This is a genomic window from Ruegeria sp. B10, assembly GCF_056539825.1.
In genome coordinates, this window is sequence record NZ_JBQFVP010000008.1 from 167,643 (window position 1) to 223,605 (window position 55,963).

The window sequence follows — 55,963 nt, forward strand, 5'->3', positions numbered from 1 at the left end:
ATCCTCGCCTGCGATATAGGTGTTTTCGGCCAGTTGACGGTCCAGCACGTCCAGCTGGCGCTTGGCCTCCATGGCGAAGCGGTTGATCGGGTACTCCCATTTCTCGGGCGCGTAAGCGTAGAAATGGCCGAACCCGCCGCCGAGATAAGGCGCGCTGCCCATCTGCCAGAATACCCAGTTCATCACTTCGGTCCGTTCCGGGCCTGACTCGGGCAAGAACGCTCCGAACTTTTCGGCCAGATGGAACAGGATTGAGGCGCTTTCGAACACACGCACTGGTTCATCGCCCGACCGATCCCAGAGCGCCGGGATTTTCGAGTTCGGGTTCGCCTCGACAAAGCCCGAGCTGAACTGATCCCCTTCACCGATGTTGATAAGCCACGCGTTGTATTCGGCTTCTTCGTGACCCTGCGCCAAAAGCTCTTCAAGCATGACTGTCACTTTGACGCCATTGGGCGTTGCCAGCGAATAGAGCTGTATGGGGTGGCGGCCAATGGGCAAGTCCTTGTCATGGGTTGCTCCGGCGATGGGGCGGTTGATATTGGCGAAGCGTCCGCCGCTTTCGCTATCCCAGGTCCAGACTTTGGGGGGAGTGTAAGTGGATTGATCGCTCATCTGATGCCTTTCTTGCCAATCGCAGGGCTGCAAAGCCGATGCGCTAACAGCTAATGTTGCAATTCCCCGAGTCCAACCCCGCTTGACGCAGGAAACTGTAATAATTCTCTCACGAAATCTCGTTGATGGTCACACCGGCGCGAGCGGCCCTACGAAGCGCCTCAGAATCGCTTATTGTTTGTCGTGTCAGCCAAACGGCACCCCCGATACACGAAAAAGGAATGACCACATGAAACGTTTTGCCCTGTCTTTTGCTGCGGCCATGGCTCTGGCAATTCCGGCTTTTGCAGGCCCCCAATATGTCGACGGAACCGGATTTGCGGTCTCTGGCTATGATGTTGTCGCCTATCGCGGCCTTGATCAGGCACCGGTGGGGACGTCGCAGCCAGAAGGTGTACGCGGCAATGCCGACATCACGGCGGAATACAACGGCGCAACTTGGGCTTTTGCATCGGAAGAGAACCGCGACAAGTTTCTTGAGAACCCCGCCTACTACGCACCTCAATATGACGGGCACTGCGCCTATGGCGTCTCAAAGGGTGGCAAGGTTCCGGCAAACCCGAACCTGTGGCGCATCGTTGATGACAAGCTGTACCTGAACATCACCGATGTTGTTGTGGGCTTCTTCGAAGAGGACATCCCCGGCAACATCAACCTGGCCGAAGGTAACTGGCCCGGTATCGAAAGCGCGGACGCATCGACCAGCGTGATCCCGAAATTCACCTCGGAAGGTCCGGTCAGCAACTGATCGCGCAGACAATGTTGTGAAGAAAAACAAGCCCGGCTCCCCCCACTGAGCCGGGCTTTTTTCTGGCTGACTATCCAGCCAGCCAGAATTCGTCGATCATGTCCTGATTGGCTTCGAACCGGATACGAACACTTTTTGCCCCCGGAAATTTGCGTTCGCAAATGGTGTCAGGAATCACCACCTCGCCCGGTCCGGTGTTGTTGGACTTGAAGCTCAGGATCTCAGTCTCGACATGCCGTCTGTTGCTTAGCACCGAGGTCGGAAGTGCGATGCGGTTCGCCCCTTCGGTTACCGGAGTTGCTACGAAAAAGGTCAGGTGGCGGCCATAGCATCCGACGGCATCGGGCACATGGTCTGATGCCGCCGATTCGACATCTGCGTCCCGAGCCGATGGCGAATCCACCATATGCGGTAGGGCTTGCGTCGGGTTCAGCATGGATTTGCAGGCGGAGATGTCTTCGGGCGGCAACTCGATCACACGCTTTTTGAGGCGCGGCCGTTTCGGCATCTGCGGACCCGATGCGCCTTTTGCGCCCAACCCCAGTTTGCGTAGAAAATCATAGGCAGTCTTGGCGCGCGAGAAGTCTTCGCAATCCCCCGGCATGTGGTCGGGATGCGCCCGGAAGGCAATATTTCGCCAAGCTTCGCGGATTTCGTCGGAACTGGCAGAGGGCGACAACCCAAGGTCCGCCAGCGCGCTGTTTCGCGCTGCGATCTTATCGACAGGTTTCATACTCAAAAACACTCATTAACGTACACGAGACCAGTTTGAGCACGGTCACGATTTTGTCAAATTCTTCTCAAGATTGAACTAGTTGCGGGGGACAATGATCTGGCCGTGCAGACATTGTTCCAGCGGCAAAGCAAAATGCCCGCGCTTTCGGATGGCGCGGGCATTTGGGCTTTGTTGAGAAGGATCAGGCGACGTTCTGCAGTTCGGCCTTCGGGGTGATCCCAAGGGCGAAGCACACGTCGCGGGTCAGCTCGGGCCGGTTCAGGGTGTAGAAGTGCAGCTTGTCCACACCGCCCTCCAGCAGGTCCGAACACAGCTCGGTGCACAGGGCCGTAGCCAGCAGATCCTCGCGATCATCACGCAGGGCTTTTTCAAAGGCGTGATCGACCCAATCGGGTATCCGTGTGCCGCAGCGCTGGGCAAAGGCGCGCGCGCCTTTCCAGTTTTCGATCGGCAGGATGCCCGGTACGATCGGCTTATCGATCCCGGCTTTGACACAGGCATCACGGAACCGGAAGAAGGTCTCGGCCTCGAAGAAGAACTGCGTCAGTGCTTCATCGGCGCCCGCGTCCAGCTTGGCCTTGAGCCAGTCGATATCGGCCTGCGTATCCCGTGCTTCAGGGTGAATGTCGGGATAGGCGCCAACTCGAATGCTGAACATCTCTGTTTCTGCGAGGGCCTCAATCAATTCAACAGAGTTGGCAAAACCTTCGGGGTGAGGAACAAACCTGTCCTGACCCTTCGGCGGATCGCCCCGCAATGCGACGATGTTCTCTACACCGGCACGGGCGAAGGTGTCTGCAATCTCTAACGTTTCCTGACGCGAGGCATCGACGCAGGTCAAATGCGCTGCAACCGGCAGTCCCGATGACTTGTGCAAAGTCGCCACGGCATCGCGCGTCAACTCTCGCGTCGTGCCTCCCGCGCCGTAGGTAACCGAAACGAACCGGGGCTCCAGAGGGGCCAGCGTCTGCACCGTATCCCATAGCCGGAATGAGGCCTCCAGCGTTTTGGGTGGAAAAAACTCGAATGAGATTTCAGGTTTGGTCATCGCAGCCTCTCAGGATCAACTGAGGGTCTTGTCGCATGACACGCATTGTGAGACAAACTCATATTCCTCAAGAACAACATGAGCTTTCCTTCAAATGCACATCGAATTCCGGCACCTGCGCACCATCAAGGCGATCCATGACTGTGGCGGCCTTGCGCGTGCGGCCGATCAGCTGAACATCACCCAATCGGCGCTGAGCCACCAGATCAAAGGGTTGGAGGATCAGGCCGGGGTCGAATTGTTCCTGCGTCGGTCCAAGCCGATGAAGCTGTCTGCGGCGGGGCTGCGTCTGTTGCGGCTGGCCGAGCAGATTCTGCCTCAGGTCGAGGCCGCGCAGCATGAGTTCTCTTCCTTGCGCGATGGTCGCACGGGTCGGATGCATATTGCGATTGAATGCCACGCCTGTTTCGAATGGCTATTTCCAGTGCTAGAGTCCTTCCGCAAATCCTGGGGCGATGTCGACGTAGATATCCGCCCTGGCCTCGCGTTCGACGCGCTGCCCGCCTTGCAGAAGGAGGAGGTTGATCTGGTTGTGTCATCGGACCCCGAGGACCTTCCGGGTGTCGAATTCGTGGAATTGTTCGATTATAACGCCGTCTTCGTCGCCGCATCCTCGCACCCGTTGGCCGAAAAGGAATTCATCGAGGCCGAGGATTTTCGCGGTCAGACCCTGATCACCTATCCGGTCGAGCGCACGCGTCTGGACGTGTTCAGCCAGTTGTTGATCCCGGCGCGGGTTGAACCAGCCAGCATCCGACAGGTTGAACTGACAGCCGTGATCCTGCTGCTTGTCGCCTCAAATCGGGGGATTTCTGTCCTGCCGGATTGGGTTGTGCGGGAGGTCAAATACAACTCGGATTACGTCACCCGCCCGCTGACTAAAGAAGGGATCACCCGTCGGCTATATGCCGCTGTCCGCTCTGAAGATCTGGAAAAGCCCTTCGTGCAGGAGTTGGTCAAACTGGCGCGGGACGAGGCGCGGAAGTTGCAGGCGCAGTAGAGGCGTTTCGCTAAGGTCTGTTATGCGCATCATTCCTCTTGGCAAGGGCGCATTGCATCAGTATACGCGCGGTTTGACCGAACAGGAGCCTTTTCACAATGGTTGGCAGTGCAAATCTCAACATCATGATCAAAGCCGCGCGCAAGGCGGGGCGGTCTCTGGTCAAGGATTTTCGTGAAGTCGAGAACCTGCAGGTGTCGATGAAGGGCGCGGGTGATTTCGTGTCCAAGGCCGATATCGCTGCCGAGGCCATCCTGAAAGAGGAACTGCTGGGCGCGCGTCCGACCTATGGCTGGCTGGCCGAAGAGGGCGGTGCGATTGACGGTGAGGATCCAACCCGCCGTTGGATCGTCGATCCGCTGGATGGCACCACCAACTTCCTGCACGGCTTGCCGCACTGGGCGATCTCGATCGCGCTGGAGCACAAAGGTAAGATCGTTGCCGGTGTGATCTACGACGCCGCCAAGGACGAGATGTTCTTTGCCGAAAAAGGCGAAGGCGCGTGGATGAACGATATGCGCATCCGCGTCTCGGGCCGTCACCGCATGATCGAGTCCGTTTTCTCGACCGGTCTACCCTTCGGTGGCCGCTCGGATCTGCCTGCCACGCTGCAGGATCTGGCGCGCCTGATGCCCACATGTGCCGGCGTGCGCCGCTGGGGCGCAGCCGCGCTCGACATGGCTTATGTGGCGGCTGGTCGCTACGAGGGCTTTTGGGAGCGCCGCCTGAACGCATGGGATCTGGCCGCCGGGATCATCATCGTGAAAGAGGCCGGTGGTCTGGTTCAGCCCTTGAACCTCGAAGGCAGCATTCTGGAAGATGGCGAGGTCATCTGCGCCAACGAGCCGATATTTGACAGCTTTGCCAAGGTGATCCGCGGTTAAACGCCTTTACCTGCGCGGCACGCGCGGGATACGGGATTGCGACAGCTTGTATTTCGTTTCGGGGTGAGGTGGGTGGCCGTGCGTGCGGTCCCAGTACGCTGGCCCTCCGAGTTTCAGCCAGAGCGGGATACACAGGATCAGCCCCACGAAGAACCCACCGGTATGCGCCCAATAGGCAACTCCGCCCTCGTCGGGGTTGCTAGAGAGACTGCCAAAAAACTGCAGTGCCAGCCAAACCCCGAGCATCACGAAGGCCGGGATGCTAAAGACCCGGAAATAGACGATTAGGATCAGTAGAATATCCACGCGGGCTTTGGGGAAGAGCAACAGGTACCCACCCATTACACCCGCAATCGCCCCTGATGCGCCGATTGTGGGCACCACCGAGCCGGGTGCGGTTATCACGTGGATTATTCCAGCTCCGATCCCGGCGACAAGGTAGAACAGCAGAAAGGGCAGGTGGCCCATTTCGTCCTCAAGATTGTCCCCGAAAATCCACAGAAACAGCATGTTGCCCGCGAGATGCATCCAGCCGCCATGCAGGAACATCGAAGTCACAAAGGTCTCGGGCGCCAGCCCCTCGGCGCTGCGGGCGGGGATGATCGCGTAGTCGAAATAGAACTGCTGCAGCACCCGTGCGTTATCCATGATCCCGAAATAGCTGACGAAGATCAGGATATTCGCCGCCATCAGGGCGTAGACAACATAGGGCGTGCGCCCCGAGGGGTTGTGATCTCGGATCGGGAACATGGCGCGACGCTGGGCTTTTCCGCGCCCAGCGTCAAGGTCAGGTTATGCCGCACCACCCAACAGCGCCGCATTGCCACCCGCTGCCGTCGTGTCAACGCAGACATGGCGTTCCGCCAGCACCCGCGTACGATCCGGCAGGCCGGGGATCATGGGCAGGATCGGCCCGTCGCGCCGCGCCAGATGCTGTTCGATCTGACAGGCGGTTTCCTCGTCTCCCCACCACAGAACGCCAGCAAAGCCGGTCAGGTTTTCCAAACGATGCAGGTCGAGCATGCCCGTCGCCTCAATTGCCGTCCCACCCAAAGCCAAAACCGCATCTGCCTGAGCGCGCGCAGCGCTCTCGCCGGGGCCAAGGCACAACAGCGGAGGCCGGGCAAATTCAGACAACCGGTTTGATTCCCCCGTAGGTCCGGGCAGGGTTTGGGTTCGAACCGGGGCCGGTTGCCCTTTCGGCGCGGGCAATTTCGCAGTTGCTTGCCATGTCTCTGAGGTGCTCTGACGAACCGGCGCGCAGAACCGGGCCATGTAGTTCGGCCCACCCGCTTTGGGGCCTGTTCCCGAAAGCCCCTCGCCTCCGAAAGGCTGAGATCCCACGATGGCGCCGATCTGGTTGCGGTTCACATAGACATTGCCCGCGTGGATCGCCTCGGTCACGTGCTGCACACGGTCGTCAATGCGAGTGTGCAGGCCGAAGGTCAGCCCGTAGCCAGTGGCGTTGATGTCGGCGATTACCGCGTCGATCTCTTGCGCTTTGAAGCGAGCGACATGCAGAACCGGGCCGAATATCTCACGTCCCAGATCAGCGATGCTGCCGATTTCGATCAGGGTGGGGGCAATGAATGTCCCCTCGGGCGGCGTGTTGAGCTCTTTCAGAACGCGCCCTTCTGAGCGGGCTTTCGCAACGTGATCTGCGATCCCCTGACGCGCAGCCTCATCAATGACCGGCCCGCAATCGGTTGAGATCTGCCATGGATCTCCGACCTGCAGCGCGTCCATCGCGCCTTTGAGCATGGTCAGCACATCCTCGGCGATATCCGCTTGCAGATAGAGGCAGCGCAGGGCCGAGCAGCGCTGGCCGGCCGACTGAAACGCGCTTTCGATGATGGACTGCACCGCCTGTTCCGGCAGCGCCGTGCTGTCTACGATCATCGCGTTCAATCCGCCCGTCTCGGCGATGAGCGGCGTACCGGGTCGCATGTTCTGCACCATGGCCGACCGGATTTTCAACGCCGTCGCCGTCGATCCGGTGAACGCCACGCCCGAAACGCGCGCGTCGGAGGTCAGCGCAGCCCCGATCTCCGGTCCGCCGGGCAGTAATTGCAATACATCGCAAGGAACTCCGGCTTCATGCAAAAGTTGCACCGCCCGATGCGCGATCAAAGGCGTCTGCGGTGCGGGTTTGGCGAGGACGGCGTTGCCGGTCGCAAGAGCTGCCGAAATCTGTCCGGTGAAGATCGCCAGAGGGAAGTTCCAGGGGCTGATACAGGTGAAAATTCCGGCCGGTTTGGCGTCGGGAATGTTCGCCGCGTAGTAGCGTAGGAAATCCACTGCTTCGCGCAGCTCGGCAACGGCATCGGGCAGGGATTTCCCCGCCTCACGCGCCAAGAGGGCGAAGAGCTCTCCGAAATGAGCCTCATACAGATCGGCGGCTGCGTTCAGAGCCTTGGCGCGTTGCTCTGCAGGGGCTTGCCATGGGCTGGCCGAGGCCAGGGCAAGCTCCACATCCGCAGCACCGGTCGACGCAACTGTGCCGGGCTTGTCCTGTGGTTTGGCCGGGTTATTCACCGGCTCTTCAGCCATGGGTTTCGCGCCCTCGGACAAGAGCGGCCCGGCACGCCACTCGGTTTCTCGAAACCGATCCCGCGCTGCGTCGATCTGGTCCAGCGTCGGTGTGTGGTGCAGATCAAAGCCTTTGGAGTTGGGACGTTCTGGCAAAAACAGCTCTGGCCCGGTGGGAAGAGGTGAGGGCGGTGTCTCAACTGCGGTGAACGGATCAGTGGCGACCTCTTCGGGTGGCACGGCCTCATCCACAATCTGGTTCACGAAGGATGAGTTCGCGCCGTTCTCCAGCAGACGCCGGACCAGATAGGCCAGCAAATCTCGATGCGCACCGACCGGCGCGTAGATGCGGCAACGGGTTTTGTGCTTGCCCAGAACCAACCCGTGTAGCGTTTCGCCCATCCCGTGCAGGCGCTGAAACTCGAACGGCTGCCCCTCGGCCATGTGCAGGATCGCGCTGACGGTATGCGCGTTATGCGTGGCAAATTGCGGATAGATCCGGTCGGTCATGCCCAGCAGTTTGCGGGCGTTCGCGATATACGAGACATCGGTCGCGGGCTTGTGTGTGAAAACGGGGAAGCCATCGACCCCTTCGACCTGAGCGCGCTTAATCTCCGTATCCCAATAGGCGCCTTTGACCAGCCGCACCATCAGCTTGCGATCATGGCGCTGGGCCATATCGTAGAGCGTATCCAGAACCAAACCGGCACGCGGGCCGTAAGCCTGAACCACGATGCCGAACCCATCCCAACCGGACAAGGCGGGTTCGGCCATGACCTCCTCGATGACTTGCAGGGACAGGGATAGCCGGTCAGCCTCCTCGGCATCCACATTCAGGCCCATGCCAGCAGCTTTGGCCAGAAGGGCCAGCGCGCGCAGGCGGGGGACAAGCTCATCCATGACCCGCGCTTCCTGCGCCAGCTCATAGCGCGGATGCAGGGCGGATAGCTTGACCGAGATGCCGGGATTGGCGCGGATATCGTCATGGGTGCACGCCTCGGCAATGGCAGCGATGGCGCGCGAATAGGACAGGTGATAGCGGGCGGCGTCGGCCTCGGTCCGCGCCGCTTCGCCCAGCATATCGTAAGAGTAGGTGTAGCCCTTGGCCTCCATCCCGCTGGCGCGATCCATGGCCGATTGAATGGTCTCACCCAGAACGAACTGACGCCCCATTTCTTTCATCGCGCGTCCCACGGCGGTGCGGATGACCGGCTCACCCAGTCGTTTGATTGCCCCGCGGATGGCGCTGACGGGTGAGGCCTTACCCTCATCCAAAACCTTGCCGGTCAGCATCAAGGCCCAGGTCGAGGCGTTGACCAGCGAGGACGAGGACTGTCCCAAATGTTTGCCCCAGTCTGAGGGCGCGATCTTGTCTTCGATCAGAGCATCGATCGTATCTGCATCGGGCACCCGCAACAGCGCCTCGGCCAGACACATAAGCGCCACACCTTCGTCGGTGGACAGGCCGTATTCGGCCAGAAACACCTCCATCATGCCGGGCGAGGTGCTGGACCGGATATCGCGGACCAACTGAGCGGCCGCGTTGCAGATGGCACGGCGGTCCGCCTCGCACAGGGCGGCCTGGTCGGTCAATTCCTGCAGAACGGTCGATTGATCGGCATAGGTGTGGGTGTCGATGGATGTGCGCAGGCTGTGAGACATGGTTCCTCCGGGCGTTTTTATCAGTATACGCGTATTTTTTCGGGACAACGGACCGAGTTTTAACATACAAAGGCCAAATGAACTGATTTGTGACGGTGATGCGATGCAAATGGACTTTCCGAACCTCGACCGCTTTGATCGCGCGATTCTGCAGGCTCTGGCGGAAGATGGACGCGTCTCGGTCGCGGATCTGGCGCGGCGGATCGGGTTGTCGAAATCGCCGACTCAGGCGCGGTTGAAGCGGCTTGAGGCCGACGGCGTGATTACAGGATACCGGGCAATGTTGGATCCGATCCGTTTGGGGCTGGATCACGTGGCCTTTGTCGAGGTGCGCATGACTGACACGCGGGAAAAAGCGCTGGCCGAGTTCAATGCCGCGGTCCGCAAGATCGCGGAGATCGAGCAAGCCCATATGATCGCGTCGAATTTCGACTATCTGCTGAAGGTGCGCACCGGGTCGATGTCGGAATACCGCGCGGTGCTGGCCGAGAAGATCTCGTCTCTGCCGCATGTCGCCAATACCTCGACCTTTGTTGCGATGGAAGCGGTGAAAGAAACCGGTTTGCTGGGTGGCATCGACCGCGAAACTTGACCAAAGCGGATTGTGCGTCACACTTGGTCTATGATCCGCACGTTCATAGCACCTGTCTTTGCCCTTTGGCTTACAACTCCCGCTTTGGCGCAATCCTGCCCGTCTGCACCGGACCATTCGGAAGGAATGGGCGCGCTGATTGCACAAATTCAACAGGCCGAGTCGCAGTCCGAGGCGCGCGGGATTTCCAACCAGATGTGGGAGCTGTGGACCGATGCGCCCGACCTGCGCGCTCAGACGCTATTGGATCGTGGCATGGCGCGGCGCAAGGCATCGGATCTTCTGGGCGCTTTGCAAGAGCTAGATGAACTGGTGGTCTACTGCCCGGAATATGCCGAAGGGTACAACCAACGTGCCTTCGTCAATTTCCTGCGGCAAGATTTCCCTTCAGCTTTGGTTGATCTGGATCGGACGTTAGAGCTATCCCCAAATCACATCGCGGCCATGAGTGGCCGTGCTCTGACGTTGCTGGGTCTGCGACGTCTGGATGAGGCCCGCACCACCCTAAACGCGGCCCTTGACCTGAACCCATGGCTGTCCGAGCGGGCCTTGCTGGAACCGGGCGGCGCGCTGGAGCCGCCGGGCGAGGATATCTGACAGACCCACCTCCCCAAGGAAATGCCCGCCCGGCGTGATTTCGGTTCTGGACGCCCCCAGATGCTTGAATCACTCAACCCAAACGCTGAAAGGGTTTAGCTTAGCGGTAAAGCCCCTGCCTTCCAAGCAATGAAGATCAGTTTCACTGAGTATCGTATAGTTTCTATGCATTTGATTTAGTTCACTAATATGTTGAAGCTCGTACCATGTGGTAGCGACTTCTATCATGCCGTTTCCGACAAAAAGCCGATAAAATGCCAAAGCTCACAGAGACATTCGCACGCAAGGTTCCGCAGACAAAACAGGGCACCGCCAAGCACTGGGATGGCGAGATCAAGGGGCTTGTGCTCTTCGTTGGGAAACAGTCAAAGACCTGGTACTTCCTGAAAGACGTTGGGGGCCAAACGCGGCGTGTTTTGATCGGGCGCTACCCGATGATTTCCGCAGATACTGCTCGAGAAACTGCACTGGGATATACGCTTGACTGGGGCAGGGGAGCGGGCAAGCGTTTTACAGATCGGAGCGCCCACGGTTGAGACGACCATGGAAACCTATTTGGCACGTCCCAAGCTTCGGTCTGAGGCTCTCCGATCTGGGGTGCGTCAGCAGTTCGAGCTACATTTGAAAGATTGGCTGCGCCTGCCGCTGGATGAGATAACCAAGTCGATGGTGGTTGAGCGTCACAGATCCATGGCGGCAACACCATCCTCCGCAAATCACACATTGAAGTACTTTCGGACGGTTTGGAACCATGCGCGGCGCGTACATGATCTGCAGGAAGGCCCGACGATGGCTATCGATTGGAATGAGGAGCAACCGAACGGTTCGATCATTGAGGACTCGAGCGCATGGCGCCTTGCCGTGGATGAGCTGTACAACCCCATCAATAAGGTTTCCTACGAACTGCTCTTGTTCACAGGCTTCCGCAAAAACCGAGGCACTGACGCTTGTATGGAGGAATATGTACGAAGATCACATCCATCTGCCGATGACTAAGAACGGGCGCAGCTTTAATCTTCCCATCTTACAGTTTCATCACGAGATATTGGCACCTCTGCGAGGTCTGCATCGTCAATGGGTGTTTCCGACGCCCAAATCGCCCAGCGGGCATTTGAAGGGACCTGAACGTCTGCAATGGTCCATTCATTCCCTTCGCCGAACACTTGCGACGGTCGCCATGGAGGCGGGGATATTGGAAGAGATTGTGGGGCGCCTGCTCAATCACACGCCGCTGTCAATCACCGGTCAGCGCTAAGTGAAGCCGTCGCTCGACGCGCTAAGACCAGTAATGGATACAGTGTGCAGTGAACTGAGCGCTCGCCTTGAGGGAGGTCGGAAAGACACTTAGCCGGCAGCATCGAGGGGAAGTCATTTTCGTGTCACAAGGCAAAAAGATAGACCCGTTCAAACCTTTGAGAAAGAAGCTATTGGGAAAGGAACATCGTGCCCAGGGGCCTTACGAGGAGATTGTACAAGACTATGCCCAAAAATACTTAGAAAGCCCGAAGTATGATCTGAACGCCGTTCCGGAATTCGTAAGTATGATTTGCTCAGATGGACGCCTAGCGACGGTTCTGGATGGGCACAAATTGCAATGGCATCGTGGACTGTTCTCTTTGTGCAGCCCGGAGGTTGATGGGCAAGTTGGGGCAGCGGCGGACCTGCACTTTGAAGCCAACAATAACTTGTATCGGAGGTGGCACGCGGTCGATGATAATTATGGCCCGCGGTGCGCGTCATCAACCAGCACCAAAACGCAAAACTCTGAATCTTAGGGCGAAAGTCCATGCCCGGGCTTGTACATTCCCGACCGCAAGGCCTTGAGTGATAGCTACGTATCTGATGTGCTTAAGCCATATGCCTTATCAAAAGTTGCAGGCGTTAAGCCAAGGGACCGGCGGGGGAAGTCAAATTTTTCCGCGTGAAACTTTTAAAGGGGGGCAAACCGAATTGGAGCGGAAACCGGTCGTTTTATTCACCCGCAACGATTCCATAATGGAATGTCAAAAGCAGACGTTCAAAAAAGTATGATCGCCTTTCGCGAGGCTGATTTGTCAACAAATGTGCAGCAATGCGCAGAAAGCGGACTTTGCAAAGTCTAGCTTGAGCCCAAAACGAACGCGCGCTGAATTCAAACGGAATTGACTTTCTCGGTTTTCAGAAAAAGGGGTTGTGAGTTTTCTGCTTTAACTCGGAGTATCCCAAAACATACCAGGTGGGAGGATTTGTTATGAAAACAGCGGTAGTGACTGGTGCAGCGGGAGGGATGGGGCAAGCCATTTGTCGCCAACTGCGGGCAGATGGGTTCCACGTGTTTGGACTGGACCTCAACGAGGAGGGCCTAGGTGAAACGTCAACTGAGTTAGGTTCGGAATTCACGCCTATCTGCGTTGACTTAACGGATCCCATTGCTATCGCTCATACGTTTGATGGAATTAGGTTAGAGTATGGCGGTCTGGATGCTTTGGTAAACAACGCGGGCACCTGCTTCATGTCTGACTTCCCGCACATTCCGCCCGAGGAACTCGAAAAGCAGATGGCGATAAACTTTAACTCTGCATTCCAATGTTGCCAGCAGGCGGTTCAGTTGATGTTGGAACGCGAAGGCATCAAAAAGATTGTAAATATCTCATCGAATGGAGCTTACAATTTCGATGTGTTCGACCCTCCCCATTACCGCGCGTCAAAAGCGGCGATGGATACACTTACGAAAGACCTTGCCCGTCGATACGCGCAGGAAAAAATCTGTGTAAATTCTCTGGCACCTGCCATGACTGAGACACCGTTGTTCAATGTCTTAACCAAGGACGTCTTGGAGAAAGCCGTTAATGCTATGCCGCATGGCCGCGCGATGCTGCCCGAGCAAATCGCCGCTTGGGTCGGTTTTCTAATTTCGCCGGCTGGTGATGTTTCCAGTGGAAATGTGATTATTCTGAATCAAGGTCGCGACGTCAGATAACTCCTAGGCGCACCGTTGCCTTTATGGAAAATGGTCCATGGGGTGGGATCAGCTGTAGCCTTCTGGTGCTTTTTTCAGAACAGGCCATTGCTTTGGACAATGCCCATAGATTACGAACGCATCTCGCTCGGATGCCAGACGCATCAACCTGTCTGCGCTGGCAATCGCTGCATCCTCGTCCCAAGACCCGGCAAACTTCTCGTCGATTTCTGCTGGTCGGGAAATCGCATCACTGGTTAGTAAAACCGTCCCCGATGGAAGATCGACCATTACCGCGATCTGGCCAGGCGCATGACCGGGTGCCATCAAAACGAAGATACCTGGCCCAATCTCTACGTCGTCATCAACAACCAGGTAATCCTGATCGGGCCATTCCAAAGGCCGCATGTCGCCCCAGTACAACGGGCGGGGTAAGGCTCGCTCCGCAGCAGAGATAAGAACTGGACTGCTTGGAAAGTCGCCCAGTGCGCCGATATGGTCGATATGGGTGTGCGTACAAATCTGTAGTGTTATGTCTGACGGAAGAAGCCCGAGTTTTGCCAGTTGTGCGCTTGGAAGATTGTCTGGTTCACACTTCAAGACCTCGCCGAACTCGAACAATCGATCTTCTTTGACTGCGGCGTCAGTGGCGGTGGCATATTTTTCGGGGAACCCGGTATCGATGAGTATTGCTTCTCCCAAATCTGTCCGGATCAGAAACCCGCAGATACCAATTTTGCGGCCAGTGGAATGGACCTTGAACAGCCCGTAGTCCAAAACCGAAAGGTCAATCGGTCGCCCTTTGACAAATCCCTCTGCTTGCACAGACTATCTCCCTGATTGACTACAAAGATTTTGAGTAGAGCATGAAAGTCAAGATACACACACTCTTTCAGTACCTACTGGATATCACAGAAACGGATCCAGAAGCTTTCGTCGGGTTTTCCTTGTCCGAGTCACCGCGTTTGGGTGAGTTCATCGATGCGCTGGATCCAGCGCTGCCGTTGGATTGGAACCAAAAGAGTTTTCGGGGTCTGCCTGCTTTACGACGACATGTCTTGGACCGCGCCGGCTTGTCTGATGTTTGCAAGCCAGACGACGTTCTGATCACCGCCGGCGCAGCAGAAGCCAATTATCTTGCATTCATGCAATTGGTCCAACCGGGCGACGAAGTCGTAACGGAACGCCCGTGTTGGCCACAAGCGGGTGTATTGGCAGAGGCGGTTGGCGCGAGGCTAAAAGTTGTCGACCGTGAAGAGAGTGCTGGATGGGTATTGCCGCTCGACAAAGTTGAGGCCGCAGTAACGGAACGCACTCGACTAATCTTTATAACCAACCCCAATAACCCCTCCGGGCAGTTGATGACACAAGCAGAGCTGGAAAGGCTTGTCCAAATCGCAGATCGTGTAGGTGCATGGCTGGTTGTTGACGAGGTTTACGCAGGATTGGAGTGGGACGGGTCCCGCGCGCCTTCGATTGCCGGTCTGTATTCTAGGGGTATCACGACTGGCAGCGTTTCCAAGGCACTGGGGCTCCAGGGGCTACGCACCGGCTGGATGATATGCCGTGATCCCGATCTGATTTGGGACGCTATTATTCTGCGGGAAAACTCGAGCGAAATTATGAATATTCTCGGCGAAGTCATTGCCGAAATCGCTTTGAGGCCTGACCGATACAATCAGGTTATAAAAGCTGCACGGGCAGCTGGGATGAAAACGCTGGAACGCCTGGATAGGTTTGTTGCCGATCAGCCCAACCTCGATTGGGTCAAACCTCAGGCTGGATTAATTGGTTTGGCACGGCTCGATGGGATCGATGGCGACGTGTTCGCCAAACGCTTGCTCGCTGATCCCTATCGGACGTTTCTCTTACCGGGCTCGTCTTACGGGATGCAGAACCACATCCGACTGGGTGTGGGGGGAGGTGCTGCTGCCAACCTCGACCTTGGCCTACAGCGCATGGGCGAACTGTTGGCGAACTGGTAGAGTTAGGACACTCATTTCGGCTTCTCGGCCTGCAACGCCGGTCAAAAAGTGCTGCCCGATCAAAGCTGACATTGAGCGTCTTGATGGTGCAAGTTCACCCGCCGTGTGCTGGAAGCTTTTCCGCTAGAATAGCGCTGGTTGCGCGCTAGTTCGAAAATGGAACAACCGATTCATAAAAAAGGTTCGAAATGACAGGTTGGACAACTGAAAACGTCCAAGACTATCCGCGACCACCAGCGCTGCGGGTAGTACCCCATCGTGTGCGGATCGAGCTCGGCGGTCAAACCATCGTGGAGATCGATCATGCGTTTCAGGTTCTCGAAATCCGTCACGCACCCACTTAATATATTCCGCCGCAAGACGTTGATACCGTTCTGACAAAGGCCTCGGGTAGCCGCAAAGACCTACAAGATTTCATTCAGCACGGCATCGAAGCCTAGAAAGGCAAGATCGCTGGTTTGTGTTGGACCGACTTAGCAGGGGTTCGCTGACGCAAAGTGACTGTGCGTTCTCGCTAGTGGCGAGCAGTTGCCCGACCTCCCATCTTTGGCCTGAAAGGAGACAACCGATGCTCGATACATATACCATTCGCCAAGACGACATGCCTCAAGAGATGCGGTTTCTCTTGAAGTAATACCCCCGCGACAGCTGGGAAGCCCATCCGGGTTTCAAGGAAAAAACCAAACATTGGCTCGGTGCGCATGAGATGTTCCGCCGTGTGGCAGAACGTATTCGACTGGATACAGAGAAGCTGTTGAGCAGTGACATGGGGTTGGACGACTACGTGGGGTGGCTGTCCTACTATGGCCGCAACCTAGTCGGGAATCTGCATGGCCATCACGGCTGGGAAGATCGCAGCTATTTCCCTGAATTGTCTGCTGCGGACCCTCGTTTTGATGCGGGGCTTGAGTTGCTGGAACAGGATCACTTCGATCTGGATAAGGTGCTGAGTGACTTCACCCGCACGGCGAACCGTGTGATCAAGCTATCCGCACTTGATAAGGCGCAAGCTTACGACGAAGGCGGACAGCTCCATGCGACGAGCAACACGATTGAAGCGTTCCTTAAACGGCATCTCAGCGATGAAGAAGAATTGGCTGTGCCAATCATCTTGTATCATCGGCTCAGAGGATGATGCTGAAGCCATGACGGAGACATCCACCGAAGAAGACCAAACTGATATCAACAAACGCCGCGCACGGGGTGAATTCGTGCGCGGTGTCAGCGGCTTTCGCCACGCTATTGGCGATCCAGTGTTTCCAGCAGAACCTGATCGCTATCACCTGTTCGTAGCGCTGAATTGTCCGTGGTGTCACAGAGTGACGCTGGCGCGAAATGTGTTGGGTCTTCAGAACAGCATCACGATGGACGTTGCATTTCCAAACCGCACCGGCGACGACGATCCAGAGGCGCCAAACCTATGGGAGTTTGCACCTGATCGGGTTGCATCGCTCACAGGTGAGACTTTGCCAGAATGCACGAGCGAGACCGGCACCGGCAAAGGACTGCGCCTTGCCAAAGAGATCTATCGTGCTGAAGGCTCTGAAGAGCAATCCCTTCCAATCCTGTATGACAAGATACAAGGACGCATTGTTAACAACGAAAGTGCTGAAATTGTCCGAATGCTGGACACCTCAGTGGAGTCTCTTGGCAGCACCATCCCGGCAACGGAACGCGTTAGGCTTTACCCAGACGAAGTGCCGCGTCACGAAATTCACGACCTGAACGAACGAATTTATACAGCGATTAACAATGGTGCCTACAAGGCCGGGTTTTCGTCTGATCAAAGGATCTATGAAACAGCCTTTGACGCCTATTTTGAGACACTCGAATATTTGGAGGAGCATCTCTCAGATGGCAGGCCCTATTTGACAGGCAACCACTTTTCAGAAGTAGATCTTCGCCTATTCCCAACTCTCTATCGTCACGATCCCGTCTACTATGTGCGAATGAAGCTTAATGGAGCGAGAATCCTAGATTACCCCTACTTGTGGCGGTGGCTGTGCCGTGTATACGCGTTGCCCGGAATTGCCGAGGCAGGGTCTCTTGTACACTGCCGCCAGGGTTATTTCGGACGCAGTTGGAATAGCGTTGTGCCCAATGGGCCTTTCAAGCCAATGTCGTACCCAGAGGCCTATCGCCACCCTGACCTCGCAACACTGTAGGGCTCGTCAAATTGTATTTGGGAGGCCTAACTTCGAAAACAAACGTTTCTGTTTTGGACTACGGGAGCATTTTTCCTCCGCATTTCTTAACCAGCAAAGTTTAGTTGCAAATGTCCGGTTTGGTCTGCCGCCCGGTCACTAATGTGAAAAGTAGCGAAAGGCGGCAACGAGCCCAAAATGGCAAATGCCGCACAATGTGTTTATTGGTGGGCACCACGCAATGCTGTCCTTGAAGTGACAACGGACGGTCCAAAGCTGCCGCTTATCGGTTTTTCAGAACATACATGTGATCAAATTGCATCATACAAACGGCCATTCGGAAGTTTGTTAACACATCGTTAATTGGAACATCAAAAAGCCATCATTTTTTTGCCTCTGACATGTGCGCGGAGAGTTCCGCGTAAAAAAACGGTTGTGGTTTCCAAACCACCCTTAAGTGGTGAGCAAGATGTTTCGAGTATGCGGTTTGAACCGTAGAGCGCGCCGTCATGCGGCGGCGCTTTCCAAAGCACAGACCAAAAACAAACTTCGGGTTAGACCTGCTTTATTTCGCGTTTTCGCGGTTCCGGCAGGCGCGATAGCTTTTGGAGCAACGATCGGAGTGGCAACTCCTTTGGGCGCACAAACGGTTGTTCCTCCGTCTAACGGTCCGTGCGCTGTTGCGGGTGACGTCGCCACCTGCACGGGAGATGTTTCGACGGGTGTCCAGGCAAGCGGACCTACAATCGAAACGCTCAATATCAATAGTGTTACTGCACCTGGAATTGCACCTGACGGTGGAACCGACGGCGTTGCCTTTGCCACTCCATCAGGGAGCGCAACCCTTAGTATCCAGACGAATGGAACCGGCGGCATTGTCACCACGGGCAATGGCGCGGATGGGATTGTTGTGGATGCAAACGGCGCCGGGGAAGTTTCGATTACTTCGACCGGCGACATTGCAACAAACGGACGGCGCTCTTTTGGTATTCGATCCGAACTTGAGGGTGACGGCGCCGTTTCGGTGAACTCGACTGGCAACGTAACAACATCCGGAAGCAGCAGAAGCGTCGGAATCGGCGTCACTCAACAAGGTGGTGATGGCAATGTGTCAGTTGTATCGGATGGTCGTATCAGCACATCGGGCAGCCGTTCAGACGGAATTAGCGCCAATCAAGACGGTGGAGACGGCGCGGTATCAGTCCAATCAGTGGGCGACATCAACACAGCTGGAAGTCGGTCTACAGGCATCACCGCTCTTCAGAGTGACGGCGAAGGGGATGTCTCGGTTGTTTCGGATGGCAATATCTCGACGGAAGCTAACAACTCTGGCGGGATAGTTGGACAGCAAAGCGATGACGATGGCGATATTACGATCCAATCGAAGGGAAGTATCACAACAGAAGGCAATAACTCAAATGCCATCTTGGCGCGCCAAAATGGCGGCGAGGGGAATATTACCGTTGAATCCGAGGGCGACCTCTCGACTTCCCGTAGAAACGCCCGCGGGATATTTGCCCGGCAAGACAACGACGATGGATTTATCACAATCCGTTCAACCGGAAACATCACGACGTCCGGGAATAACGCTGATGGTATCTTGGCGCGTCAAAATGGCGGCGACGGGGATATCACCGTTGAATCTGAGGGCGACCTCTCGACTACCGGAAACAACGCCCGGGGGATATTTGCCCGGCAGGACGACGGCGACGGTTCTATCACAATCCGTTCGACCGGAAATATCACGACAACCGGGAACAATGCGGATGGTATCTTTGCCCGCCAGAGGGGCGGAGAGGGTGATATCAATGTCACCTCTTCGGGCAACATTTCGTCCGCACAGGACGCCATCCGCGCGCTTGTGACCAATGACGGCGACATTTCTATTACGAACCGGGGCAACGTCAGCGGTGAAGCAGCAGGTGACGGCATCAACGCAACTGTGAATGGCGTGGGTGACGTCGTCATCGACAGCTCCGGGGATGTTACCGGCAGGGAATATGGGATTTACGGTGCAGCCGATGGAACGGGCAACGTAACGATCACCTCCAACGGCAACATTTCGGCTGATGAAGAACATGCGATCTTTGCCAACGCAGAGGACGGGAACGTAACCGTCGATGCGACGGGCAATATTGAATCCCGCGACAGTGATGCGATTGATGTGGAAACCGGCAGCCCCGGAGGCGTGATTGACGTCACAGTGGCGGGCAATATCTCTGGAAGCGCTATTGGCATTGACGCAGACGCCGAGGATTCCGGCGATATCAGTATTCAGGTCACGGGCAATATTCGCGCTGGTTCGGATGACGGTATCGAGGCTGAAGTTGATGGAGACGGCAACATCTCGATCACGATGAATGGCGATATCGATGCAAACGAAAACGGGATCCGCAGTTTTGTGGCCGGTGACGGAAACATCTCGGTTGAAACGTCTGGTGATATAGCGGCTGATAGCATTGACGGCATCAATGCGGAAATTGACGGAAGCGGTGATATTGCCATTTCGGCAACCGGCACCATCGATGCCGAAGTTGACGGAATCTTTGCCCACGTGACCGACAACGGAAACATAAGCATTACAAATTCCGCATCCATAACCGCCAGAAACGACGAGGGAATTGACGCAGAAATCTTCGGAGACGGCGATGTCTTCATAGAAAACTTGGGTCAGGTAACCTCTCGCGAAGACGATGCGATTGAAGTGGATGTCGAAGGAAGTGGCAACGTCAGCATTGAAAACTCTGCCCAGCTTACCGCCGATTCCGACGCGATTGACGTTGAGCTAAACGGTGACGGCAACGCGAGGGTCACCAACAGCGGGGCGTTGCGTTCGCTGGACAATAACGGGATCGAAGTGGACGTAGATGGAATGGGTTCGATCACCATTTTGAACACAGGAAATATTGACGCGTTCGAATACGGTATCGAAGTCGAAGATCGTGACGACAATGCCGCCGCAACCATCACAAACTCGGCTCGCATCACCGGTCGCGAAGGCTTTTCCATCGTATTCGGCGGGGACGGGAACGACACGTTGACGCTCGAACCCGGCTCAGCCCTGACCGGTTCGGTCGATTTCGGCAATGGCAATGATGGCATGGGGGGCACGAACCCGAATGACATTGACACGCTGAACTTTGCGCCCGGGGTGAATGCGGTTGTTAACTTTGCAGATGCATCGGGTAGCGATAGTGATCTTGCGTCCGCTCCCGAAGTCGTCAATTTCGATGGTGCAGGCGTTTTGATCAACAATGGCCTCACGGCGGTTTCGGTGGATACGACAGGATTTGTGGCCCAAGGCACCTTTATCAGCGATCTGACCGACGCAGTGTTCAATACGATTGAAACCGCCAGCCCCTATGACTTTGGCTCATCCGATGGTCAGGTCAGCAGGAACCGGAGTGCTTTCGGGTATGCCGAACAGGATGGTGGTCCTTATGTTTGGGGTACAGCCTTCGGCGGAGATCGCGATGTTGAAGAAGAAGGCTCAAGTCTTGGTTTCAGCCATAGAATGTACGGTTTTGTGGTCGGTGCTGAAACGAATGAGCTCATCGGAAACAGCGATTTTGGTGTTCTTGTTGGCTACGACGATAGCCGCATCTCGCTGGATCAGGACGCAGGTGATACTGATATCAAGTCATATTTTGGCGGTGTTTACCTCGAAAGGGACTACGGACAATATCGCATCAACGCAGCTCTCCTTGCTGGCGTAACCGACAATGAAGTGACTCGAAACGTTGATGGCGGCGAAGCGCAAGGCGATTTTGATGGGATGTTCGTTGCTCCATCGCTTTCGATCTCGGCCCCCGTCAACGCTTTGCCAATACCTGCCTTCTTCAGTGCTCGCGCAAGCTATGTATTTCTGAAGCTTGACGAGTATACCGAAACAGGAACCGCGTTTCCTCTAACGGTCGAAGATCGGAACGTTTCAGTCTTCAACACGCGGGCGCAATTGAACTTCCCTCGCCTCTACGAGGGTGCAAATGGATCGAGCACCTACCTGAACTGGACAGTTGGAGTTGACGCAACTTTCGATGCAGGTTCCGACGATGTAGACGCGATCGTAGCGGCGACGCCCTTTTCTTTCGTAGCGTCCACAGAAGATGCAGCTGCTGGGTTTCTTGGCTTTAAGCTTGAACATATTTCTGCAGATGGAAATAGGTCGGTAGGCTTCAGCGGTGAATTTCAATCAACCTTTGGTGGTGGATCCAGTATTGTTGGAGAACTCACAGCTTCCATAAGGTTTTGAACCTATGGAGGGCTTCTCACTTGGTCGATTGTTGTTGCCGAAAAGCCTTTTCAATCGGGCTGGCTTCCCAACCATGGGAGCGCCCGTTTCGTTTCGTCAGGCGTGATCAAGAGATCTCCATTCACGATATCAGAGGGATTTTTTGTGTATAGGTAACTAGCCGAAAACTTCGTCGCAAAGGTCGATTTGCGCCTGCTGCCAAATGGACTGGCATCTGCAGCGAATGTCCGCTTGCCGACGTCTTGAGGTTTTTCGTGGCATTCACGAATTGCTGAAAGCTGCCGTAAGGTCATGCGCTGCGAAATCACACTTTGTCCGCAGAGTGGTCATTCGACTCAACTCTTTCCAATGTCTGCTCTGCGGACAAAGCGCCAAATCGCGAGAATTGCACCAAGTTCAGCTTTGAGTACTTAACTCGTCCAAGCGGTCGATTGTTTATTTGATGATAGGTGTTGTTTTACGTTCAGACAATTCGATGTCTCTCAGGACGTTTTCTTTGATTTATTAGTCGCCAAGAAGACGCCAAATCCAGCGACAACCATCCCAACCCAAGCAATCGGCGGCATAACTTCTCCGAGGACCAGCCAAGCAACAGCTGCCGCTCCCGGTGGGACTAGAAAAAAGAGCGCGGAAACTTTTGACACCTCCCCGGCGCGGATCATGGCAAGCAACAAGCCAACGGCGATGAGTGAACTTGCAATGATGAGATAGACCAGCGACGCAAAAAGCTGCCAAGTCCAAGTGATCTGCATGGTTTCAAAGGCGAGCATGAAAGGCGCAACCCCTAACAAACCCGCTGTAAACCCGACCAAATTTGCAGTGACAGGATGGTGTGAAACTCCGAAGCGCTTCTCCCACAAGGTTCCGCTGGTAATCCCGATCAGAGCGAGTGCGGCGAAAAGAAAACCAACGAGTGGTGGCGTAGCAACCTCGGACATTGCCGTAATGACAAGAACCGCCCCCGTCAGGCCAAGGGCCAATCCGGCCCATTGCCGCCAGCTCACACTTTCCCCTGCCCAACGCGGCGCGATCAGGCTGGTCAGAATGGGCTGCATAGCGAGGATAAGGGCCAGTGTTCCAACCGATAAACCTGCATTAAACGACATGTAGCACATGCCAAAATACATCGCCTGCAGTAGAAAACCAACGATGGCCAAGTGCATCCACTCTTTAGATGATTTTGGCAGCGGTGGGCGCAGGATTGCAAACAACCCGGCCATAATTACCACTACACAGGCAAAGCGCAGTGCTAGGAAAGTCATCGGCTCTATATAGCCGAGACCGAACTTGGCACCGACATAGCCGGTTGACCACACCGCCACAAATATACCTAGTGCAAAAATAAGCCATGTGGGCCGGTCGGCGGACAAGAAAAATACCCTCGGCAAGTGTTGGTGTCGGACATCAGGGAATATTCACGCGAACTCCGAAATACACTGAGCATGGAAATAGTGAAAATGAAATGGTTTAGCAGACATCTATCTTGCCATATCGCGTGACAAGAAATCCTTCGCTACCTAAATGGTGGCAGTATGGAATTTTCGATCATTGGACCGAAGGAGTTGTTAATACCGTCAGTTTTACCAGTCAGCTCTTTAAGAACTTCGGGCGTGTGAGAAACTGGCCTAGGTGGTCGAAAATGCATCGCTCAGGAAAGCAAACGCCTTTGAATATACGCCAGGTGCCTCGGATTCACGTGGTCCGGCTACGTTGAGAACCGAAGGCTTGATCGATGAGACCCATTGCCGAACCCGCTCGGTTTCTAGACGGTTTTTATCTGCAAGCGCGATACGCAAAACCGGTTTTCCTACCTCAATTGCGACTTGATGAGTATAGTTCGTGCCGGGGCTTTCTGATCCATCAGTTAGAATAAGCGTAGCGTCGCTTGAAATGACGTTGAGTCGGGTTCTGACGTCTGGTTCAGCCGACGGTGCCTCCGTCAACCCTAAGTATCGTTCGCAAATGCGGCCAGCTTCGTTGATTCGACCTTTGGGAACCCAGCCGCCGTAGCTCAAACCGCGTTGGATAGCGAACTCAAGTGCAGCCAAGTCTACGCCAGTTTGCCCACCCGATACGATTTTCACGGCAATCTTCCTGCTGAGTCCGACTTCTCACCTTCGCCAGACCGAACAATTTGCATTTCGTTCGAATTTAGGGGCTCCAGCAGTTCGAATGCGTCATCCGCGTTGCCATCCATCCATTGCTCATAGTCCTCCGGCTTGAGGATGGCGGGCATTCTCTGCGGGTGTATGGGCTTTACCAGTTCATTGGCCGTCGTGGTGATGACGGTGTAGGTTTCAACCTCCTCGGGCCCTTCAAGGCCCTGGTATCGCGAGGTTTGCCACATACCCGCAAATGCGAGTGGCGGGCGGTCTTCATCGCCCTTCAGGGCGAACCAGTGGTAGGTGGCAGGGTTTTTTCCTTGGGCCTCACAGAACGAACTAACCGGAACGAGGCAACGCCGCTCCTCAAAGCTCTGTTTCCACAAGCCGTTTGAGCGCACCTTGTCATCACGTGCGTTATTCAAGGCACCCGGTTGGATAATAGCACCGGTTTTCTTTGACTTCTTTGTCGTACGAAATCCCCAACTCAGCGAGACCAGCTCACGCTTACCTTCGTCGCCTTTCCTGACCACAGGGGCTAAGGGCTTTGGATAAATGGCTGGGAATGGTTCCGCATTCCCCAGCGTGTCGCGTTCAACGGTCACGTCAAACAGATGGCGCATCGCTGTGGCCGGGATGGTGTTGGAGTAGAGGTTGCACATGGCTCCAAAAGCTACGCACAAGACCTAAGTTGGACAAGGTTGCGCGACTTACCGTGTCGCAAAGCGACGTGATCTATCCCCAGACCCATGGTAGTGGCCCAATGAAAGGGCACACCATGACACCGGTACAAAAATTACAAAACCCGACAGTTGGTATTGCGTTCGTACTGATCGGAATATTGGCGATTTCTATCAATGATATGCTGATTAAATTCCTGTCTGGCGGTTACCCCTTGCACCAGATGGTGTTTGCAAGATCATTGATCGGAATCGGATTTAGCTTTGCCCTAGTCCAGATGGAGGGCGGTTGGCGCATCCTGAAAACCGATCAGCCTGGACTTCACCTTCTGCGCGGTCTGTTGATTGTGGTAGCCAATCTGACCTTCTTTACAGCCCTCGCGGTAATGCCCCTGGCGGAAGCCACGGCTGTTTTCTTCGTAGCTCCCTTGATGATCACCTTGCTGAGTATCCCATTGCTTGGCGAAAGAGTTGGGCCGATGCGGATTGGTGCCGTGATTGTGGGATTCTTGGGCGTGGTGATCATGACCCGCCCCTGGGAGGGCGGCGGCGAGCGTGAGGTTGGTCTGCTGATGTATGCCCTTCCGGTTCTTGCTGCGTTCACCTATGCCCTCAACAACGTGATGACTCGTTTCTTGGGCGCAAAGTCCAAAGCCTCAGCAATGGCTGTTTACATTCAGGCGTGCTTTATCGTTGTAAGCCTGTTGTTCTGGTCAGTGGCAGGGGATGGGCGCTTTGCGAGCGCGTTTGAAAACGAAAGCTTGATCTTCTTGCTGCGTGCCTGGGTTTGGCCCGAAGGGACTGACCGCTGGTTGTTTATTGGGCTCGGATTCAATTCTGCAATCATCGGGTATTGCCTCGGCCAGGCTTACCGCATGGCAGACGCGGCGACAGTGGCGCCATTTGAATACGTCGGTCTTCCTATGGCCGTTTTCTGGGGATGGGTCATCTGGGGAGAGCTCCCAAACCTGCCTGTCGCCATTGGTATCGCACTGATCTTGGGGTCAGGACTGTTTGTATTTTTGCGTGAGCGTCAGAAAAAGAGGCACATTGTTACTGAAAAGAGAGTGCACCGTCGGTATTAGATGCCAAATCAATTCGGGCCAAAAGTTGCTCAACAATTTTCTGGGATATTGAAATTCAATCGCAGTTGAGCGCTGATGAATCGTACAGTTGATGGGAAGAGAATTCTGATGCGAAACACGTTCATTGTTGCTGCGTTATTTCTTGCCGCTTGTAGCAATCAACCCGCGGAGTCATTAACCCGGCTTTATCCCGGTGAAACCCCTGAGCTGCGAGTGATGATCAATGAAACTGCGGACGCAAACGGTGTGCCGCGGAGCCTTGTACACCGAGTGATCCAACGAGAAAGTGATTACCGCCCCAGTGCCCGAAATGGCCCCTACTACGGGCTGATGCAGATTCTACCTGCCACAGCGCGCCAGATGGGATTTCGTGGACAGCCTTCCGACCTCTTTGACGCTCAGACCAATCTGACATACGCCGTGAAATACCTGCGCGGTGCCTGGATGGTTTCGGATGGAAATGAGCCCGAAGCGGTCATGTGGTATGCCCGCGGCTATTACTACGAAGCCCGTAACAGATGCATGCTTGTAGCCACGGGGCTTCGGGATACCGAGGTCCGAAAATACTGCGGCTGAGGTCCTTCCCATAGGAATTGCAGAAAGCTCCCGATACACCGCAAACAGCCTTCTTTGCACAAAGTAGCTTGCACGTTGGAGCCCTGTTTTGCGCGTCCCGCAGAGTTCAGGAGATTGATATGTGCGCCGAACACTCAAGAAAATTCAAAGGGGTGCGTGACAATCGGCCGATCATTTTGTTCGTTGCCGGCTTCGGCGACAATGGAAGCATGTTTGACGGATTGACTGAGACACACCTTGCTTTCAGCCATCGTTTGTTGCCCATCAATCTTCCAGGATTTGGCGCTGCGCCTCTTGCTGAAGGAACAACACTCGAAGCCCTCGCGCAATACGTGTCAAATGAAGCAACAAAGTATGAGGCCCAAACTATCGTCGCCCATTCAGTTGCTTCGATTATAGCTTCCTTGGCCGCCCGCCGGGCAGACTGCCCTTTGACTAAAATCGTTTCTCTGGAAGGAAATATTACAGCCGCAGATGCCTATTTTTCCGGTACAGCGGCCGACTACGCTAGTCCGGCAGAGTTTCGCAAAGCGTTTCTAGGGCGGCTAGATGAAATGGCGAAGTCTGAACCGATCATAAGGAGATATCGCGACGAAGTCTCAAAGGCCGATCCTTTAGCGCTTTGGCAGCTCGGCATTGACGCCCGGATGTTTTCATCAGATCACGTACCAGGTGAGGTTTTGCAACACGCAGCTAACGTTACATATTTGTACAATCCCGATAATTGTCCCGAAGACACCGTCCGTTGGCTAGAAGAAAATAAGATGAACCACATCATCTTAGAAAACGCCACACATTGGCCGAGCGTTGACCAGCCTGAAGTACTCGCAGACAAAATCGCTGAGGCGCTTACAGAAATCTAGTGGAGTTGCAAATTAGAGTTTGATGAAAGCAGGGCCGCGAACCTCTGGGTTTGCAAAGTCTCGTTTCGAAGGTCTGCCAAGTGCCGTCCGCGTAAAACTTAAGTGTCCTCTTTTACCCCTGGCGGAACTTGCAGAAGCCCTCATTTTGCTCGACTGTTCTGACCCGCCGCGGGTCGTGTGCCAACCCAAGTTTGAAATCAAAGCTTGTTCGGGCCGAAGTTTACCGTACTGACCTTATCTGTTTGTGTGTGCCGGTTCCCATCGGTGCAATGCTCCTTCGGGTGCTTTCAATCGCGCCCTTGGGTGAAAAGTTCCACAGCGGCCCGGACACCGTCTGCAGTTGCAGTGGGTCGCGGTTCATAGCGCGCATTGTCGCCAGTTTGGTATTTTCCGGTTCGGACCAGTATGGCCGCGCGCAAGCCCGCCTTCAAAGCGCCCGCGATATCGCTTTCGGCATCATCGCCAATCATTGTTACCTCAGCAGGCTCCAGCCCCATGCTTTGCGCGGCAGAGTGGAAAAACGCTGGCGATGGCTTTCCAAATAGAAGAGCATTTGTTCCGCTCGAGTATTCAAGCGCCCGGACGAAAGCGCCGGCATCCAAACTCAATTCGCCGTCTGCGTCACGAAACACTCTGTTAGACGCCAATGCAAGAAAGGGAGCGCCGTCTTGGATCAGGCGAAAGGCTGCGTTCAATCGTTCATACGTAAAATAGCGGCCCGCATCTCCAACGACGACCGCTTTGGGGCCAGATTTCGAGCACTTTGCAAAATCCTCTTCCAGATCCGGATGGATCAGCAGATGTGGCGCAAGACCGTTTTGCTCTAGCCAGACAGAGGCGGTCGCAGCGGGTGTCAGGATTTCTTCGGGTTCTGCGTCTATTTCGAAGCCTTGTAACTTATCCAGAATAACACGCTTCGGTCGTCGGGTTGAATTCGTTAGAAAGCGAACCGGAAGTCCTGTGTCGCGAATGGTTGAAACCGCCTCCGCAGCACCCGCCAACGGCTTGTCGCCCTGATACAGAACACCTGCGATATCAAAGAGAACGCCTTTGCTCACACCTTCCTCACAAACTACGAAAAACCCTTTCTTTCGGGTCAATTTGCCCAAGTGATGGTTCGCTCTTGACGCCCACTTAGCCATCACATAGGAAGGCGAAACATTGAGCGGGTATAGCTTAATGGTAAAGCCCCTGCCTTCCAAGCAGGCTATGTCGGTTCGATTCCGTCTACCCGCTCCACCTCAGCCCTACATCTCTGCGTCAAATGGCCCGGTCCTCAGGGCATTTTGCGCGCGGCTTCTTGACCCTGCGGGCCAGTATCGCCAAGAAACAGCAACTCCGCATTGAAGACAAAGTGAACACATAAGGGCCGCACATGGCGAGACAGACAGCCAGCACGACCACCGCATCCGCGCCGGGCGCCAGCGAAGAAAGAGCCGGCTCGAAAAAGCTGGGCGTCTTGGCGTCGCTTTGGCCGTTCATGAAGCCGTATCGCCTGTTGATGCTAGGAGCGACACTGGCGCTTGTCCTGACGGCTGGTATGACGCTGACCTTGCCCTTGGCCGTGCGCCGCGTAGTGGACAACTTCCGCATTCAGGACGGAGAGCTGCTGGATTGGTACTTTCTGGCCGCGCTTGGCATTGCCGGTATTCTGGCCGTGGGCACAGGCATCCGCTACGCACTTGTCACTCGTTTGGGAGAGCGTGTGGTCGCCGATATCCGCAAGGCGGTCTTTGACCGTGTGATTGGCATGAGCCCCGAGTTCTACGAACGCATCATGACCGGAGAGGTCCTCAGCCGGATCACCACCGACACGACGCTGATCCAGTCTGTAATCGGGTCATCCGTGTCGATTGCACTGCGCAACCTGTTGATGTTTGTCGGAGGGCTGGTGCTGATGCTGCTGACCTCGGCCAAGCTGACAGCGCTGGTTCTGCTGCTGATCCCGGTCGTTGTGGTGCCTATCCTAGTGTTGGGCCGCAGGCTCCGAGCCATAAGCCGCGAGAATCAGGACTGGATCGCGGCCTCATCGGGCAACGCGGGCGAGGCGCTGGGGGCGGTCCAGACCGTGCAGGCTTTCACCCACGAACGCGCAAGCCGCCAGCAATTCGGCGACATGACTGAGACCTCGTATGTAGTGTCGCTGCGGCGTATCCAGACGCGGGCCATTCTGACGGTCATCGTGATCTTTCTGGTCTTCTCAGGCATCGTTGGAGTGCTGTGGATGGGGGCCAATGACGTGCGCAACGGGGTCATGACCGAAGGGGTCCTGATCCAATTCGTCATCTATTCCGTCATCATGGCAGGCTCTGTCGCTGCCCTGTCCGAGATCTGGAGCGAGCTTCAGCGCGCAGCAGGGGCCACTGAACGGTTGGTCGAGCTGCTGAATGCCGAAGATACAGTGATCGATCCGTCCCAAGCAAAACCGTTGCCGCAACCGGTGCGCGGAGAGATCAAGTTCGAAGAGGTCACCTTCCGCTATCCTGCGCGGCCCGATGTGGTGGCGCTGGACAAGCTCAGCCTGCAGGTCAATCCCGGCGAGACGGTTGCCTTCGTTGGCCCCTCGGGCGCGGGAAAAACAACTGTGGTTCAGTTGCTCCAGCGGTTCTACGATCCGAACTCGGGGCGCGTGATGCTGGACGGGATGGACCTGCAAAACCTGAACCGGGCAGATTTCCGCCAGCATATGGCGCTGGTCCCGCAGGATCCGGTTATTTTTGCCGCCTCGGCTCGTGATAATATCCGCTTTGGCCGTCTGGATGCCTCGGACGCGGAGGTCGAAGCCGCCGCGCGCGCCGCTGCCGCGCATGACTTCATCGCGGCACTGCCTGAAGGCTATGACAGTTTCGTTGGAGAACGGGGTGTAATGCTGTCCGGCGGGCAGAAACAGCGGATCGCCATTGCCCGCGCCATTTTGCGGGATGCGCCTGTTCTGTTGCTGGACGAGGCGACCTCGGCGCTGGATGCGGAAAGCGAGCGGGCCGTGCAGGGCGCGGTGGATCAGATGCGCGCCGGACGCACGACCCTGATCGTGGCACACCGGCTAGCAACCGTGAAAAAGGCGGACCGCATTGTGGTGCTGGAGGCCGGTCGCATCGTCGCCCAAGGCACGCATGATGATCTGGTGGCGCAAGATGGGCTTTACGCCCGTTTGGCCCGTCTTCAGTTCACTGACGGCGTCGCTGCTGAGAAAAGTGACGCTCCGGCAATCGCCGTTTCGCCGTAGCGTCATTCTACATTTTCGACTTTTCCCTCGCTAAGCCCTTGCTTGCGCCGCCAAGGTTGTGATCCCATCTGTGTCAAGATCACTCCGCGTGTGGCGCGCGGGAGAATAAAACACGGGGAGGAGCCACATGGCCTTTGTTGGCAAGGAAGACAAAGCGCGAATTGAACAGGAAATGACGTGGGAGGACCGCGACCTGCCGGTGACGTTCCACCAGCTGCTATCGCGCACGGCAGAGAAATTTCCAAACCACAATGCGGTCAGTTTTCAGCTGTTTTCAGGTCCGAATGACAAGGCCGAGACGCTGACATGGTCCAATCTTCTGGGGCAGGTCAATCAGGCGGCCAACCTGTTCCGATCGCTCGGGATCGGCGAAAACGACGTGGTGGCTTATGTCTTGCCCAATTGTAACGAGACGCTAGTGACCCTGATGGGCGGAGCCGTCGCTGGCATCGTGAACCCGATCAACCCGCTGCTCGAGCCGGAGCAGATCGCCGCCATTCTGCGCGAGACAGGTGCCAAGGTTGTCGTCACGCTCAAGTCCTTCCCGAAAACGGATGTGGCGCAGAAGGTGGAAGAGGCCGTGCGCCATGCGCCCAAGGTCAACACCATTCTCGAGATTGACCTGAACCGCTATCTGACACCGCCGAAATCCTGGATCGTCCCGTTCCTGCGGCCAAAAATGGGCGACAAGGCAAAGCTCGCGCATGCGGACTATAAGAACTTTAATCAGGAATTGGCCAAGCAGCCCACGACTCTGACCTTTGCAGATAGCACCGAGGACCGGGTGGCCTGCTACTTCCACACAGGCGGCACGACTGGCATGCCGAAGGTGGCGCAGCACAAATATTCGGGCCTGATCTACAATGGCTGGCTGGGCAATACGCTGTTGTTTGACGAAAACGACGTTATCATGTGCCCGCTGCCGATGTTCCACGTCTTTGCCGTGCATGTGATCTGGATGGCGGCCGTGTCCTCGGGCGCGCATGTAATTTTCCCGACACCTCAGGGATATCGTGGCGATGGCGTGTTCGACAATTTCTGGAAGCTGATCGAACGTTGGAAGGTAAGTTTCATCATCACCGTGCCCACCGCGATCTCGGCCAAAATGCAACGACCCGTGGATGCTGATATTTCCTCGGTGAAAACGGCGTTCTCCGGCTCAGCCCCGCTGCCGGTCGAACTGTTCCGGCGGTTCGAGGAGGCAACAGGCGTGACTATCGTCGAAGGCTACGGCCTGACCGAGGCCACCTGCCTTGTCTCGTGCAACCCGGTGGATGGTGAGAAAAAGATCGGCTCGATCGGGATTCCCTTCCCCTACACAGATGTAAAAATCCTGCAGGACGGCCAGGACGGTCCAAAGGAATGCGCGGTGGATGAGATTGGCGAAATCTGCGTTTCGAACCCCGGTGTCTTTGCGGGCAATACTTATACCGAAACCGACAAGAACGAGAACCTGTACCACTACGACAAGTATCTGCGCACAGGCGATCTAGGCCGTTTTGACGAGGACGGGTACCTCTGGATCACCGGACGTGCCAAGGACCTGATCATTCGAGGCGGACATAATATTGACCCTGCCGAGATCGAAGAGGCGCTGCTGGGGCATGAGGCGGTGGCCTTCGCAGGTGCCATTGGTCAGCCCGACGCCCATTCCGGTGAGGTGCCTTGCGCATTCGTAGAACTGGTGGAGGGAGCTTCGGTGACCGAAGAGGCGTTGATGGAGTTCTGTAAGGTCCATGTTCATGAACGCGCGGCTCAGCCCAAGCACATGACAATTCTGACCGAATTGCCCAAGACTGCCGTTGGTAAGGTGTTCAAACCTGATCTGCGCAAGCACGCGATCACCCGGATCTACAATGGCGCGCTTGAGCAAGCTGGCGTTGATGCCCGTGTCGTCTCGGTCATCGACGACAAGAAGCGTGGCCTTGTCGCACAGCTTGACGCGAACGGCACATCCGAGGACGATGTTAGCAAAGTGCTGGGCGCGTATACCCGGCCATGGGAGTGGGCAGCCTAACCGGGAGGGAACATGGATTATGAACGTCTGATTGATGAGGAAACTTGGGCGTTCATAAGACGCACGGCTGAAAGCTATCCTGACGATGCGGTGGATCTGTCAATCGAAGACCAGCGCAAGGTCTATGACGCGATGTGTCAGGACTTTCGCCAGCCGCGACCCGAAGGGGTGAAAGTGCAGGACCTGTCTGCCAATGGCGTGCCGGTCCGTATTTATACCGCTGGGCAACCGACACGAACCGTCGTCTATTTCCATGGCGGCGGTTTCGTCGTTGGCGGGCTGGATAGCCACGACGATGTCTGCGCCGAGATTTGCGCACAGACCGGATATCGGATTGTTGCCGTCGACTATCGCCTGTGCCCCGAGCATGTGCATCCGGCGCAATTTCAGGACTGTTGGACCGCGGTAAATTGGGTGGCGGAAGAGTTCGGCGATCCGATGATCCTGGCTGGTGACAGCGCAGGGGGCAATCTGGCCGCATCTGTTGCTCACCACGCGCGGGGTCGGCTAGAGAACATCTTGGGGCAGGTCCTGATCTACCCCGGGCTGGGCGGTGATACGTCCAAAGGCTCGTATATCGAACACGCGCATGCGCCGTTGCTGACGCTTCAGGATTTTAAGTTCTACGAAACCGTCAGATGCGGAGGGCCAGCCCCGAGCGGTGATCCAACCTTTGCCCCGCTTCAGGATACCGACTTCTCGAGCTTGCCACCAACTGTTGTCATCACCGCCGATTGCGACCCTCTCAGGGATGATGGATCAGATTATTGCGCTGCGATCCAATCCGCCGGAGGGCGGGCCGAGTGGATCAACGAACCGGGCCTTGTCCACGGCTATCTGCGCGCCCGAACCTCGGTCAAGCGCGCTGCTGATAGTTTTGAACGGATTTCCATCGCAATTGAGGCGCTGGGGCAGGGGATCTGGTCCTACGACTAACCCATCTCGGGTCCAGTATAGAAAAGGAATGCCCTGTCCTGTTCAGGACATTCCTGTCGCCGGATGAGCCCGCGTAGCGTCCTGATCAGCTCAGGAAGGGCTTGGCCTTCATCGTGTCCGCAAGCGGCGCGCCCATTCGAGTTAGGATGGTAGGGGCAAGCTGTAGCTGGTCGATCACGGTATCGGCCTCTGGGCCTTCTGCGTCGCCAAAGTAGTAGAGCGCGGTTTCCTGTTGCAACGGGCTGCGCCCGCCGTGGTGACCGCGTTCGTCCTGCCCGTGATCGGCGGTGACGATGACCTCATAGCCGAGTTTGCGCCAGTTCGGGATGAAGGGTGCCAGCATCTCATCCATCACGAAGCAGGCGTGGTCCATTTCCTCGCAATCGTGGAAGAAGCGATGGCCCATGCTATCCAAGGTGCAGGTGTGCAGAATGCCGTAGTCCAACCCATGGCGCAGGCACAGGTTCGTCAGCGTGGCAAACAGATCGACGTCACAGGGCGTCATCTGGTTGGCCTTGCCATAGCCGGTCATGCTGTGAAACCGGCCATGGTTGATGGTTTGGCTCTCCGGCTCGTCGTATTCCACGTCGCGCACATAGTCGAACGGATGGCGGTTGAAGAACTGCGACCAATAGCTGTGGGTGACGGCTCCGGTCACGCCTCCGGCCTCGCGGACCTGGCTGAACACGTCCTTGTGGCTTAGGCGGAAGACATTGCCGTTGCCGGTGCAGCCATGTTCCTGCGGGGTTACGCCCGTGTGGATCGAGGCATAGCAACTGGCCGAGGTCGACGGCAGGACCGAGCGGAGTTTCCACACGCGGGCCTCGCCACTATCGACCCAGCCTTCGAGATTGCCGAACAACCGGCGGAAGTTGCGCCACGGGACGCCGTCCAAAATGATGAGGAGGAGTTTGCGGTCCATATTTTGACCCTTTTCGAGAGTGTTTCCGGCGACCCTAAAAGATTCGTTGCACTTGGGCTGCCTATTCCCGCCCCGAATAGCAAAATCCCGACTCCTGTTTGTGACACGTGCCGGGATTTCATAGCGTTGGTTGGGGCAAGGATCAGTTCCCTGCCGCCTCCATCTTGCGGTTGGCAACGACTTTTTCCAGCCAGCCAAGCTCCATCTCGGGAACCGAGCTGAGCAGCAGGTCGGTGTAGTCATCGAACGGCGGGCTAAGCACCTGAGACTTCGAGCCATAGCGCGCGACGCGACCCTGATACATCACAGCGATGCTGTCGCTGATCGCTCGGACCGTCGCCAGATCATGGGTGATGAACAGATAGGCCACATCCTCGATCTTCTGCAGGTCCAGCAGCAGCTTCAGGATGCCGTCAGCTACGAGTGGATCAAGGGCCGAAGTGACCTCATCACAGATGATCATCTTAGGCTTGGCCGCCAGTGACCGCGCGATACAGACACGCTGTTTCTGTCCGCCGGATAGTTCCGCCGGATAGCGATCGATGAACTTTTCGCCCAGTTCGATCTCATCCAGCAGCTCGACAACGCGTTTGCGTTTCTCCGCTCCGCGCATGTTGAAGTAGAACTCCAACGGGCGGCCGATGATCGTGCCGACTGTCTGACGCGGGTTCATCGCCGTGTCCGCCATCTGATAGATCATCTGCAGCTCACGCAGGTCTTCGCGTGTACGCCCCTTCAGATCCGAGCTCAGCTTGCGGCCGTTGAAGGTGATCTCACCCTCACGTGCCGGCAGCAGGCCGGTGATCACACGTGCCAAAGTGGACTTACCCGAGCCGGATTCGCCAACAACCGCCAAAGTCTGCCCCGGATGAAGCTCAACATTGACGTTGTGCAGAACATCGAAGTTCAGACCCTTGTAGCGTGCGGTAATACCGTCGACCTGAAGAACCGGCTCAGAGGTCGGCTTTTTCTCTTCGTGTTCGATAGACCGGACCGAGACCAGGGCCTTGGTATAGTCTTCCTGCGGGTTGTTGATGATCTGATCGGTATTGCCGTACTCGACGGTGTCGCCCATCCGCAGAACCATGATGTCGTCGCTGACCTGCGCCACAACCGCAAGGTCGTGGGTGATGTAGAGCGCGGCAACGCCGGTATCTGCAATGGCTTCTTTGATCGCCATCAGAACGTCGATCTGGGTGGTCACGTCCAAGGCTGTGGTAGGTTCGTCGAATACCACCAGATCAGGCTCAGGGCACAAGGCCAGTGCGGTCATGCAGCGTTGCAGCTGACCACCGGAAACCTGGTGCGGGTAGCGACTGCCGATATTGTCCGGATCGGGCAGGCCCAGCTTGGCGAAGAGTTCACGCGCACGGGCCTCGGCCTGTTTGCGGGTGAATTTTTTCTGTTCGACCGCCGCTTCGACGACCTGATCCATGATCCTTTTGGCAGGGTTGAACGATGCGGCGGCGGATTGCGACACATAGGTGACCTCACCCCCACGCAGCTTGCGGATATCTCCATGAGATGTCTTGAGGATATCGCGCCCGTTTACCCAGACCTCGCCACCGGTGATCTTCACGCCACCCCGGCCATAGGCCATCGAAGCCAGACCGATGGTGGATTTACCAGCACCGGATTCACCGATCAGCCCCAGCACCTTGCCGCGTTCGAGGTCAAAGCTGACCCCGTGCACGATTTCGATGTCATGGGGCTTTTCGCCCGGCGGATAGACGGTCGCGCCGATCTTGAGGTCGCGGACCTTGAGAAGGATATCGTCGCTCATCCCCGGCCTCCTTTCAGCGATGTGGTGCGGTTCAGAACCCAGTCAGCCACAAGGTTAACCGAGATTGCCAGCGTCGCGATAGCGACGGCGGGCCATAGGGCAGCACCGATGCCATAGACGATACCGTCCTTGTTTTCCTTCACAATGCCGCCCCAGTCCGCCAGCGGCGGCTGCACGCCCAGGCCCAGGAAGGACAGGGTCGAGATGAACAGAACCATGAAGATGAACCGCAGCCCGAACTCGGCTACCAGAGGCGACAGAGCGTTGGGCAGGATTTCCCGGAAGATAACCCACGCGCGCCCTTCACCGCGCAGTTTCGCGGCTTCGACGTAGTCCATCACGTTGATGTCCACCGCGACCGAGCGCGACAGTCGATAGGGGCGGGTTGCGTCCAGTAGGCCCATCACAAGAATCAGGATCGGAACGGTTACCGGAACGATGGCCAGAATAACCAGCGCCAGGATTAGGGTCGGGATCGACATGATCAGGTCAACAGTCCGGCTGAGTGCCTGATCCGCCCATCCGCCCAGAACGGCGGCCAGCAAACCCAGAGATGTACCGGTCAGAAAGCTGAGCAAGGTTGCGGCGGCAGCGATGAAGATCGTCGTGCGCCCGCCATAGATCATGCGGGTCAGAAGATCTCGCCCGATATTGTCCGTACCCAGCAGATGCTCGGCGCTGGCAGGCTCCCACACATCGCCGACAACTTCTGCCATTCCGTAGGGCGCAATTAGAGGGGCCGCGATGGCCACAAAGAAATAGGCGCCAGTGAACAAGAGGCCAATCAGTGCCGAAAGAGGAATATTCTTTATCATTTCGGGTGCCTCAGTCTTGGATTGGCAAGGATCGACACGATATCGGCAACCATGTTCAGGCCGATATAGACGGCCGCGAATACAACGCCACAGGCCAACACGACGGGCACGTCGCGTTTGGTCACCGCATCCACCAGATATTGCCCCATGCCGGGATAGACGAACACAACCTCGACCACGACGACGCCGACAACCAGATAGGCTAGGTTCAGCATCACAACGTTCACGATAGGGGAAATCGCATTGGGGAAGGCATGGCGTGCAATGACCTGAAAGGTGCTCAGGCCCTTTAGCTCGGCGGTTTCGATATAGGCCGATTGCATGAGGTTCAGAATGGCCGCGCGGGTCATGCGCATCATTTGCGCCAGAACCACCAGCGTCAGAACGAAAGCCGGCAGGGCAATTGCATTCAGCTTCTGCCCGAAGGTCATGGAATCGTTGATCATCGCCAGGGATGAGAACCAGCCCAATTTTACCGAGATAAAGTAGATCACCACATAGCCGATCAGAAACTCGGGGATTGAAACGGTTGTCAGCGTGATCGCCGAGATCAGCTTGTCGGGCCAGCGATTGCGGAACCGAACGGCCAAAAGGCCCAGGAAGATCGCGAGCGGAACAGAGACGATCGCAGCGACGCAAGCAAGGAACAATGTATTGCCGAGGCGTTTTCCGATGCTCTCGGAGATGTCAAGTTTATTGGTGAGGGATTGCCCCAGATCGCCTTGCGCGATGCCCCCCAACCATTCGAAATAGCGGGTTAGGGCCGGGCGGTTCAAGCCCATCTCTTCGCGTAGGTTGGCAAGGGCCTCAGGGGTTGCGGACTGCCCCAGGACGGCTTGCGCGGCGTCTCCGGGAAGGGCTTCGGTCAGGCCAAAAATCAGAGCCGAAGCGCCGAGCAGCAATAGGATTCCCAGCGCAAGGCGCTGGGAAACCAGTTTGATGATAGGATGCATTATCCGTTGCCCGAGTTACACGAACCACATCTTGCGCGAGATGTTGCCGTTCATCATCTCTTGAGTCGGATCAGATTCCCAACCGTCCAGTTGGTTGCTGATGCCTTCAACAAAGTCGTTGAACATCGGGCAAATCAGTCCGCCTTCGTTGCGGACCATCTGGCCCATCTGACTGTAGATACCCTTGCGTTTCTCGGGGTCCAGTTCGGCGCGCGCTGCGAACAGCAAGTCGTCGAAGGCCTGAACCTTGAAGCGGGTGTCGTTCCAGTCTGCGCTCGACAGGTAAGCAGTCGAATACATCTGGTCCTGGACCGGACGACCACCCCAGTAGGAGGCACAGAACGGCTGAACGTTCCACACTTCCGACCAATAGCCATCATTGGGTTCACGCTTGATTTCCAGTGGGATACCTGCCTGGGCAGCGGTTTGTTGGAACAGCGCCGCCGCATCCACAGCACCGGGGAAGGCGCCATCTGCAACGCGCAGAATGATCGGCGATCCATCGTGACCGGATTTCTTGTAGTGCTCGGCTGCTTTTTCAACGCTGAACTCACGCTGTTCGATGGTCTCATCAAACAGGGGGTAGGCCGCGTTGATCGGCATGTCGTTCCCGATCGAGCCATAGCCACGCAGAACTTTGTCCACCAGATCCGCGCGGTTAATTGCGTGTTTCAGAGCCGTGCGCAGTTCGTTGTTGTCGAACGGAGCCGTGTCACAATGCATGATGAACACATAGTGGCCACGACCAGCAGTCGAATGAACAGTCAGGTTGGGTGCGCGGCCCAGCAGGTCGGCAACTTTGGGCTCAACGCGGTTCACGGCGTGAACCTGACCCGATTGCAGCGCAGCTGTCCGGGCAGTTGCGTCGTTGATGACGACCACTTCGACGCTGTCGAAGTTGCCGAAATCGCTGTTCCAGTGGTTTTCGTTCTTGGTGAACAGGTGGCGGACGCCGGGCTCATCAACTTCCAGCTTGTAGGGACCTGTGCCGATACCGGCTGCCGGGTTCTCCATACCGCCATCCGGCTGAATGATCAGGTGATAATCGGCCATCAGATAGGGCAGGTCGGCGTTGGGCTCGGACAGGGTGACCTGGAAGTTGTCGCCATCGGCCTTCATCGACTCGATGCCCTTCATGATGCCCAATGCACCGGACTTGGAGTCTTCGTTCGAGTGGCGCTGCATCGTTTTCAGCACGTCTTCGCTGGTCATGGTCTTGCCGTTGTGGAACTCGACCCCCTGACGCAGCTTGAAGGTCCAGACCTTGGCATCCGCACTGCCTTCGACGCTTTCGGCAAGGCGTGGTTCGATCGTGCCGTCGGGTGCAACTTCGACCAGTTGGTCGCCAAATTGTTTGCCGTTCTGGAACGGAACCGAGCTTGCATAGGTCGCCGGGTCAAGCGAGTTGGTCGATTCGCCGCCCTGCAGGCCAAATTTCAGATCGCCACCCTTTTTCGGGCCGGCTGCACGGGCCGCGTCGGCAAACATCGTGCTGGCCATGGCTGCCGAAACGCCAAGAGCGGCGGCTTTGCCCATGAACTCGCGACGGGTCAGTTTGCCTGCCGTCACCTGTTTGGACATGTGAGTGAGTTGTTCGTTCATTCAGAAGCTCCCAGTTGGTTGTGTTCGCCCGTTTTCGGGCTTTTTATTGACGCGTGAGTCAACGTTGACGCATTTCAGCGGGTCGGGCAAGTGGAATTCCGTGTCGCAAATGTGCCTTGCCTGACAATACCGTGTTTATCAAAGCCGTCATAGCGCCCTGTCTTAGCGTCCTCCGCTATGTCGAAAATGATCTATTGGTTGCTTTGGTCGGTATCGGGAGAATACGTCATTCTAATCCCGAATTGCGACAATCAGGTCCATGACATTGGTTCCTGTCGGCCCAGTCACCAGCAAAGCGCCTGCGTTTTCCAGGAAGGCGCCACTATCGGCGGCGGCCAGCGCTTCATCCGCGCCTTTGGCCCAGGTGGCGCCAGAAACAACCCCGCCTGCTGCGTTGGTTGGGCCATCCGTTCCGTCGGTTCCTCCGACCACGACCGTGATATCTTCAAGGCCGGAAATCTCGTGCGCCAGTGCCAGTGCCAAAGCCTGATTGCGCCCACCCTGTCCGGGGTTTGGGGGCAGCACAACAGTCGGCTCGCCGCCGAAAACCATGACGCCTGATCCCATCTGCCGCAGCTTCTCACCGAGCGCTTTGGCTACAGCCTGATAATCGTCATGCAAGGCCTCTTCATTGGCCAGCACCGACAGACCCGCATCCTCGGCCGCTTCGGCGGCCGCCGCACGGGCATGGGCGTTCGAGGCAATGATCTGCGCTTCGGCCTCGTAGGAGACCTGTTCAGGCAGCGCACCGATACCCGAGCCGATAACTTTCAGGTCATCCCCCGGCACGTCCGAGATCGCTAGAACCGTGACCTGTCTGCCTTTGAGCCGGGACAGCAATCCTCCGCCTTTGACCTTTGAGATCTTGCGTCGTTCCGCATTCATCGCCCCGATATCAAGTCCCTCGGACAGTAGCTTTTTGTTCAACGCCGCCAGATCCTCAAGCGTTTTTCCACCTATCAAATCTTCAGCCAGCGAGGATGCGCCGCCCGACACCAACAGCAGCAAATGCGCCTCGGGTGGCATGGCCTCGACCGCAAGCCGTAGCGCCCTGCCGCCTGCCAGGCTGCGGCCGTCCGGGACGGGATGAGACGCCTCGATTACCTCAACGCCCTCCGGCAAGTCGCGCCCGTGATCGTCCTTGGTGACCACCAGCGTTGGGATGTCTCCGAAATGATCCAATGCCGCTCGGGCCATTGCCGCTGCGGGTTTGCCCACGGCCAATATCCGATCCGGTTTTGCAACATCGGAGAGTGCTTTGCGGGTCGCCGTGTATCCGTCTACCGCCGCGACTCCGGCTTGCCAGAGTGCGATTGCCTGTTCAGCGCGGGTCATTAGTTCTCCATCCAGATTGTCACTGGCCCATCATTGACCAGCTCAACGGCCATGTCGGCCCCAAATTGCCCTGTCTCAACCGCGATTCCGCACGCGTTGAGGTCTTTGGCAAAGGTTTCATAAAGGTGTTTTCCGATATCCGGCGCAGCGGCCTGCGAGAAGCCGGGGCGGTTACCGCTGGCCGTATCTGCGGCAAGAGTGAACTGGCTGACAACCAAGGCCGAGCCGCCAATGTCCACAACAGAACGGTTCATTTTACCTGCGTCATCCTTGAAGATGCGCAGCTTGGAGATTTTCGCAGCAAGTTTCGAGGCATTCTCTTCGCTGTCGCCCTGCATCGCGCATACGAGAATCATCAGGCCCGGTCCCGATTGACCGACAACAGCGCCATCCACCGAGACTGACGCTCTAGAGATCCGTTGTAAGACTGCGCGCATCGCTCTCCCCAAATCGCATGCGTTCAGCAGTCGGTTTAGCCGCCGGAGGCCCGCTTGTCATCCAGCGTCTTGCGCGTAGTCGGGAAAACGTCTGCCTGTGTGATTTTGCTGGGCTCACCCCTGCGACGTCGCCATCACGTACCCCACGCCTGCCGCCACCAGCAGGCCGAGGACCACCGCAATGGTTATCTTGATCGCAGACCACGGTCGTTCCCCCTGCACCCGGCCAGTGCGCCCGTTGACCACAAACCGATAGGTTTGCCCGCGATACTTATAGGCAGCCATCCAGATGGGCAGCAGGATATGCTTGAACGTCACATCGCGCACATCAGTGTCCACCGCATGAATACGCTGTCGATCGCCGCCAATGTCAAAGCGCACGTCACGCTCGATCACGCGCATCATATGTGCCCGCGCCTCGGAATACCCATCGGGCAACTCGACCGAATAAGCCTCGGCCCGGAACCCCGCCAGGTATTGCGGCTGGTAGGGTTCAAGTGCGGGCAGATCCCAGGGCTCCAACGCGTCTGTATATTTCTTGGGCAGAGAGCGTGACGCCAACACCAGAACGTCATCAAAGAACCGCGCGACGCGACCGGATTTTGGACTCCAGCGCACTTTGGCTACCTGTTGCTGCACTCGCTTCCCGTCGCGCATAACAGTGCGCGTTTCATAGTAAACGGTGCCGCGCTCCCCGCGATAGCTGGATTTGGTGTCCGCGTCGAAGGTCCAGTAGGGCACGTAAATGCCCTGCATTTTTCGGCCCTTGCGCGCATAGTCCTTCAGCCCGTTCGGCGCGAACCAAAGCCGACCCAGCCAATCCCCCATCGCCTTGTGGGCCGACCGTTCATCCAGCGCAAAGGGCAAAACACCCTTGGGTTTGATATGCCGGTTGATGCCCGTATCCGTCACCACCGGAGTGGCGCAGAACGGACATTCTGCTGCGTGGGTATTCGGGTCGAACTCGACCTGAGCGGCACAGTTCGGGCAGGACAGAACCCGCGTTTCCTCAATTTCGCTGTCCGGAAGGCGGTCTGCGATGGCGGCGTCAAAATCCAACTCGCGTAGGCTCGCGCCGCCCCAAGGGCCTGAGCCAATGGGTTCTGAATGGCCGCAGTGGTCACAGGTCAATGTGCCATCGCCGGGATTGAACCGGTAATCCGCGCCGCACTGGTCGCAGGGAAAGCGGTGTTCTTCAGTCATCTGCCCGCCTGCTATCGCTTACGCGCCCGGCGGGGGTGGAGGCAGGATCGTGAACAGCTGCGCCAATTCCTGCACCTCACCCGCTTTTTTCCAGCCGTCCTGACCTGCAGTCCAGACATGTGTCTCACGTGTCAGTTCCCCGTCCGAAGCCATACGCCCCATCTTGGCCTTCGAGAACGGCCCGCTGGTCTGTCCGTCCACCGCGATATGCCATACATGCTCAACGGGCGGAGGAGGCGGCGGGGCCGCATGCGCGGATGTTTGCGGGGCAGCGGGGGCGGGCGATCCCCACGGGCCGCTCGGTTGGCCCGCTGCCATGTTCGCCATCTGATTGGCCATCGCCATGCCCATTCCCATGCCAAGACCGGCACCCATGCCGCCGCCCTGACCGGGGTTGTTGGCCGCGGCGGTCATCGCCTCCGCGGCGGAATACTGGGTGAACTTGCCCAGATCACCCGCCAGCCCCATTGAGGTACGCTTGTCCAATGCAGCCTCTACCGCAGGCGGAAGCGAGATGTTTTCGATGTAGAACTCGGGCATCTCCAGCCCATAGCCATCCAACACGGGCGAGACTTCGGCTGCGATCAGTTTGCCCAGATCGGCCGTATTCGCCGCCATGTCGAGAACCGGAATACCGGATCCGGCGATCACGCGGCTGAACTCTTGCACGATGATGTTGCGGACCTGAAAGCTGATCTCGTCCATTGTAAACTCACCATCGGTTCCGACGATCTCGACCAGAAATTTTGCCGGGTCTTTCACCCGTACCGTATAGGTGCCATAGGCCCGAATGCGGGTCGGTCCGAATTCCGGGTCGCGCAGCATGATCGGGTTCTTGGTGCCCCATTTCAGATCATTGAACCGCGTCGTGTTAACGAAATAGATCTCAGACTTGAACGGAGATTGAAAGCCGTGATCCCAATGCTGCAGGGTTGTCAGGATCGGCATGTTATTGGTCTCAAGCATATAGAGACCTGGTGTGAATACATCCGCCAACTGCCCTTCATGCACAAACACCGCTGCCTGGCCTTCGCGAACGGTCAGCTTGGCACCATACTTGATCTCGTGCCCTTCGCGTTCGAACCGCCAGACCATGGTGTCTCGGGTGTCATCGACCCAGTGAATAACGTCGATAAATTCTCCGGTCAGAAAATCGAAAATTCCCATTTGGGTTCTCCTGTCCTTGGGGTCAAAGCGGCTGCCCCATCAATTCACGCGCAATGATCCGCACCACAGGGCGGGCCTGATCGACCGTCACTCCGGGCGAAAGACGCGGATCGTAGAGCATTGTCAGTAGTTTCTCATCATGACTTGTCAGCAGAGCAAACTCGTCATCATCGTTGAAGATCGAGGGCCGCGCGGCGGGGCTGTCATTGGACAGGCCCAGCCCTTGCGCGATCTCTTCGTGAATGCAGCTGCGCCGCACCAGATCGGGCAGTTCCGACCGGATCAGCGTCACCGCACGCACGTATTTGTTCGGGTCGTTGCGGGTGGCCGAAGCAAACACAAAACAGTCAAAACTCGCGCGCGGGTTGGCAACTAAATCAAGAGAGGCTTGACTGATGTTGGGCACCAGTTCCTTGAGGCGCGTGACAACATAAGCGCTGTCATCCTTGCCGGCGAAAAACACGTGGAAATTGGCTTTGCGACTAACGGTCGAAATCGGATGGCCAGTCAGTTTGGCCAGCCTTGCGGCATAGGACTGCACCTGATCCGCGTCACTGGTGCGAGTTGCGGGCAGGACCGAGGGTCCGAACTCGGTCTGGATGCGAACGGGTCCCGACCAGCGGCTGAGTTGCCCATCCGTCTGCCGCGACCCGAGCGAGACAGTGTGATCAGGATATTCGCTGTAGAAGGCGATGGCCTCAAAGTTCCGGCTCAGGTCGTCGGCGTCATAAGGGGTGTCTGGTCCGCCCCCATCGGTGCGCAGCAGGCCGCGGGTCAGCAGGTCCCGTTCGATCCGTTGATAGAACCGCGCGAGGTCCTGACTGGCGGCAGAAGGTGGCACATAGGCGTTGGCCGCAGTCGGCGGGGCCGAAGGTCGCACCTGAGGAACGACCGAAGAGGTCAGCGCCTCATCGCACCCCGCAAGCGCTAGAAGCCCCAGAAAACCAAGGCCCGTTTTGAGACAGGTCAAAGGCCGCACGCCCAGCCCACCTTATCCCGGAACAGCCGTTCCGGCATTGTCGCCGGTCCCGTCACGCCGTGCCTTGGCAGCTGCCAACGTGTCGCGCAATTCGGCCTCCATCTTCTGAAGTTCCTGCTCGGCGGCAGCACGTTTGGCTTTGCCTTCGTCCGCGATCGCCAGGCTTTCATTGATCGTGCCGATCAGATCAGCGTTGGCCTGTTTGACGGCTTCGATGTCGAACACGCCACGCTCCATCTCTTCGCGGATCATCTTGTTCGACTCGCGCAGGTTTGCCGCGTTTGAGGTCAGCAGCTCGTTGGTCAGATCATTGGCGTCGCGCACGGCAGCGGCGGCTTCGGCGCTGCGTTGGATGGTGACGGCCTGCGCCAATTGGGTTTCCCACAGGGGAACCGTGTTGACCAAGGTCGAGTTGATCTTCGTGACCAGAGACTTGTCGTTTTCCTGCACCAACCGGATTGAGGGTAGCGATTGCATCGTCACCTGCCGGGTCAGTTTCAGGTCATGCACCCGGCGTTCCAGATCGTCGCGCGCGGCGCGCATGTCACGCAGCTCCTGCGCTTTCATGACCTGTTGGTCTTCGGGCGCTGCCTGAACCTCTGCCTCTTTCTCGGGGATGTCGTGGCTGTCCAGCTCGGTCAGCTTTTCCTCGCCCGCAGCGATATAGAGCGCCAGTTCATCATAGAACCCCAGCGTCTTTTCATAGAGCAGGTCCAGCGATTTGATGTCTTTCAACAGAGTGTGTTCGTGAGAAAGCAAATCGTCTGTGATACGGTCGATCTGGCCCTGAACCTCTTCGTATTGCGCGGTGAACTTGGCGAAGGGTGCGGCGCGGCCCAACAATTTCTCCCACCAGCTGCGTTCGCGCCGCACGTCCAGTTCACTGACCGAGAACCCCCGGATCGTGGTGACGATGTTGCGCAGGCTGTCACCTGCAGGGCCAACATCCTTGTTGCGCACATCCGCCAGCATGGCTTGGCTGATCTCTTGCAATTCGGCCTGCGCGGATGAGCCGAAGGCGACGATCGAATTGGTGTTGCCCATGTCGATCTCATCCATGCGCTTGCGGATCTCGGCGCTGACGGGTTCATCGGCCTCTTCAAGCGAGACGACCTCGGCCTGCGGTTCGGGCAAGGCCACGGCGGTCACCTCTTGTACCAGTGTTTCGGCCTCAACCGCTTTGTTCTTGATCTCGTCGGACATAGGGGAGTTCCTCGCTCAAATATAAAGGGCCGGTCAGTCCAGCCGGACGCCTTCGCGCTGCAGTCTTTCACGCAGCACGTCGATTTCGACCGTCAAATCACTACGGTCATCCAATAACATTTTGCGCGTACGCGCGGCGAAATTCTGTTCCAGATCATCCAATAGGGCAGAGTAATCTGCCAAGGCCTCTCCGTCGCGGGTGCGGGCGTAGACATCCGCGAACTTGACCGTCGCATCACGTGCGCCCTGCAGATAGACGGTCAGGTACTTCCGTGCGCCCGCCAGATCGCGCGGATCTTCTTCGACCGTACGGAACAGATCGCGGGCGGTGTCCTGAAACCGTTCGACACGCGCCTCGATCCGTCGATCTCCGGCGCGTTTGATCGCATCCGTCATCTCGGCCAGATGCTTTTCGGCATCATCGACAACGCGAGCGACACGGTCTTGCTGGAACGTGTCGACACCCTCCATCCCCTTGTTTTTCATGGGGTCCAAGCCGAAGGATACGGAATGTAAGGTAGCGGCGGCGGCGCCAAACAGGATCGGGGCTACAAGGCTTGCTTGCGCCGCGGTCTCAGCGTCCAGAAACTCCGTACGGTAGGACGCGAGCGCTGCCCCAAGCCCGGTCAGAACGCTTGCGAAGATCTTACGAGGGAAGGCTGGGCGACGCGCGGTTTTGCGGGCGTTATAAGCGGCCTCGGCCCGCAACCCTTCGCGCAGCAAAAACGCGGCGGCTGTCAGAATGCCGGCGGCAACAAGGCCCATGGTCATGCCAATCGCGCCGTCATTCAGCGATAAAAAGACCAGAGGGATCGCGGGAATGAACAGGATGTTTGCCCGCGCGCCTGCAGGCTCGACCCGAGCATTGTCAAACTGGCCGCGCGGCAGCGGGCTATCTGACGATTCCTGACCCTGAGGGCTGTATTTGCCGCCAAACCGTTTGGCCATGGCTACAGACCCCCAAGCAGGCCGGTGCAGACGCCAAATAGCAGCACCAGAAGGGCCGCATAGGCCAGTTTTTGCACTCCGCTCCCGGACATTCAGCCCCCCAAATAGCAGCACTCACAGAAAATTTAGGGGATACGAGGGCTTGGCGCTAGGGGGAAGGTTGTCAAACCCGCATCACTTGCGGGGTTTCTTGCCGATCGGAGGGCGTTTTCGCTGCGGTCGGGTCGCGCGTTTCGCCGTTCCTTCGGGCTTTTCATCCCCATCCAGACCCAGCTGATCGCGCATCACGCGGCGGCGGACCTCTTCAACCTCACCCGGTTTCAGGTCGCCCAGTTGGAACGGCCCGTATGACACACGCAGCAAGCGGTTCACGGTAAAGCCGATATCCTCGATCGCGCGGCGGATCTCACGGTTTTTGCCTTCGCGCAAGCCGATGGTCAGCCAGGCATTTGCGCCCTGCTGACGATCAAGCGAGACGGTCATGGGCTGAAACCTCTCGCCCTCGATCACAAGACCTTTGCGCAGGGGGGCGAAGTCTTCGTCCTTGGGGCGTCCATTCACCCGCACGCGGTATTTCCGTAGCCAACCCGTTGAGGGTAGCTCCAACTTGCGTTTGATGCCGCCATCATTGGTCAGCAGCAACAGCCCTTCGGAATTCAGGTCCAACCGGCCAACGGACATGACCCGAGGCATGCCTTCGGGCAATTCGTCAAAGATCGTCGCGCGACCTTTTTCATCCTTGGTCGTGGTCACCAGACCGGTCGGCTTGTGGTACAGCCAAAGTCGCGAGGGTTCGGGTTCCGACACCGGTTTGCCGTCGACGGTGATCCTGTCTTTGCCGGTCACGTTCAGGGCAGGGCTTTTGATCGCCTTGCCGTTCACACTGACGCGGCCTGCTTCGATCATGCGCTCAGCCTCGCGCCGCGAGGCAACGCCAGCACGGGCCAGGACTTTGGCGATCCGGTCGCCGGGAGGAGGGGTGTTGCTCATGGCAGGGCCATACCCCATCCCGCCCGCTTGCGAAAGGCAGGTTTCTGAGGCAGTCAGGGGCATGGTGTTCAAATCACATATGGAAAAGGCGCTGGCCGAGGCCCGCGCGGCCGCCGAACGAGGGGAGGTTCCCGTCGGGGCGGTGATCGTCGCGCCAGATGGCCGTGTCGTATCCTCCGCCGGGAATCGGACGCGTGAGCTGAACGATCCGACCGCTCATGCCGAGGTATTGGTGCTGCGCGCCGCCTGTGCCGAGGCAGGCTCGGAAAGGCTGCCCGATCATGACCTTTATGTGACGTTGGAGCCTTGCGCGATGTGCGCAGCGGCTTTGGCGGCAGCACGCATACGCCGCATCTACTACGGCGCGTCCGATCCGAAATCCGGTGGCGTCGCGCATGGCGCACGGGTGTTTGCGCACCCGCAGGCTCATCACAAGCCCGAGGTTTATGATGGCATCGCCGCTGACGAAGCTGCCGACCTGCTCAGGCGCTTTTTCGCGAGCCAACGCGATTAGGATTTAACTACCATCTCACGCGGGATATCGGCCAGCGGTTGGCCGCCCTCCGGCGTCACCACAAAGCTCTCGGTTATCGCCAAGCCCCAGTCCGGAGTCCACAACCCCGGCATCAGGTGAAACGTCATGTTTTCCTGCAAGACCGTGGTGTCGCCGGGGCGCAGGCTCATCGTGCGTTCTCCCCAATCGGGCGGGTAGCTGAGGCCGATCGGGTAACCTGTACGGTTGGCCTTTTCATATCCGGCGCGGGCGAAACTGTCATAGACGCAGTTGGCGATTTCCTCGCAAGTTGTGCCGGGGCGGGCGGCTGCTAGAGTGGCCTCAATCGCCGTCAGAACCGCCGTTTCGGCCCGGCGGATGTCATCCGGGGGATCGCCCAGAAACAGGCTGCGGCTGGCGGGGCAGTGATAGCGTCGGTAGCATCCTGAGATTTCGAAATAGGTGGCCTCTCCGCGCGCCAAAGGCCTGTCATTCCAGGTGATATGCGAGGCCGAGGCCTCGCGCCCCGAGGGTGCGATTGGTACAATGGCAGGGTAGTCGCCCGCCAAATCGGGCAGGCCAGCAATTCCTGCGGCCTGCACTTGGGCGACAAGTTGGTTCTTGGGCAGGCCTTCGCGAAACGCATCGCGCAGCACCCCATGCATATGCGCGGTCAACTGGCCGGCCTTGCGCATCATGTCGATCTCGGCGTCGCTTTTGACCGCACGCTGCCAGTTCACCAGACCCGTGGCGTCGATCATTTCACCGAAGGCACGCTCAAGAATACGGTGGCTGGCGGCGGAGTAGTAGTAATTGTCCATCTCGACGCCCAGCCCCCGGGTCCAGTCCCGGTCGCGCAGCGCGAGAACCAAAGCGTCGACCGGATGGTGGTCGGGATGCTGAACGTGCTCTTCCGGCCAGTCCAACAAGTCGGACCGGTCAAGCCAGGTGGTCTGCGCGGCACCGGCCTTGTCCTGCGTGCGTCCCCACCAAAGCGGCGCGCCTTGTGCAGGCAGGATCACCATCTGCGGGACGTAGAAGCTCCAGCCGTCATACCCGGTGAGCCAAGCCATGTTGGACGGATCGGTGACCAGTAGGGTCTCAATCCCGCGCGCGGTCATCGCCGAGCGGGTTTTGCTCAGACGGTCCGCGTATTCCTGCGCGCTAAAATCTGACGCGGGCATCAAAGAGAGATCGCTTTCATGACTTCAGGTTCGATCACGTCCACACCGGGCAGGCCGTCGATCAGTGTCTGCGCGGATTGCTCAAGAATGGGGAAGGTTTTGTAGTGGCAGGGAATCACCGTTTTGAAATCAAAGTACCGTTTGGCGGCATAGGCGGTGGCTTTCATATCCATTGTGAAATGTCCGCCCGCGGACAGAATGCCGATATCGGGTTTGTAGTAATCCCCCATCCAATCCATATCCGCCATTACATCGGTATCACCCGAGACATAGAGCATGCGCCCCTCGGCTGCGATCATGAATCCGACCTCACTGCCGCCGGTGCGCAGCCCGTCCGGGGTCGAAAAGGTCGAGCTGTGCGAGGCAGGTACCATCGTGACCTTGATGCCGTTCAGATTGACAGTTCCGCCTTTGTTGAAGCCGATGGTCTCGATCCCTTCGGCCTCGGCCCAATAACCCATGAGGTCGTACTGACCGACCACCGGCACCTTCAGGTGTTTGGCCAAAGGCAGGATGTCGACGACATGGTCGAAATGCGTGTGGGTCAGAAGGATATGCGTGGCACCTTCGACGGCTGCATCATGCTGATCCTCGGGCAGAGACGGGTTGCCGGTCAGCCATGGGTCGACCAGCAGCACCTGACCTTCGGCTTCAATGCGAAAGCTGCCATGGCCCAACCAAATGATGTTCATGAGAAATCCTCCTGCGATGCCTATTGGCATCACACTAGCATCCGTTATGTAAAAGTTCATGGATTGGTTTCAGGAAATTGATGGGTATTGCGAACGCCTTACCCCCGCCTATTGGGCCGAGCCGATCAACGCGGTGACCAACGCTGCGTTTCTGATCGCGGCTTTCATCATGTGGCGCAGGGTGCGCGGGCAGGGGATGCCTCTGGCGATGCTGCTGGTTGTGATTCTCGCCGCGATCGGGATCGGCAGCTATCTGTTTCACACCCACGCGCAGGTCTGGGCAGCGTTGGCCGATGTCGCGCCGATCCTTCTGTATATTCTGATCTATATCTTTGCGATCAATCGGGACGTCTGGCGGATGCGTCCTCTGCCCGCCGCGATGGTGACAGCGCTTTTCATTCCCTATGCGGCCGCAACCCTGCCGCTGTTTCAACTGGTTCCGGGTTTGGGAGGGTCCGCCGCATACGCTCCGGTGCCGCTGCTGATTCTTATCTACGCGTTTCTGTTGCGCAATCGCACGCCGGAAACCGCCCGAGGGCTAGCGATTGGCGCGTTTATCCTGATCGCCTCGATCGCCTTCCGCGCTTTGGATGAGCCACTATGCATGCAGCTTCCGCTGGGCACTCATTTCATGTGGCACATCCTGAACGCAACCATGCTGGGCTGGATGATCGAGGTCTATCGCAGGCACCTGACCCGCGCGTCTCAGTCCTGAAAGGCCGTAGCCAGGTTGTCGGGCAGATCGAACTCCTTCAAAACCCGCGCGCGGCCTTCGGCTGACATCTTCCGGGCTGTCTTTTCGACAATGCTCTGAATCTTTTCGGCCGAGTGTTTTGCGGCGAAAGGCGCGAAATACCATTTCAGGAACACAAAGCAGATGACATCCTCCAGCGCCTGAACCTCATCATCGCGCTTGATGCCTAGCTTGCGTAGCATGCGACCGGTCGCGTCGATGTCATCCGCGTCGTATCCGGCCTGCTGCATCAGGCCCATGACAACCTCAGCGTGATGGACACCCTGCGCCTTGCGCCAGGCCAGATATCCGGCACGACCTTCGGGATATTCACTGCGCGCCAGCTTCCAGCGTTCAACATGCTGCCCACGGGCGGCAATCTGCAACATGTCCGAGGCGTCAGGGAACAGCCTGTCCATCTCGGCGCTCATGCGCTGGCCATAGATCAGCTCGACCGGTTGGCCGTCTTCGATGTTGGGGTCTTGCCTGTTGGCCGCATCAATCGCGTCCAGAACGGCTTGCTTGCGCGCGCTCATCTTCTGCTCCGTTGGTTCTTGCCGAACCAACCTTACGGTTCGGCGCATCACTCGGTCTACCGTAGCGGGTCGCGCCGAAAAGAGCAGTAGTCAATTGTAGCCAACCGGGCCGGGCATTAATCGCCCGACCCGGGGCAGGGGGTCTATCACTTGTTCGTCTTGACCTGATCCTGGCTGACAACCTCGGGGGCAGGTGTGGGGAAGGTCAGATCAGGTGTCAGGGTATTCATTGTCGGGCCAAAAGCCTGTGCCTGCGACGCTAAAACAGTGGTGGCCAATACAAATGCAATCAGGAAGGGTTTCATGTCTTTACTCCGGGTTTTGGCTGTGCCGTGGAATAGAAATGAACAGTTCAGTTCAGTTTTTCAAGGGTAAAAATGAACTAAACGGTTTACTTTTTTGCATGGGAGGTATGCAAAATGGAAAAGAGGCCATGTCAGATGATGCCAGGGCAGACCTTATCGCGCTCTTGCGACCCGGACCCCGGACGGGTAAATGCCCCCTAACGCATATGAGGTTTTCCGATGTCGATTGACCAAAGCACCGCCGCCAAGGTGGCCAAACTGGCCCGGATCAAGGTCGAGGATGACGCGCTGCCCGCGCTGGCGTCCGAGTTCAACACCATCCTTGGGTTCATCGAGCAACTGAACGAAGTGGATGTCGAAGGCGTCGAGCCGATGGTCTCGGTCGAGCCGATGCGCCTGAAACGTCGTGAGGATGTCGTCACCGACGGAAACCAGCAGGACAAGGTTCTGGCCAACGCCCCCGACGCCCGCGAAGGCTTTTTCGCAGTCCCCAAAGTGGTGGAGTAAGACATGAGCGATCTGAACAAACTGGGCCTGGCCGAGGCCCGCGATGCGCTGCGCAAGGGTGACGTGACCTCGGTTGAACTGACCGAATCCTGCCTGAAGGCCATTGATGCCGCCGACGCGCTGAACGCTTTTGTCCACAAAACGCCCGAGATCGCGCTGGAGCGCGCCAAGGCTGCGGATGAGCGGATCAAGGGCGGCGACGCGCCGTCGATGTGTGGTCTGCCGATCGGCATCAAGGATCTGTTCTGCACCAAGGGCGTGCCCTCGCAGGCGGCATCCAAAATTCTGGAAGGCTTCAAGCCCGAATACGAATCCACCGTGTCTCAGCAACTGGCCGATGCCGGAGCGGTCATGCTGGGCAAGCTGAACATGGACGAATTCGCCATGGGCTCGTCCAACGAAACCTCCGTCTACGGCAATGCGGTCAGCCCGTGGCGGCGCGGCAATGACGACGCGCAGCTGACACCGGGCGGTTCGTCGGGTGGTTCGGCGTCTGCTGTGGCCGCTGACTTGTGTCTGGCCGCGACCGGCACCGATACCGGCGGTTCGATCCGTCAGCCTGCAGCTTTTGTTGGTATCACCGGTATCAAGCCGACTTATGGCCGTTGCTCGCGCTGGGGCATCGTCGCGTTTGCCTCCTCGCTGGATCAGGCCGGTCCGATGACCAAAAACGTACGCGACGCGGCGATCATGCTGGAAACCATGTGTGGCCATGACGCCAAGGATTCCACCAGCGCCGAACTGGCCGTCCCGAATTTTGAGGCGATGCTGACCGGCGACATCAAAGGCAAAAAGATCGGTATCCCGAAAGAATACCGCATGGACGGTATGCCTGCCGAGATCGAAAAGCTCTGGTCCGATGGCGCCGCGATGCTGAAAGACGAGGGCGCCGAGATCGTCGATATCTCGCTGCCGCACACCAAATACGCGCTGCCTGCCTACTATGTGATTGCGCCTGCCGAGGCGTCCTCGAACCTCGCCCGCTATGATGGCGTACGTTATGGCCGCCGCGCGCAGCTGTCACAGGGTGACGGCATCACCGAAATGTACGAGAAAACCCGCGCCGAAGGCTTTGGCCACGAGGTGCAGCGCCGTGTGATGGTCGGCACCTACGTGCTGTCGGCGGGCTTCTACGACGCCTACTACAACCGCGCCCGCAAGGTTCGCACCCTCATCAAGAAAGACTTCGAGGATGTCTTCGCTGCCGGTGTCGACGCGATTCTGACCCCGGCCACCCCGTCCGCATCCTTTGGTCTGGGCGAGATGACCGAGGCCGATCCCGTTCAAATGTACTTGAACGACGTCTTCACCGTGACTGTGAACCTCGCCGGTCTGCCGGGGATTTCAGTGCCTGCAGGTCTCGATAAACAAGGGCTGCCACTGGGTCTGCAACTGATCGGTCGGCCCTGGGAAGAAGGCGATCTGCTCAATACCGCCTATGCGTTGGAAAACGCCGCTGGTTTTGTGGCAAAACCGTCGAAATGGTGGTAAGCCTCGGGCCTGAAAGACATCAGACACGGAGGCGCAGCATGCGCTCTTTGCCACTCATTGCGGCGATCTCGCTGATCGCCGCCTGTGATACGGTCACACCGATTGGCGGAACCGATTTCAACACGCCCGAGTATCAGGCCCAGCGTGAGGCTCAACTGTCCGGGCAGGGGAGTGTCGTAAACCCGCTGCTTGCCCCGGTGGATGTTTCGGAACAGGCTCTGGGCGCCCCGGGTTCGGCGTCGAACGCAGCCGTTGCGACCGGTGCCAATGCCGATATTGCCAATCAGACGGCGGCGGCTTTGGCCAGCACATCGGCGCAGCCAACGGTCGATCCCGTGCCCAACAATGCCGGTATCTCCGACGAACAGGATTTCGGAGCCGTGTCCGAGCGCCGCAGCATCGAATCTGACGCCGCCCGTATTGAACAGAACCGCCAGACCTACGAAGTGGTTGCCCCTACGGCCGTGCCTGAACGTGGCAGCGACGGGCAGCCCAACATCGTGCAATACGCACTCAGCACATCCAACCCGGTGGGCACCCAGCTTTACAGTCGCGCGGGGTTCAACCTGCAGGCCAAAGCACAGCGTAATTGCGCACAATTCCCCTCTCCAGATCAGGCCCAGATCGCTTTCCTGTCGAACGGAGGGCCGCAGCGCGACCGCAAAGGACTGGACCCGGATGGCGACGGCTATGCCTGCAGCTGGGATCCGAGCCCGTTCCGCAGTGCCATCAACAACTAAGCCTGCGCCGATCTGGCACCCATCCCCGAATTTCGGCCCCCGCCGCGACGGCCTAACGCCGACGCTGATTGTCCTGCACTACACCGCGATGGACAGCGCTCAGGCGGCACTGGAGCGTCTTTGCGACCCACAAGCCGAAGTCTCAGCACACTACTTGATCGGTTCTGACGGTGCGCTCTGGCAGATGGTGCGCGAGGAGGACCGGGCATGGCACGCCGGTGCGGGCGAGTGGAATGGTCAAACCGACATCAACTCGCGCTCCATCGGGATCGAGCTGGACAATACCGGCGCACACCCTTTCTCGGATCTACAGATGGCAGTGTTAGAAACCCTCTTGCCACAGATCATGTCGCGCTGGGCGATTCCGCCCGAGGGCGTGATCGGCCATTCCGATATGGCCCCCGGCCGAAAAAGTGACCCCGGAGCGAAGTTCGACTGGCAGCGACTCGAACGACAGGAGCTGGCCGCTGCAGGTGCAACCCAAACTACCCCGGCAGGCATCTCGTGCGACACCTTTCGCGAACTGGCTCGCGCCGCAGGTTTCACCGCCGATGTCCCGAACGAGACGCTTCTGGCTGCCATCCGCCTTCGATACCGCCCTTGGGGCACCGGTCCGCTCTCCCCAGCCGATTTCAAGGCGCTCAGGTCGACCCCACGCACAACCTGATCCGCTCTTCATCTGGCCAAAAATATCTCGGGGATGAATTGGCCAAAGGCCAAGAAGGGGCTGGCCCCTTCCTCCACCCCATCCACCCTTGACGCGACCGGGAACACAGCATACCCACCCCTCTGCGCGGAGGGCCGGATGGCCGCTGGGGTCGCAAGACCCGAGAGGAAAGTCCGGACTCCACAAGGCAACGGTGCCGGGTAACGCCCGGGCGGGGCAACCCGACGGAAAGCGCCACAGAAATCAGACCGCCTGCGGCTTCGGTCAAAGGTAAGGGTGAAACGGTGGGGTAAGAGCCCACCGCGCCGCTGGCAACAGCGGCGGCACGGCAAGCCCCACCGGGAGCAATGCCAAATAGGGTCCCCGCGCGGGATGGTCGGCGTCTGCCGATACCACCGCTAAGCGCGTCTTGGCCGAGAGGGACCGGGTTGGCAGCTTGAGCCGCGCAGCAATGCGTGGCCTAGAGGAATGGTCATCGAAGGGGGCAACCCCGGAACAAGATCCGGCTTACAGGCCCTCCGCGCGTATCCTTTTGTCAGTTTCCGGGCGGCGTATAGGCCCCGACCAGTTTCGCGGCCTTTTTCTGGACCGCCACGAAGTCCTTCGCTTTCCAAGCTCTTACGGTTTCTATTTTGGATACCGCGCCAGAGGCGGCGACCGCCATGCCAACTGCAACTGCGTCCGTCTCGTCCGGTGCTTCGCTGATGACAACCACGTCGTTATCCCCCGTCGTGATGTAGAAGGCCAAAAGCTTGGCACCGACCTTTTTCAACAGCGCTTTGACGGCGTCCGTCCGATCGGATGGTTTGCCGACCATCCCCTTCGCGCCTTTCTGTGAATAGGATGCATAGGTGATAAAAATAGGCATGGATGCCTCCTGACTGAAGTTTAGGGACCTTTGATTGGGCCGGTCCTTTGGCCTGAAATCTGATCCGAAGCGTGCGCTAAGGCACGACCACCAGCCAGACGCCAAGAACGATCAGCACCGCGCCCATCGTGGGCACCAGCCACATGGCGCGCGGCATCAACTTCTCCAACGCGACGTAAATGGCGACGCCGACGA

The 55,963-nt window shown here is 57.5% G+C and carries 54 protein-coding genes, 1 tRNA gene and 1 other RNA gene (2 of these 56 only partly in view); 27 read left to right on the forward strand and 29 right to left on the reverse strand.

From position 1 onward, the window contains the following. Positions 1-615, reverse strand: the 5' portion of a protein-coding gene (yghU, locus tag ACR0J4_RS12930) for a glutathione-dependent disulfide-bond oxidoreductase (RefSeq protein WP_170555816.1). It extends 264 nt beyond the left edge of the window; only the first 615 of its 879 coding nucleotides appear in the window; it begins with the start codon at positions 613-615; its stop codon lies beyond the left edge, outside the window. Positions 616-844: 229 nt separating this feature from the next. On the opposite strand from yghU, the gene ACR0J4_RS12935 reads away from it, so the two are divergent. Further along, a complete protein-coding gene (locus ACR0J4_RS12935) occupies positions 845-1,363 on the forward strand; it encodes a YHS domain-containing (seleno)protein (RefSeq protein ID WP_170643114.1) in 519 nt (172 codons plus the stop codon). 70 nt (positions 1,364-1,433) lie between these two features. Here ACR0J4_RS12935 and ACR0J4_RS12940 read toward each other — a convergent pair whose 3' ends face one another. Together ACR0J4_RS12940 and metF are read right to left on the reverse strand one after the other, a co-directional pair. Next, entirely contained in the window at positions 1,434-2,096 is a 663-nt protein-coding gene (locus tag ACR0J4_RS12940) for a J domain-containing protein (protein WP_170643113.1), read from the reverse strand. Between the two features lie 184 nt (positions 2,097-2,280). Continuing rightward, positions 2,281-3,147: a methylenetetrahydrofolate reductase [NAD(P)H] gene (gene metF / locus ACR0J4_RS12945; RefSeq protein ID WP_170643112.1), complete on the reverse strand. Its 867-nt coding sequence runs from the start codon at positions 3,145-3,147 to the stop codon at positions 2,281-2,283. Positions 3,148-3,241: 94 nt separating this feature from the next. Between metF and ACR0J4_RS12950 the strand changes: the two genes are divergently transcribed. Together ACR0J4_RS12950 and ACR0J4_RS12955 are read left to right on the forward strand one after the other, a co-directional pair. Beyond that, positions 3,242-4,147, forward strand: a complete 906-nt coding sequence (locus tag ACR0J4_RS12950) for a LysR family transcriptional regulator (protein WP_170643111.1) — start codon at positions 3,242-3,244, stop codon at positions 4,145-4,147. A gap of 98 nt (positions 4,148-4,245) precedes the next feature. After that, positions 4,246-5,031 (forward strand): inositol monophosphatase family protein, encoded by a 786-nt coding sequence (locus tag ACR0J4_RS12955; RefSeq protein WP_170643110.1) that lies wholly within the window; start codon positions 4,246-4,248, stop codon positions 5,029-5,031. A gap of 6 nt (positions 5,032-5,037) precedes the next feature. On the opposite strand, the gene ACR0J4_RS12960 is transcribed toward ACR0J4_RS12955, so the two are convergent. Both ACR0J4_RS12960 and putA read right to left on the reverse strand, forming a co-directional pair. Beyond that, positions 5,038-5,781 (reverse strand): rhomboid family intramembrane serine protease, encoded by a 744-nt coding sequence (locus ACR0J4_RS12960; protein WP_170747270.1) that lies wholly within the window; start codon positions 5,779-5,781, stop codon positions 5,038-5,040. A gap of 42 nt (positions 5,782-5,823) precedes the next feature. Next, positions 5,824-9,222, reverse strand: a complete 3,399-nt coding sequence (gene putA / locus ACR0J4_RS12965; RefSeq protein ID WP_170643108.1) for a bifunctional proline dehydrogenase/L-glutamate gamma-semialdehyde dehydrogenase PutA — start codon at positions 9,220-9,222, stop codon at positions 5,824-5,826. A 103-nt stretch (positions 9,223-9,325) separates the two neighbouring features. Between putA and ACR0J4_RS12970 the strand changes: the two genes are divergently transcribed. The 6 genes from ACR0J4_RS12970 (at position 9,326) to ACR0J4_RS12995 (ending at position 13,370) form a co-directional block, all read left to right on the forward strand. Beyond that, positions 9,326-9,814: an Lrp/AsnC ligand binding domain-containing protein gene (locus ACR0J4_RS12970; protein WP_170643107.1), complete on the forward strand. Its 489-nt coding sequence runs from the start codon at positions 9,326-9,328 to the stop codon at positions 9,812-9,814. Positions 9,815-9,844: 30 nt separating this feature from the next. Continuing rightward, a complete protein-coding gene (locus ACR0J4_RS12975) occupies positions 9,845-10,411 on the forward strand; it encodes a tetratricopeptide repeat protein (protein WP_170747269.1) in 567 nt (188 codons plus the stop codon). A gap of 254 nt (positions 10,412-10,665) precedes the next feature. After that, the gene (locus ACR0J4_RS12980; protein WP_480668687.1) at positions 10,666-10,947 is read left to right on the forward strand and encodes an Arm DNA-binding domain-containing protein; all 282 of its coding nucleotides are present in this window, start codon (positions 10,666-10,668) and stop codon (positions 10,945-10,947) included. Positions 10,948-10,954: 7 nt separating this feature from the next. Next, positions 10,955-11,407: a hypothetical protein gene (locus ACR0J4_RS12985; RefSeq protein WP_480668688.1), complete on the forward strand. Its 453-nt coding sequence runs from the start codon at positions 10,955-10,957 to the stop codon at positions 11,405-11,407. Next, complete coding sequence (locus ACR0J4_RS12990; RefSeq protein ID WP_480555292.1) at positions 11,373-11,666, forward strand: site-specific integrase; 294 nt, start codon at positions 11,373-11,375, stop codon at positions 11,664-11,666. The genes ACR0J4_RS12985 and ACR0J4_RS12990 overlap by 35 nt, the downstream gene beginning before the upstream one ends. A 975-nt stretch (positions 11,667-12,641) precedes the next feature. Continuing rightward, a complete protein-coding gene (locus ACR0J4_RS12995) occupies positions 12,642-13,370 on the forward strand; it encodes an SDR family oxidoreductase (protein WP_170555808.1) in 729 nt (242 codons plus the stop codon). Positions 13,371-13,418: 48 nt separating this feature from the next. Here ACR0J4_RS12995 and ACR0J4_RS13000 read toward each other — a convergent pair whose 3' ends face one another. Continuing rightward, positions 13,419-14,174: an N-acyl homoserine lactonase family protein gene (locus ACR0J4_RS13000; protein WP_170643105.1), complete on the reverse strand. Its 756-nt coding sequence runs from the start codon at positions 14,172-14,174 to the stop codon at positions 13,419-13,421. Between the two features lie 140 nt (positions 14,175-14,314). Here ACR0J4_RS13000 and ACR0J4_RS13005 point away from each other — a divergent pair, with 140 nt between their 5' ends. The 4 genes from ACR0J4_RS13005 to ACR0J4_RS13020 all read left to right on the forward strand — a co-directional run bounded on the left by ACR0J4_RS13005 (position 14,315) and on the right by ACR0J4_RS13020 (position 21,730). Further along, positions 14,315-15,334, forward strand: coding sequence for a pyridoxal phosphate-dependent aminotransferase (locus ACR0J4_RS13005; RefSeq protein WP_480668689.1), 1,020 nt, complete (start codon positions 14,315-14,317; stop codon positions 15,332-15,334). Positions 15,335-16,040: 706 nt separating this feature from the next. After that, positions 16,041-16,469 carry a hemerythrin domain-containing protein gene (locus tag ACR0J4_RS13010; protein ID WP_480668690.1) on the forward strand — a complete coding sequence of 143 codons (429 nt, stop codon included), beginning with the start codon at positions 16,041-16,043 and terminating at the stop codon, positions 16,467-16,469. Positions 16,470-16,479: 10 nt separating this feature from the next. After that, positions 16,480-17,499: a glutathione S-transferase C-terminal domain-containing protein gene (locus tag ACR0J4_RS13015; RefSeq protein WP_170643207.1), complete on the forward strand. Its 1,020-nt coding sequence runs from the start codon at positions 16,480-16,482 to the stop codon at positions 17,497-17,499. A gap of 448 nt (positions 17,500-17,947) precedes the next feature. Further along, a complete protein-coding gene (locus ACR0J4_RS13020) occupies positions 17,948-21,730 on the forward strand; it encodes an autotransporter domain-containing protein (protein ID WP_170747268.1) in 3,783 nt (1,260 codons plus the stop codon). A gap of 482 nt (positions 21,731-22,212) precedes the next feature. On the opposite strand, the gene ACR0J4_RS13025 is transcribed toward ACR0J4_RS13020, so the two are convergent. From ACR0J4_RS13025 to ACR0J4_RS13035, 3 genes are all read right to left on the reverse strand, one after another. After that, on the reverse strand, positions 22,213-23,100 hold the full coding sequence (locus ACR0J4_RS13025) for a DMT family transporter (protein WP_170643102.1): 888 nt from the start codon (positions 23,098-23,100) through the stop codon (positions 22,213-22,215). Positions 23,101-23,355: 255 nt separating this feature from the next. After that, entirely contained in the window at positions 23,356-23,814 is a 459-nt protein-coding gene (locus ACR0J4_RS13030; RefSeq protein ID WP_170553972.1) for a putative molybdenum carrier protein, read from the reverse strand. Continuing rightward, positions 23,811-24,494 carry an SOS response-associated peptidase gene (locus tag ACR0J4_RS13035; protein ID WP_170643101.1) on the reverse strand — a complete coding sequence of 228 codons (684 nt, stop codon included), beginning with the start codon at positions 24,492-24,494 and terminating at the stop codon, positions 23,811-23,813. Before ACR0J4_RS13035 ends, ACR0J4_RS13030 begins: the two co-directional genes overlap by 4 nt. A 116-nt stretch (positions 24,495-24,610) precedes the next feature. On the opposite strand from ACR0J4_RS13035, the gene ACR0J4_RS13040 reads away from it, so the two are divergent. The 3 genes from ACR0J4_RS13040 to ACR0J4_RS13050 all read left to right on the forward strand — a co-directional run bounded on the left by ACR0J4_RS13040 (position 24,611) and on the right by ACR0J4_RS13050 (position 27,036). After that, positions 24,611-25,597: a DMT family transporter gene (locus ACR0J4_RS13040; protein ID WP_170643206.1), complete on the forward strand. Its 987-nt coding sequence runs from the start codon at positions 24,611-24,613 to the stop codon at positions 25,595-25,597. Between the two features lie 108 nt (positions 25,598-25,705). Then, entirely contained in the window at positions 25,706-26,173 is a 468-nt protein-coding gene (locus ACR0J4_RS13045) for a lytic transglycosylase domain-containing protein (RefSeq protein WP_170643205.1), read from the forward strand. Positions 26,174-26,292: 119 nt separating this feature from the next. Next, a complete protein-coding gene (locus ACR0J4_RS13050) occupies positions 26,293-27,036 on the forward strand; it encodes an alpha/beta fold hydrolase (protein WP_170643100.1) in 744 nt (247 codons plus the stop codon). Positions 27,037-27,323: 287 nt separating this feature from the next. Here ACR0J4_RS13050 and ACR0J4_RS13055 read toward each other — a convergent pair whose 3' ends face one another. Then, positions 27,324-28,094 carry a TIGR01458 family HAD-type hydrolase gene (locus tag ACR0J4_RS13055; RefSeq protein WP_480668691.1) on the reverse strand — a complete coding sequence of 257 codons (771 nt, stop codon included), beginning with the start codon at positions 28,092-28,094 and terminating at the stop codon, positions 27,324-27,326. 107 nt (positions 28,095-28,201) lie between these two features. On the opposite strand from ACR0J4_RS13055, the gene ACR0J4_RS13060 reads away from it, so the two are divergent. The 4 genes from ACR0J4_RS13060 to ACR0J4_RS13075 all read left to right on the forward strand — a co-directional run bounded on the left by ACR0J4_RS13060 (position 28,202) and on the right by ACR0J4_RS13075 (position 33,215). Then, positions 28,202-28,275 (forward strand) — tRNA-Gly (locus ACR0J4_RS13060). 136 nt (positions 28,276-28,411) lie between these two features. After that, entirely contained in the window at positions 28,412-30,262 is a 1,851-nt protein-coding gene (locus ACR0J4_RS13065) for an ABC transporter transmembrane domain-containing protein (RefSeq protein ID WP_170747304.1), read from the forward strand. Positions 30,263-30,389: 127 nt separating this feature from the next. Continuing rightward, positions 30,390-32,279 (forward strand): acyl-CoA synthetase, encoded by a 1,890-nt coding sequence (locus tag ACR0J4_RS13070; protein ID WP_170643098.1) that lies wholly within the window; start codon positions 30,390-30,392, stop codon positions 32,277-32,279. Positions 32,280-32,291: 12 nt separating this feature from the next. After that, complete coding sequence (locus tag ACR0J4_RS13075; RefSeq protein ID WP_170643097.1) at positions 32,292-33,215, forward strand: alpha/beta hydrolase; 924 nt, start codon at positions 32,292-32,294, stop codon at positions 33,213-33,215. Between the two features lie 85 nt (positions 33,216-33,300). Here ACR0J4_RS13075 and ACR0J4_RS13080 read toward each other — a convergent pair whose 3' ends face one another. The 13 genes from ACR0J4_RS13080 to ACR0J4_RS13140 form a co-directional block, all read right to left on the reverse strand. Beyond that, positions 33,301-34,137, reverse strand: coding sequence for an alkaline phosphatase family protein (locus tag ACR0J4_RS13080; protein WP_170643096.1), 837 nt, complete (start codon positions 34,135-34,137; stop codon positions 33,301-33,303). 142 nt (positions 34,138-34,279) lie between these two features. Beyond that, positions 34,280-35,920: an ABC transporter ATP-binding protein gene (locus ACR0J4_RS13085; RefSeq protein WP_170480338.1), complete on the reverse strand. Its 1,641-nt coding sequence runs from the start codon at positions 35,918-35,920 to the stop codon at positions 34,280-34,282. Next, positions 35,917-36,732 carry an ABC transporter permease gene (locus tag ACR0J4_RS13090; RefSeq protein ID WP_170375341.1) on the reverse strand — a complete coding sequence of 272 codons (816 nt, stop codon included), beginning with the start codon at positions 36,730-36,732 and terminating at the stop codon, positions 35,917-35,919. The genes ACR0J4_RS13085 and ACR0J4_RS13090 overlap by 4 nt, the downstream gene beginning before the upstream one ends. Then, the gene (locus ACR0J4_RS13095; RefSeq protein ID WP_170643095.1) at positions 36,732-37,688 is read right to left on the reverse strand and encodes an ABC transporter permease; all 957 of its coding nucleotides are present in this window, start codon (positions 37,686-37,688) and stop codon (positions 36,732-36,734) included. Before ACR0J4_RS13095 ends, ACR0J4_RS13090 begins: the two co-directional genes overlap by 1 nt. A gap of 15 nt (positions 37,689-37,703) precedes the next feature. Continuing rightward, positions 37,704-39,290, reverse strand: a complete 1,587-nt coding sequence (locus ACR0J4_RS13100) for an ABC transporter substrate-binding protein (protein WP_170643094.1) — start codon at positions 39,288-39,290, stop codon at positions 37,704-37,706. A 231-nt stretch (positions 39,291-39,521) separates the two neighbouring features. Then, on the reverse strand, positions 39,522-40,625 hold the full coding sequence (locus ACR0J4_RS13105; RefSeq protein WP_170643093.1) for a DUF4147 domain-containing protein: 1,104 nt from the start codon (positions 40,623-40,625) through the stop codon (positions 39,522-39,524). Next, positions 40,625-41,062, reverse strand: a complete 438-nt coding sequence (gene dtd, locus ACR0J4_RS13110) for a D-aminoacyl-tRNA deacylase (RefSeq protein WP_170643092.1) — start codon at positions 41,060-41,062, stop codon at positions 40,625-40,627. Before dtd ends, ACR0J4_RS13105 begins: the two co-directional genes overlap by 1 nt. 114 nt (positions 41,063-41,176) lie before the next feature. After that, positions 41,177-42,265 (reverse strand): TFIIB-type zinc finger domain-containing protein, encoded by a 1,089-nt coding sequence (locus ACR0J4_RS13115; RefSeq protein ID WP_170643091.1) that lies wholly within the window; start codon positions 42,263-42,265, stop codon positions 41,177-41,179. An 18-nt stretch (positions 42,266-42,283) separates the two neighbouring features. Next, positions 42,284-43,432, reverse strand: a complete 1,149-nt coding sequence (locus ACR0J4_RS13120) for an SPFH domain-containing protein (protein ID WP_170643090.1) — start codon at positions 43,430-43,432, stop codon at positions 42,284-42,286. Between the two features lie 22 nt (positions 43,433-43,454). Next, positions 43,455-44,411: a DUF2927 domain-containing protein gene (locus ACR0J4_RS13125; RefSeq protein ID WP_480668692.1), complete on the reverse strand. Its 957-nt coding sequence runs from the start codon at positions 44,409-44,411 to the stop codon at positions 43,455-43,457. Between the two features lie 12 nt (positions 44,412-44,423). After that, on the reverse strand, positions 44,424-45,614 hold the full coding sequence (locus ACR0J4_RS13130; protein WP_170374831.1) for a toxic anion resistance protein: 1,191 nt from the start codon (positions 45,612-45,614) through the stop codon (positions 44,424-44,426). A gap of 33 nt (positions 45,615-45,647) precedes the next feature. Next, entirely contained in the window at positions 45,648-46,562 is a 915-nt protein-coding gene (locus ACR0J4_RS13135; RefSeq protein ID WP_170554018.1) for a 5-bromo-4-chloroindolyl phosphate hydrolysis family protein, read from the reverse strand. Positions 46,563-46,736: 174 nt separating this feature from the next. Further along, positions 46,737-47,615, reverse strand: coding sequence for a pseudouridine synthase (locus ACR0J4_RS13140; RefSeq protein ID WP_170643089.1), 879 nt, complete (start codon positions 47,613-47,615; stop codon positions 46,737-46,739). Here ACR0J4_RS13140 and ACR0J4_RS13145 point away from each other — a divergent pair. Continuing rightward, complete coding sequence (locus ACR0J4_RS13145) at positions 47,614-48,066, forward strand: nucleoside deaminase (protein ID WP_170643088.1); 453 nt, start codon at positions 47,614-47,616, stop codon at positions 48,064-48,066. The two genes, ACR0J4_RS13140 and ACR0J4_RS13145, sit on opposite strands and share 2 nt — an antisense overlap. Here the strand turns inward: ACR0J4_RS13145 and ACR0J4_RS13150 are convergent. Further along, positions 48,063-49,229 carry a M24 family metallopeptidase gene (locus tag ACR0J4_RS13150; protein ID WP_170747305.1) on the reverse strand — a complete coding sequence of 389 codons (1,167 nt, stop codon included), beginning with the start codon at positions 49,227-49,229 and terminating at the stop codon, positions 48,063-48,065. The genes ACR0J4_RS13145 and ACR0J4_RS13150 overlap by 4 nt on opposite strands. Next, positions 49,229-49,921 (reverse strand): metal-dependent hydrolase, encoded by a 693-nt coding sequence (locus ACR0J4_RS13155; protein ID WP_170643086.1) that lies wholly within the window; start codon positions 49,919-49,921, stop codon positions 49,229-49,231. The genes ACR0J4_RS13150 and ACR0J4_RS13155 overlap by 1 nt, the downstream gene beginning before the upstream one ends. A gap of 58 nt (positions 49,922-49,979) precedes the next feature. Between ACR0J4_RS13155 and ACR0J4_RS13160 the strand changes: the two genes are divergently transcribed. Beyond that, the gene (locus ACR0J4_RS13160; RefSeq protein ID WP_170374837.1) at positions 49,980-50,636 is read left to right on the forward strand and encodes a ceramidase domain-containing protein; all 657 of its coding nucleotides are present in this window, start codon (positions 49,980-49,982) and stop codon (positions 50,634-50,636) included. Here ACR0J4_RS13160 and ACR0J4_RS13165 read toward each other — a convergent pair. Together ACR0J4_RS13165 and ACR0J4_RS13170 are read right to left on the reverse strand one after the other, a co-directional pair. Further along, entirely contained in the window at positions 50,627-51,190 is a 564-nt protein-coding gene (locus ACR0J4_RS13165; RefSeq protein WP_170643085.1) for a DUF4202 domain-containing protein, read from the reverse strand. The two genes, ACR0J4_RS13160 and ACR0J4_RS13165, sit on opposite strands and share 10 nt — an antisense overlap. Before the next feature lie 146 nt (positions 51,191-51,336). Continuing rightward, a complete protein-coding gene (locus tag ACR0J4_RS13170; RefSeq protein WP_170374839.1) occupies positions 51,337-51,495 on the reverse strand; it encodes a hypothetical protein in 159 nt (52 codons plus the stop codon). A gap of 219 nt (positions 51,496-51,714) precedes the next feature. Here ACR0J4_RS13170 and gatC point away from each other — a divergent pair, with 219 nt between their 5' ends. From gatC to rnpB, 5 genes are all read left to right on the forward strand, one after another. After that, a complete protein-coding gene (gene gatC / locus ACR0J4_RS13175) occupies positions 51,715-52,002 on the forward strand; it encodes an Asp-tRNA(Asn)/Glu-tRNA(Gln) amidotransferase subunit GatC (RefSeq protein ID WP_170325838.1) in 288 nt (95 codons plus the stop codon). A gap of 3 nt (positions 52,003-52,005) precedes the next feature. Then, positions 52,006-53,493 (forward strand): Asp-tRNA(Asn)/Glu-tRNA(Gln) amidotransferase subunit GatA, encoded by a 1,488-nt coding sequence (gene gatA, locus ACR0J4_RS13180; RefSeq protein WP_170643084.1) that lies wholly within the window; start codon positions 52,006-52,008, stop codon positions 53,491-53,493. Between the two features lie 38 nt (positions 53,494-53,531). Beyond that, positions 53,532-54,233 carry a hypothetical protein gene (locus ACR0J4_RS13185; protein WP_170643083.1) on the forward strand — a complete coding sequence of 234 codons (702 nt, stop codon included), beginning with the start codon at positions 53,532-53,534 and terminating at the stop codon, positions 54,231-54,233. Then, positions 54,184-54,900, forward strand: coding sequence for an N-acetylmuramoyl-L-alanine amidase (locus ACR0J4_RS13190; protein WP_170643082.1), 717 nt, complete (start codon positions 54,184-54,186; stop codon positions 54,898-54,900). The genes ACR0J4_RS13185 and ACR0J4_RS13190 overlap by 50 nt, the downstream gene beginning before the upstream one ends. Before the next feature lie 126 nt (positions 54,901-55,026). Beyond that, positions 55,027-55,426: RNase P RNA component class A (gene rnpB / locus ACR0J4_RS13195), an RNA gene on the forward strand. A gap of 9 nt (positions 55,427-55,435) precedes the next feature. On the opposite strand, the gene ACR0J4_RS13200 is transcribed toward rnpB, so the two are convergent. Next, positions 55,436-55,768 (reverse strand): GYD domain-containing protein, encoded by a 333-nt coding sequence (locus tag ACR0J4_RS13200; protein WP_170460737.1) that lies wholly within the window; start codon positions 55,766-55,768, stop codon positions 55,436-55,438. Between the two features lie 76 nt (positions 55,769-55,844). Then, positions 55,845-55,963: the 3' end of a DUF2182 domain-containing protein gene (locus tag ACR0J4_RS13205; RefSeq protein WP_170554046.1), read on the reverse strand. It continues 703 nt past the right edge of the window; 119 of the gene's 822 nt are visible here — the last part of the coding sequence; the start codon falls outside the window, past its right edge; it ends in the stop codon at positions 55,845-55,847.

Excerpts from the sequence above, each read along its gene's own strand:
- ACR0J4_RS12995 (WP_170555808.1), top strand. The coding sequence starts at position 12,642 with ATGAAAACAGCGGTAGTGACTGGTGCAGCGGGAGGGATGGGGCAAGCC.
- ACR0J4_RS13010 (WP_480668690.1), top strand. The coding sequence starts at position 16,041 with ATGTTCCGCCGTGTGGCAGAACGTATTCGACTGGATACAGAGAAGCTG.
- dtd (WP_170643092.1), bottom strand. The coding sequence starts at position 41,062 with ATGCGCGCAGTCTTACAACGGATCTCTAGAGCGTCAGTCTCGGTGGAT.
- ACR0J4_RS12955 (WP_170643110.1), top strand. The coding sequence starts at position 4,246 with ATGGTTGGCAGTGCAAATCTCAACATCATGATCAAAGCCGCGCGCAAG.
- ACR0J4_RS12940 (WP_170643113.1), bottom strand. The coding sequence starts at position 2,096 with ATGAAACCTGTCGATAAGATCGCAGCGCGAAACAGCGCGCTGGCGGAC.
- putA (WP_170643108.1), bottom strand. The coding sequence starts at position 9,222 with ATGTCTCACAGCCTGCGCACATCCATCGACACCCACACCTATGCCGAT.
- ACR0J4_RS12975 (WP_170747269.1), top strand. The coding sequence starts at position 9,845 with ATGATCCGCACGTTCATAGCACCTGTCTTTGCCCTTTGGCTTACAACT.
- ACR0J4_RS13160 (WP_170374837.1), top strand. The coding sequence starts at position 49,980 with ATGGATTGGTTTCAGGAAATTGATGGGTATTGCGAACGCCTTACCCCC.
- ACR0J4_RS13035 (WP_170643101.1), bottom strand. The coding sequence starts at position 24,494 with ATGTGCAACCTCTACTCCAACACCATCCCGGCCACAGCGATGCGCCAT.
- ACR0J4_RS13105 (WP_170643093.1), bottom strand. The coding sequence starts at position 40,625 with ATGACCCGCGCTGAACAGGCAATCGCACTCTGGCAAGCCGGAGTCGCG.
- ACR0J4_RS12950 (WP_170643111.1), top strand. The coding sequence starts at position 3,242 with ATGCACATCGAATTCCGGCACCTGCGCACCATCAAGGCGATCCATGAC.
- ACR0J4_RS13200 (WP_170460737.1), bottom strand. The coding sequence starts at position 55,768 with ATGCCTATTTTTATCACCTATGCATCCTATTCACAGAAAGGCGCGAAG.
- ACR0J4_RS13135 (WP_170554018.1), bottom strand. The coding sequence starts at position 46,562 with ATGGCCAAACGGTTTGGCGGCAAATACAGCCCTCAGGGTCAGGAATCG.
- ACR0J4_RS13070 (WP_170643098.1), top strand. The coding sequence starts at position 30,390 with ATGGCCTTTGTTGGCAAGGAAGACAAAGCGCGAATTGAACAGGAAATG.
- ACR0J4_RS13095 (WP_170643095.1), bottom strand. The coding sequence starts at position 37,688 with ATGCATCCTATCATCAAACTGGTTTCCCAGCGCCTTGCGCTGGGAATC.
- ACR0J4_RS12980 (WP_480668687.1), top strand. The coding sequence starts at position 10,666 with ATGCCAAAGCTCACAGAGACATTCGCACGCAAGGTTCCGCAGACAAAA.
- ACR0J4_RS13045 (WP_170643205.1), top strand. The coding sequence starts at position 25,706 with ATGCGAAACACGTTCATTGTTGCTGCGTTATTTCTTGCCGCTTGTAGC.
- ACR0J4_RS12985 (WP_480668688.1), top strand. The coding sequence starts at position 10,955 with ATGGAAACCTATTTGGCACGTCCCAAGCTTCGGTCTGAGGCTCTCCGA.
- ACR0J4_RS13120 (WP_170643090.1), bottom strand. The coding sequence starts at position 43,432 with ATGGGAATTTTCGATTTTCTGACCGGAGAATTTATCGACGTTATTCAC.
- ACR0J4_RS13115 (WP_170643091.1), bottom strand. The coding sequence starts at position 42,265 with ATGACTGAAGAACACCGCTTTCCCTGCGACCAGTGCGGCGCGGATTAC.
- metF (WP_170643112.1), bottom strand. The coding sequence starts at position 3,147 with ATGACCAAACCTGAAATCTCATTCGAGTTTTTTCCACCCAAAACGCTG.
- ACR0J4_RS13130 (WP_170374831.1), bottom strand. The coding sequence starts at position 45,614 with ATGTCCGACGAGATCAAGAACAAAGCGGTTGAGGCCGAAACACTGGTA.
- gatA (WP_170643084.1), top strand. The coding sequence starts at position 52,006 with ATGAGCGATCTGAACAAACTGGGCCTGGCCGAGGCCCGCGATGCGCTG.
- ACR0J4_RS13050 (WP_170643100.1), top strand. The coding sequence starts at position 26,293 with ATGTGCGCCGAACACTCAAGAAAATTCAAAGGGGTGCGTGACAATCGG.
- ACR0J4_RS13085 (WP_170480338.1), bottom strand. The coding sequence starts at position 35,920 with ATGAGCGACGATATCCTTCTCAAGGTCCGCGACCTCAAGATCGGCGCG.
- ACR0J4_RS13015 (WP_170643207.1), top strand. The coding sequence starts at position 16,480 with ATGACGGAGACATCCACCGAAGAAGACCAAACTGATATCAACAAACGC.
- ACR0J4_RS13155 (WP_170643086.1), bottom strand. The coding sequence starts at position 49,921 with ATGAACATCATTTGGTTGGGCCATGGCAGCTTTCGCATTGAAGCCGAA.
- ACR0J4_RS13165 (WP_170643085.1), bottom strand. The coding sequence starts at position 51,190 with ATGAGCGCGCGCAAGCAAGCCGTTCTGGACGCGATTGATGCGGCCAAC.
- gatC (WP_170325838.1), top strand. The coding sequence starts at position 51,715 with ATGTCGATTGACCAAAGCACCGCCGCCAAGGTGGCCAAACTGGCCCGG.
- ACR0J4_RS13075 (WP_170643097.1), top strand. The coding sequence starts at position 32,292 with ATGGATTATGAACGTCTGATTGATGAGGAAACTTGGGCGTTCATAAGA.
- ACR0J4_RS13140 (WP_170643089.1), bottom strand. The coding sequence starts at position 47,615 with ATGCCCCTGACTGCCTCAGAAACCTGCCTTTCGCAAGCGGGCGGGATG.
- ACR0J4_RS13170 (WP_170374839.1), bottom strand. The coding sequence starts at position 51,495 with ATGAAACCCTTCCTGATTGCATTTGTATTGGCCACCACTGTTTTAGCG.
- ACR0J4_RS12960 (WP_170747270.1), bottom strand. The coding sequence starts at position 5,781 with ATGTTCCCGATCCGAGATCACAACCCCTCGGGGCGCACGCCCTATGTT.
- ACR0J4_RS13065 (WP_170747304.1), top strand. The coding sequence starts at position 28,412 with ATGGCGAGACAGACAGCCAGCACGACCACCGCATCCGCGCCGGGCGCC.
- ACR0J4_RS13020 (WP_170747268.1), top strand. The coding sequence starts at position 17,948 with ATGTTTCGAGTATGCGGTTTGAACCGTAGAGCGCGCCGTCATGCGGCG.
- ACR0J4_RS13080 (WP_170643096.1), bottom strand. The coding sequence starts at position 34,137 with ATGGACCGCAAACTCCTCCTCATCATTTTGGACGGCGTCCCGTGGCGC.
- ACR0J4_RS12970 (WP_170643107.1), top strand. The coding sequence starts at position 9,326 with ATGCAAATGGACTTTCCGAACCTCGACCGCTTTGATCGCGCGATTCTG.
- ACR0J4_RS13150 (WP_170747305.1), bottom strand. The coding sequence starts at position 49,229 with ATGCCCGCGTCAGATTTTAGCGCGCAGGAATACGCGGACCGTCTGAGC.
- ACR0J4_RS13190 (WP_170643082.1), top strand. The coding sequence starts at position 54,184 with ATGCCTGCAGCTGGGATCCGAGCCCGTTCCGCAGTGCCATCAACAACT.
- ACR0J4_RS13185 (WP_170643083.1), top strand. The coding sequence starts at position 53,532 with ATGCGCTCTTTGCCACTCATTGCGGCGATCTCGCTGATCGCCGCCTGT.
- ACR0J4_RS12935 (WP_170643114.1), top strand. The coding sequence starts at position 845 with ATGAAACGTTTTGCCCTGTCTTTTGCTGCGGCCATGGCTCTGGCAATT.
- ACR0J4_RS13145 (WP_170643088.1), top strand. The coding sequence starts at position 47,614 with ATGGTGTTCAAATCACATATGGAAAAGGCGCTGGCCGAGGCCCGCGCG.
- ACR0J4_RS13100 (WP_170643094.1), bottom strand. The coding sequence starts at position 39,290 with ATGAACGAACAACTCACTCACATGTCCAAACAGGTGACGGCAGGCAAA.
- ACR0J4_RS13040 (WP_170643206.1), top strand. The coding sequence starts at position 24,611 with ATGACACCGGTACAAAAATTACAAAACCCGACAGTTGGTATTGCGTTC.
- ACR0J4_RS12990 (WP_480555292.1), top strand. The coding sequence starts at position 11,373 with ATGTACGAAGATCACATCCATCTGCCGATGACTAAGAACGGGCGCAGC.